Source organism: Bacteroidales bacterium, assembly GCA_023228145.1.
Classification (GTDB): domain Bacteria; phylum Bacteroidota; class Bacteroidia; order Bacteroidales; family CAIWKO01; genus CAIWKO01.
In genome coordinates this window covers 1-52,562 of record JALOBU010000020.1, presented here as the reverse complement: position 1 = coordinate 52,562, position 52,562 = coordinate 1, and the positions used below count along the sequence as shown (strand labels likewise).

The following is a 52,562-nucleotide window of genomic DNA, read 5'->3' as shown; positions in this document are numbered from 1 at the left end:
TTCTTTTTCATCCTAGTAAGAAACAGGGGCAATTTTTTTAAAAATCAGGAATAAAATCGTTGGTTTATTCGTTGTAACTATCTGATTTTCAATACACTTTTGAGGTACCAAGCGGATTCGAACCGCTGTACGAGGTTTTGCAGACCTCTGCCTAGCCACTCGGCCATAGTACCATTTAAAATGCAAAAATACAAAATTTATTCATTACAAAAGGGGTTTATATGTTTCAAATAATTTAAAATTATGGAGTTTTGTTTTTAATAATAACAATTAGCCCCCCGGGATATATCGTTTACCATAAAATTCGTTTGTATATTTGTAAAAAAAAGAACATTATGCCAGAAAAAATAAATGAATTAGAAACTACCGCCCAGAAAAAGAAAAAAAATCTGAGCGCTCAGGCTATCACATCTATAATTATTATTGCGCTGTTAATAATTATCCCCCTGATTGTTTATTTTTGGAAACAATCGGAAATTAAAACCCTGAAAAAGCAACACGAAACCGAATTAAACAATATTAAAACTTTGGCCAATGATGCTATTGACAGCAACAATAAAACCTATATCGCTTTGCTAACACGTGTTTTTTCCTGGGCTGTTCGTTCAGAGATGCTGCGCGAAAATATGGAACAGGTCAGCACATATATGACCAATTTGGTTAAAGCAGCAGATTTTAATGTAATTTCCGTAATAAAAAATGACGGTATTGTAGTCGTTTCAACCGACAAAAAGTATGAGGGGAATGTTTACCCCGGAACTGTTACATCTGAATTGCACCAGATTAACGAAGTAGCTTCGCGTATTGATAACGACGGTAATGTAATCTCCATTTGTCCTGTTATGGGCCTCGACAACCGTATAGGCACCCTGATAATTACTTTTACACCCAAAAAACCTGTTTTTTAAACACCACTAAAAGGTAAATAATTATGTTTCCCAGGCAAAAAATTACAGCTGTTACTATGATGTGGCTGACATTCATGGCCTTGTTTTTTTTAGGGTGCAACAATAATGAAAACAAGCTTTCGGGAAAATTTACTATTCATGGAAAGCTTAAAAACACCAATTCAGATAAAATAATATTATCTGCGCTGAAAGTTGACAGTTTAAATGTAATGGATTCTACTATTATCAACGAGAACGGGGAATTTACATTTTCCTGTAAAACTAAAGAAATTAGCTTTTACCTTTTGCAGCTTAGTAAAGACAATTTTATCACATTGCTTATAAACGAAGGGGAACAGGTTGGAATTACCGGTAATGCACGTCAACTTGCGAAAGAATATCAGGTTTCCGGGTCACCCGGCTCCGAACTGTTATGGCAGCTGAATGAATTTACGCGCAAAAACTATCACAAGGCTGATTCATTATTGAAAGTACAAATTCAGTATAAAGACAGCAACAATTTTTTTCAGTTAAAAACGCTACACGACTCTCTTTACAAAGAGATTTTCAATAATCAGCGCAAACATGTCCAACGATTTATTAAGGATAACCCTCATTCTCTGGCATCGCTAATTGCTTTATACCAGATTTTTGGACAACAAAAAATATTAAATGAACGCGACCATTTTAATTATTTTAAATTACTTGATAGCACTCTTTCTCCTATTTATACTAATAACGGGTACGTACTTGAATTGCATGAAAGAGTTAAAAATATTGAAAATTTTAAATCCGAAATTGCCAAAAATCTTTCGAAACTTGATTCAGGGATGATGGCTCCCGACATCAGAATAAAAAATATCGGAGGAAATATTCAACCATTATCTTCGTTTAAAGGACGCCCTATGCTTGTATTTTTTTGGGCCGGCGCCAGCGATAATTGTACGGATATTATAGCAGAATTTAAATGGATACACAAAACATACCGAACTAAAGGATTCGAGATATATGCCGTGTCTCTTGACAATAACCGTTATGCATGGGAAAATGCCGTACGTCAGAACAAAATTAACTGGGTTCATGTTGGTGATATGCTTGGGTGGGATTCACCCGTTGTGAAAGATTATGCTGTTGACTACATTCCACTAGCTGTATTGATTGATAAATACGGAAACATTGTTAAACGAGGCATTACCCATCAGGAGCTTTTAAAATGGCTTTCAAAAACTTATCGGATAAAATCAGACACCTTTACGCATATTACAAACTAACATCGAAATGTGAATTATAAAAACGTTTAAAAAAAATAATTTTACTAAAGAAAACATTTGTACTGTGATTCCCGAACACAAAAAAATATATTTTGTATCTGACTGTCACTTCGGAATACCAGACTATCAAAGCAGTCAGGCACGAGAAAAGAAATTTGTTTTGTGGCTTGATGATATTAAAAAAGATGCCCATGAAATTTATATTTTAGGAGATTTATTTGATTATTGGTTTGAATATAAATCCGTGGTGCCACGGGGTTATACAAGACTACTGGGAAAACTTGCCGAACTAAGCGACAGTGGAATAAAAATCTATTATTTTACCGGCAACCACGACATGTGGACTTTCGGGTATTTAAAACAGGAGATTGGTCTTGAAATAATTTATAAGCCCGTTGTTAAAGAAATTAATGGATTGAAATTCATGCTGGCACATGGAGACGGGTTAGGCCCGGGAGACTTCGGCTATAAAATGATGAAAAAAATATTCCTTTGTAAATTATGCCGCTGGTTATATGCTCGTTTACATCCCAATTTTGCCGCATGGGTTGCCCGTCACATATCAAACCGCAGCCGATTTTCACATGAGGCCACCGATATGTTATATCGTGGTGACGACAAGGAATACTTATTGGTGTATGCAAAAAAATTACTGAAAAAAGAGCATTTTGATTTTTTTATTTTCGGGCACCGCCATCTACCTCTTGACGTCAAAATTTCTGAAAACACTCGTTATATCAACCTCGGAGACTGGCTTGTTCATTTTTCATATGCTGTCCTTGACCGACAGAAATTTGAAATAAAGAGATTTTAACTTCTTAATTTATACCAGCAAAACCCTTTTATGGAATTATTATTCCTGTATCTAAAAAAACCACAAAAGTTTTTACTATCAGATAAAGTCCAAAAATAAAAACTAAAACTCCCAGGGCTTTATTAATAAAAACCAAGACTTTCGGGCGAAGTAACCGTTTTATCTGGTTTGCCACAAAACATTTTAAAAGGTCGGTTGAGAAAACCGTTATTAATGCTGTACCAAAAAATATTGCAAGTTTTTTAATATCTGAATTATACTCTGCCCCAACGTATCCCATAACTCCCATCCAAAAAATCAGCAAAAAAGGATTTACTAGGTTTAAAAAATATCCTTTAATAATGTACACATAAGGTTTGGATGGTTGGTCTATATCAAGGATACTGTTCTTTTTTCCTAAACTTTTTATTTTAGAATCTTCAACATTCACTTTTTTTCGATAAATATATATTCCATAAACCAGCATAATGATTCCGCCAATCACACCAAATAATATTTTATACTTCTCTCCGCTTATCAACTGTGAAATTCCAAGAAAACTTAAAGCAATAAGTGTAAAATCACTTAACATGATACCTAATGCCAGGAACATTCCTATGCGAAAACCCCTTAAAATACTGGTTTGTAGTAAAGTAAAAAATGCCGGTCCGAGAACAACAGCTAGAGTTAAGCCTAAAATAAAACCGCTGATTAGAGCACTAAACATTATTTTTTAAGTTGAATGCGGAACGAAGTTCCTTTATTAGGAACTGAAGATTTTACAAAAATATATCCTGAATGATAATTTTCAACGATTCTTTCGGAAAGTGAAAGGCCGAGTCCCCAACCGCTTTTTTTACTTGTATATCCCGGATTAAATATAGTTTTAAACTTAGATTTGGATAGCCCTTTCCCTGTATCTGTAATATCAACAAAAACATATTTGTCGTCTTCGCTGATATCAATTTCTATGGTTCCGTTTCCACTCATGGCGTCAATAGCATTTTTACAAAGATTTTCAATTACCCACTCAAATAAATATGCATTCAGGGGAACAAGAATTATTTCAGAACTAAATCCAATAATGTAATTTATTTTTTTTGAAGTACGTTTTTTAAGATAATCAACCGAGTTATTAATAACCTCAATAATATTTAGAGTTTCAAGTTTCGGGGCTGAACCTATCTTTGAAAAACGTTCGGTTATGGTTTCCAGACGCTGAATGTCTTTTGTTACTTCCATAAGAGTTTCTTCATCGATTCCTTTAAGTCTAAGCAATTCAACCCAGGCAATAAGAGACGACAATGGTGTCCCCAGTTGATGGGCAGTTTCTTTAGCAAGGCCAAGCCATACTTTGTTTTGTTCGGCACGCCGGGAAGTGCTGAAAAGCAAATATGCAATAAATAAAAAAACACCAATAATAATAAATTGCACATAAGGAAAATATTTTAACTGAATAAGCAATGGCGAATCTTTGTAATAAACAACACAATCGGTTTGCCCCGGCAAATCAACCTTTATCATATTATTATCCGATTTCATTGATTCTATAGTTTGTTTAACAAAAACGGGATTATTAATTTTTGTTGTGTCTATATTGCCATGAGCTATGATATGATTATGCTTCGGGTCTGTAACAATTACCGGAACGGATGGGGCATTGGTAACAATTTCAGAAAGAAACGCTTTAACTTGCTTATCAAGTACTTCCTTTAACCCGGTAAAGAGTTTCGAATCTTTATAATGAAGTAAAATTTTTTTATTCCCTATATAATTAATTTCAATAGGCTGATAAACAGAAAAATCTTCCAGATATTTCCCTTCTAATCTTTTTATAGAATCAATATTAAAATCTACATTTTTTGCAAGTGTTATATTATATTGGTCGTCTGTAAGGATAACAGGTATTGTATTATTTCCTTTAATGATATCCAGATAAAACGTAAGGTCTTCATAATATTCTGCTTTTATCAACCGAATGTTTGCATTAGCCCATAATTCTACTTTTTTCCTTTCCTCATCCTGAATCAGAGAAAAAAAGGTATCCGTGGCATTAACAAGTGTAGCTTTTTTTGTAATGGCATCAACCCATAATTTAATCTTTGTTCGTTGATCCATTTCTATCTGGTTGGCAAAACGGTCAATATACCACAATGAAATAAAAAATATTATCATTGCTGCTATAAAAAGCAAAAATTTCCAACGACGTTTTTTTATATAAATATTCATTAGCTGTCTTTTTGCATTTTTAGCACATCATTTCTTTTTTTGCTCAAGATTATTAATAAATTATTTTTTAATTTTTACACATTAAAAAACAACAAAATCATAAAATTAATCTTTTAAAACGCCTGTTTTTATTTTTTTATTGTAAAAAACTTTCTACAAGGTTAAGTATTAATCTTAAAATACTGTTGAATTATTTTATTGAAATAATTAACAGGATTTGCTTTATACGTATAAAAAATTTTTGCGTTTTGTTTTTCTTTGTAAATTCTTACTATATTGGTCTTTAATAAGCGTATTTGTTCAAACTTAAGACACATATATGCTGACTTTTATTTTTTATCTGAATACAAAAAATTTTAATTTTGAAAAAAAATCACTTATGCATAAAACTGGTATTTATTTGTTAGCTTTTTTGTTTTTGCTTTGTTCGTGTGGAAACGACAAAAAAAACAAGGCACCGGCACAAAACGAAGTAAAAAATGACACTCAACAAGAGATAAACATTTTCGGTACACATACTTTGTACCCATTATTAATGAAATGGAAAAAGGAATATGAACAATCCTATCCTAATACAAAAATAATTATTAAAACCAATGAAGACGAAAAGTATTGTATGGCTTCTCAAAACAATAAATTTCAACTAATATCTGTTTCGCGGGAGTTGACGGAAAAAGAAAAAGAAGCGGGGTTTTTCTCTGTGCCCGTGGCAATTGATGTAATATTGCCTGTTATTAGTTTCAACAATAATAACATTCAGCAAATAGTAATGAATGGTTTAACCAAAACGAAACTTGCAGCAGCCTTTTCCGGAAAAATAACAAAATGGGGGCAACTCCTTAATATTTCAAGTAATGACAAAATTGAGGTGTTTCGTTTACGTGATAGCTCCGAAATCAGCATTAGCTGGGCAAATTTTTTATCCTTAAAACCTTCTGATTTCTCCGGTTCTTTGCTTTATAACTCCAAGGATGTTCCTGTAACGATAGCATCTAATGCTAATGCATTAGGGTACTGTAGTTCCACAGATATATATGATGCTACTACGGGATTCAAGAAAAAAAATCTTTATGTTATTCCTATTGACTTCAATAATAACAATCTGGCTGATGACAATGAGCTCGTTTTAGACAAAAAAGATGATTTAAACCGTGCTGTTTCTTCGGGGCAATATCCATTTCCTCCTTCAAGGAAGATTTTTCTGGCATACAATACAAAAACAGAAAATAAGGCTGTGAAAGAATTTTTGACATGGGCATTATCTATAGGACAAAACTATTGTATCCAGTCTGGTTTTGTGCATATTGATAAAAAAACCGCAGAAATATTTTTGAAAAAACTTTAAGAAACATCATCCCTGTCCCCCGGATGTTTTTTGCTTATTTCTTTATATTGGCTTGAGCCCAATTTAAATTATTCCTTGCCAGCTCATAATTGGGGTTAAGCTTTAATGCTTGTTCGCAAGCTTCTATACCTTTGTTCCACATTTTCATGGCATTGTATGCCGAACAGATATTATTATATGCTTCTGCATAATCGGGCTTGAGCTTAAGAGCCTCATTACAAGCGTCAATACATTTTTGAAACTCTCCCATATTATAGTATTGAAGGCTTAAATCCAAAAAATATTCCGGGCTTATATTTGGTTCTATAATATCACTTGATGAGTTTCCTGATTTTTTTTGGACATCAGCGACTTGTTTGAAATTTTTAATAACCACATTGTCTGGAGCCACCACCAAGCTTTCAGTTGCAAGAGCTTCAAGTCTGCCCCATTGCCCTAGTTCCGTATAAATGGTCATTAGTAAAAAGCGAGGCTTTAAAAACCCGGGCGAAACATCAACCGCATGCTGTAAATATGGAATAGCGCTATATAAATGTTTTTGATTATAAAGAAAATATGCATAGTAATAATACGCATCGGGGTTATTTTTGTTGGAATATTTTATTGCATCCAAAAAATAACTTTCTGCTTCAGATATTTGATTATTATGTTCTTTTAAAATTCCCAGATTAATATAAATGTAAGGCCAGTAAGGCCAAATTTGTTTGGCTTTAAGAAAATAATATTCCGCCTCAAAATAATTTTTCTTATTCATTTGTGTCAAACCATAGTTGAGCATAGCTCGCGGGCTTTGAGGACTTTTTTCAAGTATATCTTTCCAAAGAGTTTCTTCTGATTGCCACACATTATTGCGCTGATAAGTAAAATAAGCAAAACCAGATAAGACAATGCATGCCAGAAGAACAATAATTTTTTTAAATTCTTTTTTATTAAATACAGGACTTATTTTGACTATAAACATATACAACAGAAACCCTATGGCTATGTTTAACCCCACAAATAAATAAAGCAAACGATGGCTATTTGCGACCTGAGTAAGAACCGTAACAAATGAGGTAGGGATTGCCGCAAAAATAAACCAAAGTAACCCGAAGGAAACCGGGCGATATTTATCCTGCCTCGAGAAAAAGAATACAGCAAAAAACAGCAACAATAAAAACAAAAGTCCAATATACAAACGCACATCAGCATAATTGGAAAACACTGTCATGTCCGACTCAGAACTAAGATGAAAAGGAAAAAAGAATGATGAAAAATAAGTTAACAAAATATAGGGTTGAGTAATTTGATATTTAAAAAGTTCCAAATACCCTTTTCCTCCGCTGTGTAAAATACCATTACCCGTTGTCTGAGAATAAACAATATATTGAACAATAACGGCAAGAGCAACAGTAAAAATTATAGCCGGCAAACAAGAATATATCGTTTTAAAAAATAACTTTCTTTGAGAGTTAAATATCCGGGTTAACGACACTTTGTTTTCAAAAAATAAAATATAAAAAAACAGGAAAAAAGGAAACATAACTGCTGTTTCTTTTGTCAGAATTCCTGCAGCAACAGGCAAGAGATATATATAAAATCTTCGGCATAACCGTAATGATGCATAACACCACAAGGCCAACACAACAAAGAATGTTGAATATAAATCTGAGCGTGCAGAAATATAATTAACGGTTTCTGCATTGCCCGGGTGAAGAAGATAAAAAAGTGTAAAAAACAGAACCGTATATAGATTCCACTCGTGCCGGTATGAGATATTAAAGATTTTTAACATTAACAAAAATAGCAAAAACCCCAACAAACAATAAATTACAAATGCTGGTAAATGAAAGTAAATCATGGATTTATCGCCTTGATATAAACTTGAGTTATGCTTCGCTATATGCAAGGGGTCTTTTTTCCAAAAATAATAGTCAATGGCGGTACTGGCTGTAACTATTGGACGATATGCTCTGTTATCAGGCATACTTCCAAAAGTTTTTGTGTCGGTAAAAAAAAGAGAAAAATTGTTAATAGATTTAATATATTCGTTATTATTTATGGTATGAGAATCGTCAAAATGAAAGCTGTTATCGAAATGATTCCAATATGTAATAGTAACGATTAATATTGTAAAAAAAAACAATAAAAAATTTTTGATTTTATTATTTCTTGTAATCATAAGATTATGATTATATTTGATTGTAAAATTATTAAATAATACGAAGTTATTTTATACTAAAATTTCAAATCTGTTTTTTGATTCAAAACTTTTATGTTATTTGCAAATTTTTATAACTTCGTATTATATTTATTTTTTTTTATCATAAAGGCTTAAAATCACTAACACAAATAATACACCGGAAAAATGAAAGTTAAAGAAGATAAGTCATTACATATGGTTTTGAAAGAATTTTTCGGGTTTGATACTTTCAAGGGGAACCAGGAAGCCATTATTAAAAATGTACTTGCAGGGAATGATACTTTTGTTATTATGCCAACAGGAGGAGGAAAATCACTGACATACCAGCTTCCTGCATTAATCAGCACGGGAACAGCTATCGTAATTTCCCCACTGATATCGCTTATGAAAAATCAAGTGGACAACATACGCAATTTTGGTGTTGATAAGGGAATTGCCAATTTTCTAAATTCTTCCTTAAGCAAACAGGAAATGACTGAAGTTAAAACTGACCTGTTAAAAGGAAAAACAAAGATACTTTATGTGGCTCCCGAGACACTCACAAAAAAAGACAATATTGAGTTTTTCAAGCAATTTAATATTTCATTTTATGCCATTGATGAAGCACATTGTATTTCAGAATGGGGGCATGATTTTAGGCCGGAATACAGAAATATCCGGCCCACAGTTAAAGCTATCGGGAAAAAAGTTCCAGTAATGGCACTTACTGCCACAGCTACTCCCAAAGTACAGCACGACATACAAAAAAATCTGGGCATGATGAATGCCACTTTATTTAAATCCTCCTTTAATCGCCCGAACCTATATTATGAAGTTCGCTCTAAAACAAAGGATGTTGCTAAGGATATCATTAAATATATTAAAACTAATGCCGGGAAATCAGGCATCATATATTGCCTGAGCAGAAAACGTGTAGAAGAACTTGCCGAAACGCTTCAGGTCAATGGTATTAAAGCGCTTCCATATCATGCAGGCCTTGAATCGGAAGTTCGAAAGGGAAACCAGGACAAATTTCTTATGGAAGAGGTTGATGTTATTGTGGCAACAATAGCTTTCGGCATGGGAATAGACAAGCCGGATGTGAGATTTGTAATTCATCATGACATGCCCAAAAGCCTTGAAGGTTATTATCAGGAAACAGGTCGCTCGGGTCGTGATGACGGGGAAGGGAACTGTATCGCCTTTTATGCATACGACGACATTTTGAAATTAGAAAAGTTTAATTCAAAAAAATCGGTTAATGAACAGGAAATCGCCAAACAGTTGTTGATTGAAACTATTGCATATGCTGAGTCATCCGTGTGCCGAAGAAAGCTCCTATTGCATTATTTTGGGGAAATATACGAAGAAGAAAACTGCCAGTGTTGTGATAACTGCCTGCATCCGAAAACAAAATTCAATGGAACCGAATATGTTGAAACAGTCCTTGAAGCTGTTCATGAAACCAAAGAACAGTGTAAGGCCAATCACTTAATAAATGTAATTATAGGAAAAAACTCTGCCACTGTCAAATCATTTAAACACCATAAACTCAATGTTTTTGGTAAAGGTGCAGATAACGATGAAAAATTCTGGAACGCTGTTATTAGACAAACTTTGATAAACCGCCTTCTTGTTAAAGAGATTGAGAATTATGGCATATTGAAAATTACCCCCGAAGGAAAAAAATTTCTGAAAGACCCATATACTATCATGCTCACACAAGACCATGACTATGATAGTGCAGACGATGATGAATTTTTTGCCAGCGGTGGTAAAACCAGCTCTGCAGATAAAACTTTATTTGCTCTGCTCAAAGATTTGAGAAAACAAATCTCCCGTAAAGAAAACTTGCCTCCTTTTGTTATTTTTCAGGACCCGTCACTCGAAGATATGGCAATTCAATACCCAATTAAAATGGATGAGCTGTTGCAAATTACTGGTGTTGGAGCCGGAAAAGCTCAAAAATACGGGAAACCATTTCTTGACCTGATTGCAAAATATGTTGAAGAAAATGAAATTATCAGGCCGATGGATATGGTGGTAAAATCTGTTGTCAACAAATCAGGGCTTAAAGTTTATATCATAAAAAGCATTGACAGAAAAGTCCCGTTGGAAGATGTTGCTTTGGCTAAAAATCTTTCTATTGAAGATTTGTTACTTGAATTAGAAAGTATTGTGGCTTCAGGAACAAAACTAGACATTAATTACTATATTGATGAATATGTTGACCCGTACCATCAGGAAGAAATTTTTGAATATTTTCATACCGCAGAAACAGATTCTATTGATGAGGCACTGAAAGAGCTTGGGGAAGAAGAATTTACCGAAGAAGAAATAAGGCTTGTAAGATTGAAATTTATGTCGGAAGTCGGCAATTAATCTATAATAAATAAAAAAACATGAGCGAAGAACAAATCATTACCCATCAGGAAGAAAAACCAGAAGATAAGCTGGTGTCCCCAAAAAACCAATCTGATAATATTAAAACCTTATTCAAAGTTTTAACTGTATTAAGTTTTGCCGGAGTTATTGCTTTATTCATTTTGTTTTTTACACAAAAAAATGAAACTGCTGCAGATAACGCCCAAAAAAAAGTTGATAACGCTACTTTTGCCTTTGTCAATACAGATACCATCTGGAGTGAATATGATTTTGTTCTTGATGTTCAAGTTGACCTTGTCAATCTTGAAAAAATATATCAAAATCAATACACAACCGCTGTTTCAAAATTCCAAAAAGAATATGAGGAGTATATTAAAAAAGGTACTGCAGGTATGTTGTCACTAAACGAACAAAAGAAAACTGAAGAATATCTGGCAAAAAAACAGCAGGACATTCAGGAAATGGAAGCACAGCTTTCGCAACAGCTTCTTGAAGAAAAATCAAAAAAAAACCAGGAGGTCCATGATACGATAGTACATTTTATAACACGCTATAATAAAAGTAAAAATTACACTTTTATTTATGAAAAATCTTTCGGCGGCGGGTTGTTATATGCCAATCCAGCTCTTGATATCACAAAGGATATACTAACCGGGCTTAATAAAGAATATGAGGAATGGGTAAACAACAAAGAATCTGATACGATTACTGAAGAATAATTACATCACATGAAACTAAAGTTTTTTTCATATTTTTTATGTTTGTTACTATTCGCCTGCGACAGCGAAATCATTAAAGAAACTGTTGAAACTTACCCAGACGGATCTCCAAAAGTTATACGTTATTATAAAGAAAACGGAAAGGAACGCAAACTTATCAAAGAAACTCTTTATTATTCAAACCATCAGAAATATATGGAGGGAGGGTACAAAGAGGGGAAAAGAAATGGAAAGTGGTCCAGTTGGCATCAGAATGGTAACAAATGGAGCGAAGGGAATTTTGTTGACGGAATTGATGATGGGGAGCGCACGGTTTATCATGAAAATGGGGAAAAGTATTTTCAGGGTACTTATAAAAACGGTAAAAAAACAGGAGTTTGGAAATTTTGGGATGACAAAGGAGAGTTGGTAAAAAAAGAAAATTACAACTAAAACTTATAACCTACACTCAACTCAACTACTTCGGCTTTGAGCCAATGAGTTTTCATGCCAAGTTGTACCATATAATGATTTTTAAAAGTATATTGTAATGCCACTCTGTCATAAATATACCCGTCGCTTTTATCTTTAGCATAAAGATAGGCACCAAACTGTACCACGAAAGACAAATGTGAAAAATTCATTTCATAAACAGCGCTGACACCTGGTTTAACAGCTTCAACTTTGTTTTTAATCCCGGTACCAGACCTTCGTAAATAATCAACAACAGATTCGCTATAGAAAATATCCAATCCGACACCTAGCAGTCTTTTGATACCCAAAGGTTTTAGAAAATATGCCGTCATACAATAAACAGGGTACTTTTTGCCCCCAGGAGGATATAATTCATTGACACCAAATCTTCCAAAAACATGATACTGCCATTTTTTATTATAAGCAGGCACCTCTCTTTTAATTATGTTTGGTGTTATTCTGGACAATTTATAGGATAACCCCATATTTAATGAAAGAATATTCAATCCCAGGTTGGGTATTTTAAATGCACCGTTAGAAAAATGAGAAATATCAAAACCTCCATTAATGACGAGCCGGTCAGTAATATTCCAATTAAGAGTTAACTTCAACTGGATAAAAGCATTCAGGTGAGTGCTAATTGCTATGTTTTTATAATTATTATCCGCATTGAATTTTTTTGTCAGATATCCCAGTCCTATGGCAGTTTTAAAATATAAATTAACTTTATTGCCTTTTGTAAGGCAAAAATTAAGATAAGGATATACAGCAATTGCGTGGCCCAGAACTTCTGTATTTCCAAGAGTGGAATAATAAATCCCTATGCCCCTTTTCGGATATTTGTAGAGTTGCTCCCACAAACGCCAGCCATGAGTTTGCTCCGACAAATTGAGTTCAAAGGCAGAAAAATGCCTTTGTGTCAAGTGTTGCATGTATTTATGATGAGAAGCAACAAAGCCATAATGAACGACGGCCTCAAGCTGAAAATTTCGCAAATGCTGTGTAGTATCTTGTCCAAAAGACAATTGCAAAGAAAAAAATAAATAAAAAACTAATAAATAAAAATATTTCAAGTGAACATTGTTGGGCTTCATGGCAAAGATAAAAAAATAGAATTGATTACTTTTACGAAAAAAAGATAATGAGAGAAGAAAGTATTGCATTCGAAAAACTTTTAGATATCATGGACAAACTGAGGGCCAATTGCCCATGGGACAAAGCACAAACGATTGAAACCCTGAGATATCTGACTATAGAAGAAACTTATGAATTGTCCGATGCCATCATCGAAAAAGACATGCAAAGCATCTGTAAAGAACTTGGCGACCTGATGTTGCACCTTGTATTTTATGCAAAAATTGCTTCTGAAAACAAGGTTTTTAACATAACAGATGTTCTGAATGGTATCTGCGAAAAACTTGTGGTAAGGCATCCTCACATTTTTGGAGATGTAAAAGTTACCGGAGCTGAAGAAGTTAAAAGCAACTGGGAAAAAATCAAACTAAAAACAGGGGAAAAATCAGTATTAGCCGGAGTGCCGGTTTCGTTGCCTGCAGTTGTGAAAGCATACAGGATACAGGAAAAGGTAAGTGGAGTGGGTTTCGACTGGAAAAATACTTCACAGGTTTATGAAAAGGTGCTTGAAGAGTTGAGTGAATTAAAAAAGGAAACCGACAATCAGGAAAATATCAACAAAAATAAAATCGAAAATGAATTCGGCGATTTGCTGTTTGCCCTGGTGAATTATGGCAGGTTCATTCAAATAAATCCTGAAGACGCTCTTGAACGGACTAATAAAAAATTTATAAAACGCTTTACTTATATCGAACAAAAAGCAAAAGAAAACGGCCGAAAAATTCAGGATTTATCCTTAGCCGAAATGGATGTCTTTTGGAATGAAGCGAAAAAAGAAGAATATGAGACTAATTAATGCTTGAAATTAAAAATCAACGCCTGCTCTTAAAATTGTTTTAACAACAAATCCAAGTACCTCAAAAATAAGTTTTAGTGAATTAGTAATGCTAACAGAATTGTAGCAGAAAACCCCAAGAGGATGACAAAAATTTTGCTGAAATTAAACTTATGATTTCCGTCTGATTCAAATAAAATTGTTGTTGAGATGTGAAGAAAAATGCCTACCACTATGGCAAGTATGATACTGAAAAATTTTGACATATCCTCAATAATATTTTCTCCGAGAAAAAAACTTGTAATGGTACCCAGAGGAGACGAAAATGCAAAAATCAATAACAGAAGTATGGTTGTCGCTTTTCGCATTCCTGTATGTAATAACAAGCTGGCAAGTACTATTGATATCGGAATATTATGAATAACAATACCTGTAAGAAGTTTGCCCTGAAGTTCTTCGTTGTGAAAATTTGTGGAAAGCGGCATACCTTCGAGAAATGAATGAATACATATTCCTATCATCAAACCTAAAAAAACCATGGGTTCTTTCTTTTTTCTGCAGGGCTGGTCGAGATTTTCATGCTGGCTGTGATGCCCATGTTCAACTCCTTTGGTTATAAAATCCAATAATAGTTGTATAAAAAAACCTAATAAAACAAAGAAACCCATATAATGAGCATCGCGGGAATATATTTCGGGTATTAGTTCAATGAAGGTCAGAGAAAACAAAAATCCTCCCCCAAAGGCAAGAATTAATTTCATTGTTTTTTCACCTGTTCTAAATAAAAATACAGACAAACCGCTTAATAATACGGGGAAAAACAACGCAATAAAAACCAGTATGCTCATAAATTCTAAAAATTAAATAATTTTTCTTGATTTTACTTTATGCCCGGCAACTGCATAATAAAAGATAATGATATAACAAGGCACGGTTATCCAATATGCCTGTTGGGTGCTGTTAAATAGGTGCGCTAACCATCCGTAAACCAGAGGCAAAGTCGCACCACCGGCTATTGCCATAATCAGAAATGCCGACCCTATTTTTGTATAATTGCCAATTCCGTCAAGTGCCAGTGGCCATATAGCCGGCCATACCAAAGAATTGGCAAGGCCAAGCATAGCAACAAATAAAACGGTATAAGGAATCTGTATTCGGATAATTTCAAAAGTCAGCAAATCAACAAATGGGATAGAGAACATACGGAAAGAAGACACATAGATTGCAGCAAGAGATAATACTATGCCCAGCACAGCACAAACAGCCAAAGCATTTTTTTGAGAGATTACTCGGGGAATTAAGAGTACACCAAAAAAATAGCCGATAACCATAAATATTAAAACTAAAGAAGTAAAGTACTTTGCTGAGCTCATTGCCACACCTAACGATTCGCCATATCGTATGATAGTATCCCCGGCAATAACTTCTACACCCACATAAAAAAACAATGCAATTACTCCCAAAAACAGATGCGGATATTTTAAAATACCATTTTTTTTGTTATAGCCTTCTGGTTGGTTTATATCGCTTTTTTCGGGGTTTATTTCAGGAAGTTTTGCAAAACGAATCATCACGGCAAGGGCTGCCAGAAAAGAAGCCATCAACAAATAAGGCAGAACCATTCTTTCGGCAAGGGCATCAAGAACGGCGGCTTTTTCTGTGAAGTTTGTCATATTTGCCAGATTCAGTTTTATCGCTTCTGCATCTTTTAACAGAATAGAGGCCAGCAACACTGGGGCCAGCACTCCGGCAAATTTGTTGCAAATTCCCATAATGCTGATTCTTTTGGCTGCGCTTTCAATGGGGCCAAGAATAGTTATGTATGGATTAACGGCAGTTTGCAGCAATGCCAGGCCGGTACCAAGAACAAACAAGCCTGTTAGGAAAAGAGCATATGACCTGGCAAATGCTGCCGGAATAAATATAACGGCTCCTACAGCCATTATAGCTAGCCCCACTGCCATACCCTTGCGGAAACCTATTTTTTCAAGTATTTTTGAAGAAGGAATCGCCATTACAAAATAAGAAATGTAGAACGCAAAAGTTACAAAATATGCAGTTATATCATTAAGTTCACAGGCAGTTTTTAAAAACGGTATCAATGCTCCGTTAAGCCATGTTACAAAACCAAAAATAAAAAATAATATTCCTATTATTATCAAAGAAAAAACATAACTTCCTTTACGGCTTTTGGCATTAGTTATATCCATAAATAAATATTTTTAATCACCAAAAATACAACTTTGCCGCAAACAATGTCTAAGAAACGGCTATGGAAAAAATAGCAAAAAAATATTTACTCTTTTACTTCAAGTTTAAATCCGGTGCCATGAACATTGGTAATACTGATGTTTTCTTCATCTTTTAAATATTTTCTCAGTCGGGTAATAAAAACATCCATGCTTCTCCCTGTAAAATAATCGCTGTCGCCCCAGATGGATTTCAGGGCAATTTCACGGTGTACAAGACGGTTTTTATTTACACATAATAGTTTAAGCAAATCTGCTTCTTTACGGGTAAGGTATTGTTCGCCAGATGAAGACTTAAGCACCATATTGGTATAGTCGAAATTTAAGCTGGAGAGTTCATACACTTCTTTGTTGTCAATCAGAGGAAATAATTGTTTTTTCTTTGAACGCCGTAAAATAGCTTCGATACGAAGGCTTAACTCTTCGGTACTAAATGGTTTAGTAATGTAATCATCACATCCCAGCTGAAATCCTTTAATGCGGTCTTCTTTCAGTGTTTTGGCCGTTAGAAAAATAATCGGAATTTCTTTATTGGTTTTTCTTATATCCTTTGCAATTGAAAAACCGTCTTTTTTGGGCAACATCACATCAAGGATAATAAGGTCAAAATACTGTGAATTAAACAAATTCAGAGCATCTTCACCATTATCTGCGAAAACAGTTTCATACATCAGAATTTCCAGATAATCCTTTAATACGAGACTGAGGTTAGGATCGTCCTCTACAAGCAGGATTTTTGTTTTATTGCTTTTGTGTGAAGTTGTGTTCATCGTTATTTATTTTATTAAAATTAAATGGAAAATACAATTCAAAAACAGAGCCTTCGCCAATCTCGGACTGGATCAACTCAATAGTGCCGTGATGTGCATCAATAACAGATTTGACATAAAAAAGCCCCAGGCCAAAGCCCTTAACATTATGAACATCGCCTGTATGAACCCTGAAAAATTTCTTAAAAATATGTTTTCTGTCAACAGCCCTAATTCCAAGTCCATTATCCTGGATGTGAATAGCAATACCGTGATGTTTATTTGACGTTGAAATCTTAATCTCAGGCTTCTCCTGAGAATATTTTATCGCATTATCAATCATATTTGTTATTACATTGATAAAATGCAGTTCATCAACATTAATGATAGTATGAGCTGCCGAAAGGTCTGTAGTTATGATACCATGTTTTTCTTTAACTATCAGATTGAATATATCAACTGAATTTTCTATAATCCTGTGTACATCAACTTCTGTAGGGTTAGTTTTAAGACCCTTATTATCAAGTATCGAAATTTGCAATACTTGTTCAACCTGGTTTCTCAGCCTCATATTTTCGTCATAGATAATATTGGCGTACTTTACTGTTTTTTCACAATGGTCAGTTACTTCTGGCCTCATGAGCATTTCGGCAGCTACAGAAATTGTGGATATAGGTGTTTTAAGCTCATGAGTCATATTGTTAATAAAGTCATTTTTCATTTCTGAAATCTTTTTTTGCTTCAAAATATTAAAAATAATATATAAAAAGCTTCCGACAAGAATCGACAGAAAAAGCCCGGAAATTCCTAATAACCATATAAACATTTTTCGTGTTATCAATTGCTTTTCATCCGGGAAAAATACAGCAAGAGTATAGGGATTTTTTTCGTATACCCTGGCAAGAGATATTTTATACTTTGAGTTGAATATTTTCTGAATATGTTGGGAAGAATAATTTCCACAAATAATCTTTTCATTATTGGCATCAATAAGCCCGTATATATAATCCTTATGAGCCTCGAAACAGCCAAAATTGCTTTTCATCATCGTATCAATGACATCACAATATGTTTTTTCAAACCAATCGATATGGTTTAAAGTATCTTTGGTTTTCAAATTTGAATCTGAAATTACTCCGGATTGAAGTAATTTCTTATTATTATAAAGTTCGTTTTCAATTTTTGTCAGCCCGGTCTGAATCATAAAATTAAATTGCTGAGTCCGCAATATTATTGCCCTGTCAACCCATTTAAGCTGCGTGATAATTACACCAATTAAAGATAAAGAAGCTATAATGACAATTAAGTGGATAACACCTTTCTTCATACAACAAAGTTAATTCATTTATTCTCTTTTATTTAGTAAACAGGGGGTTTAACCAAAAATTAACAATCATAATTATTTGCATGCTATATGTTAAGTGTTATTCTTGAATCACAGAGAGTTTGTATTAAATATGGCATTATTAACAATTTGTCGTGGGGGACTATTTTCAATCAAAACCTTTATTTTTGATAAAAATATTATATGGAAACAATGAAAGCCGAATACACAGGGAATTTACAGATAAAACTAACTCATTTAAGCGCAGGGACGGTGATTTATTCCAATGCCCCTGTTGATAACGGCGGGCTTGGAACAAGTTTTTCTCCAACAGACCTTGTGGCCTCATCTATGGGGGCTTGCATTTTAACCATAATTGGTTTAGCCGCCAAAAGCCACAATTTTAGCATAGATGGTGCAAGTGTAATTATCAAGAAAGTTATAGGTACAAATCCAAGAAGAATTTCAGAAATTGGCCTTACATTTGATTTTTCATCTGTGCAACCCGGACAAAAAGAAAAAAAGATAATAGAATATGCCATTGCTAACTGTCCTGTGGCTCAAAGTTTACACCCGGATATTAAACGCAGAATCATTATTAACTATTAAAGAATAAATTTATGATATTTAATTTGCAAATAGGACTTTCTCACAAAGAGGTGAAAAAAGTAGCATTTGAAGATACTGCTGCTAAATATGGCTCAGGTCTTGTTGAAGTTTTCGCTACTCCCGCCATGATTGCACTTATGGAAAATACCTCATTAAAGGCAGTGCATAATTACTTACCGGAGGGCTACAACACTGTAGGCACCGAAGTTTCAGTGAGACACCTCAAAGCAACAAGCATTGGAGCGACAGTTATCTGTGAAGCAATACTGGAATATATTGAAAGTAATAAACTCAAATTTTCTGTAAAAGCATGGGATGAAGAAGGGTTAATTGGAGAAGGAACCCATGTACGCTATATTATTAATACCGAAAAATTTATGTCAAAGTTGAAAAAAGACAATCTATAACCATTTTTTCTTAATGAAATAACATAAAAACACAATGACAACTGCAAGCATAACTCCCGACACTATTAAAAAAGCCGAAGAATGGCTTTGAAAAGGCAGGTTGATATTCATACCGTACAAACTTGCAATAAATGTCATTGGGAGCATCACTGTTGAAATAAGCGTAAGAATTTTAATAATTTCATTGATGCGGTTTGTCTGAAGTGAGTCATAAGTTTTTGCCAGGCCCTCAATTAACTCCTTATCGTCTTCTATCACGTCCCAGAGTTTCTGATAGTAGTCAAGAATATTTCCCCAATATTCTTCCATATCCTCTGCAAATCCTTTCACTTCACCTGATTCAAACTTGTGAAACAAACGTAACTGGGGGCGGAAGTTTGTGTCTAGTAAAATGATATTTTTGCGTGTTACCGAAATTTTTTCAATGATTTTATCGGATTTTGCCCTGAACAATCCATAATTTATTTGTTCTACTTCGCTGTCAATACGTCCGATAAGTGCAAGAGTTTCCTTCATTAAACGCTCCATAATTTCGTATAGCAGGGCATCACTTGTCTCGGAGCTTAGTTCAAGTTTAAAAGCGTTAAGGTCTTCTTTTACTGAATTAAAAAACTTCTTAACGATCCAATGTGAATTTCCGATGGTAATAATAAATTCTTTACCCCAAAATATTTTCACTTCTTTGGTGTCAAGAAATTTATTGGTTTTGTCAAATACGGGAAAATGAAGAATTAAAAAATAATAATCGTCGTAGATGTCAATTTTGGGTCGCTGTACTTTACTTCGACAGTCCTCAATATCAAGGGGGTGGAAGTTGTAATTTTCAATCAGGTAATCGAAATTTTCGTCGCTAGGATTTAAAATATGCATCCAGCTAAACGTATTGAATTTGATGGTTTCTATCATAGCCATCCCCCTCCGTTGTTAAGCAAAATTCTACATTCCGTGATTTATTTGCTGCAAAATTAATTTTTTTATTGGTTTTTACTAAGATTTTTTTGTTCTATACACAATCAATTATGCTTCATAAAATTGAAATTTGCTTTCCGTCATTTGCAACCATGAATATGAAACCAAATATTGGGAGTACCGGAATCGTCAACAATTTTTATCCAGCCGCTCTGCTCTGAAACAGGCTTCAAGGTATTAATGTCTTTGGCTTTACATGGAAGGGAATTGTACTTTTTAACAATGACTTCAGCCCACAAACCTTCGGTTTTACCGGTGAGATTTACCAAATAATAATCGCCTTTCAGCAATGCAATTTTTTTGCTTTTTGCTTCGGGTTTTTCACGCAAATTAAGTCCTATGTCAATTGACGGATAAAAACTTTCTTTTTTCTCAACAAAAAAATCAAACCAGCTTTTCGTGGTAATTCTTAAATAACCCAAATCTTTTTTTGATATCCAAAATCCCCTGCCTGTGCTGTTTGCAAGCACTTTCAAAACCCCATTTTTTTCTTCAAAATATTTCAGGAAAAATGTTTTGTTTTGGAATTCTGCCATATCCTCGTTTCTGATGCGGAAGGATGCTGCATTTTTTTGCAATGAATACATCAGGTTTGCAAAATTCTTTTTGTATAAAGTACCGATTTTATTTCCGCCGGGAGTGTCATACAAATCAAAAACTGCTGCCGGAAAATTTATACACAATTCCTGGGCGCCTTTTTCGGGTATTAGAAATCCGATGCCATATTTTTCTAAATCGCTTGACTGGCTGTTGGCCCATTGGGTAAAAAATAAAAATACGAAAAAAAATACGAGTTGTTTTTTCATTGACAATTACAACTTTTTGAAAAATAAATTTGTGTATAAGGCAATAAGTCCTGTATATATTTCTGATTTTCAAAATTAACCGGCATCACTCTCATATCAAGTTCTTTCAATGTAGCTATCAGTTTACCAATTTCCCGGGGCAGCGTAGAAATTGCATTGCCCCATAAATCCAGGTAATTTAATGCCATCAGGTTTCCTGTTTCAGCAGGTATGCTTGTCAGGTTATTCTGATTTATTATTAATGTTTTCAACTGCAACAGATTTCCAACAGATGAGGGCAGCAGGGTAATCTTATTTGAAGAAGCATCCAGAGTTGTTAATGACTTCAGCATGCCAATACTCGAAGGAAGCATATTAAGCTTATTTTTTGAAAGGTTCAGAATTGTTAAACTATCAAGTTCCCCGAGAGAAAAGGGAATATCAGTTAGTTTATTATGCGAAATGTTTAAAATATGCAATCCGTTTAACAAACATATTTGTTCTGGCATTTCTTTTATTTTGTTGTGTGACAGGTTCAGCTCATATAAATTTTTAAAGAGGAAAACCTCTGCGGGTATTTGTTTAAGTTTCTTCTTCTGTAATTTGAGCCTGTAAACCTGGTCGGGATTTTTCATGGCTTCATCAAGAGAGTAAAATACTTTTTGTTTCATCGTTTCCTCAATCTGCCCGAAAGAAAAAAATGAATATACCATGTTGCAAAACACCATAAAATATATAATATGGTTATTGCTTAAACTATTTCTCATAAAATTTCTTTAATACCAGTTCTTTATCAGAAATAAGCTGCTTGGCTAATAAATCAGGACTTTCGAATTTTTTTTCATGACGAATAAAAAAATGAAAATTCAATTTCAGTTCTTTATTATAAAGATTTTCCTGAAAATCAAAAATGTGAACTTCGATGGATAGCGAGTTTTTCTTGAATGTTGGCTTATAGCCAATATTGCACATTCCTTTATAACAGGCATCGCCTATAGTTACCATGACTCCATATACGCCGACGGCAGGAATCAATTTGTAGGGTTCTTCAACCGCAAGGTTTGCTGTTGGAAACCCGATTTTTTGTCCTGTTTGAGAACCTTTTACAACCTTGCCTGTAATCATATAGGGATACCCCAGTAATTGGGCTGCAAGCTTAGTCTGCCCGTCCTGAAGCAAGTTTCTTATTTTGGTAGAACTTACTACTAAGCCATTAATCGCTACGGGAGCCACTTCAACAACATCAAAATTATATGCTTTTCCGAGTTCACGAAGTTTCTCTTGAGTTCCTGAGCGCTGTTCACCAAAACGGTGATCAAAGCCAATGGTAATATATTTTGATTTTAACCTTTTAACGAGATAATCCTTAATAAACGATTCATAGCTTGTCCGGGCAAATTGTTCCGAAAAATCTATCAGTACAACATCATCAATACCAAGCATTTCAAAAAGTTTCAACTTTTCCTTTATGCTTGTAAGCAGTTTTAATTTTTGCTGGTCTTTTTTAAGGACGATACGCGGATGAGGTTCAAAAGTAACAATTACAGTTTTAAGATTTTTATCTTTTGCAATTTCCGTCATTTTTTTTATGATAGCACGATGGCCTGAATGCACTCCGTCAAAGGTTCCCGTGGAAACCACTGTCTGGAAATCGCAACAAATTGAATTTATATCATTATAAACTCTCAAAGCATGTTTTTGCATAATGAACAGGCAAAATTAAAAGATATTTTGCGAGCTAACGCTTTTTTTATTTCAAAAACACTATTTTTGTAGCTTTAGTTTTATTTACCTAATTTATAAATAATCATAATGTCTGCAAAAAGCAAAGGAAAAATCTACCAAATTATCGGCGCAGTGGTAGATGTTATTTTTGAAAAAGAAGAAGACCTGCCTAAAATTTATGATGCGCTCGAAGTGCAAAAAGATAATGGAGAAAAACTCATACTGGAATGTCAGCAGGATGTCGGAGAGAACACCATGAGATGTATCGCTATGGATTCTACTGACGGGTTGCGTCGCGGAGTTGAGGTAAAATGTACCGGGTCCCAGATATCCATGCCCGTAGGAGATTACATTCGGGGCAGGCTGTTTAATGTTATTGGCGATACCATTGACGGCATAGAACAGGTTTCAAAAGAAAAAACCTACACTATCCATCGCGAACCTCCAACCTTTGAAAATTTGGCAACATCAAAGGAGGTTCTTTATACCGGTATTAAAGTTATTGACCTTATCACACCATATGCCAAAGGAGGAAAAATTGGGTTGTTTGGTGGTGCCGGTGTTGGCAAAACGGTCATCATCATGGAACTTATCAATAACATTGCAAAAAAATATTCAGGCATGTCTGTTTTCAGTGGTGTGGGTGAACGTACACGTGAAGGCAACGACTTGCTGCGAGATATGATTGAAGCCGGGGTGATCCGTTATGGTGAAAAGTTTAAAGAAGACATGGAAAAAGGAGGCTGGGATTTGTCATTGGTTGACAGAAATGAAATCAGCAATTCACAAACGACCCTGGTTTTCGGACAAATGAACGAGCCTCCCGGTGCGCGTGCACGCGTTGCTCTTTCGGGATTAACCCTTGCAGAATATTTCCGAGATGGAGATGAAAAAACCAGCGGGCGTGACATTTTGCTATTCATTGACAATATTTTCCGTTTTACCCAGGCCGGCTCTGAAGTTTCTGCATTATTGGGGCGTATGCCCTCTGCCGTTGGGTATCAGCCAACCCTTGCAACTGAAATGGGTATCCTGCAGGAACGCATCACATCAACAAAAAACGGTTCCATTACCTCTGTTCAGGCCATCTATGTTCCTGCCGATGACCTTACCGACCCAGCACCCGCCACCACATTCTCCCATCTGGATGCCACAACGGTTTTAAGCCGAAAAATTGCTGAAATAGGTATTTATCCTGCCGTTGACCCACTTGATTCCACATCTCGTATTCTTACCCCCGATGTGGTAGGCGAAGACCATTATATTGTCGCTCAAAAAGTAAAACAAATATTACAGCGCTATAATGAATTGCAGGATATTATTGCTATTCTTGGTATGGACGAACTCTCTGATGAAGATAAACTTATAGTTCAACGTGCCCGCAGAGTTCAGAGATTTCTTTCCCAGCCGTTTTTTGTTGCCACACAATTCACCGGGCTGGAAGGAAAATTTGTGAATATTGAAGATACTATCAAAGGCTTCCGCATGATACTTGACGGAGAAGTTGATATATATCCCGAAGCTGCCTTTCATAATGTCGGCACTATAGAAGAGGCCATAGAAAAAGGAAAAAAACTCTTAAAACAATAACTGCACATAAGTTCAGGAAATATGCATATAGAAATAATCTCGCCCGAAACAACTATTTTTAGCGGTGAAATACAAAGAGTGAAATTTCCGGGCAAAGAAGGTTCTTTTGAAGTCCTTAATAACCATGCGCCAATTGTTGCCTTATTAAAAAAAGGTAATATCGTTATCACAGAGCAAAATAATCAGATTACAAAAATTGAAATTTCCGGCGGAGTTGTGGAAATTAAAAAAAATAAAATTATTGTATTAGCCGACTAACCTTTAAAACATATATTTTATGTCTGATTCCATTTTAAACAAAATCGGCCCCGGTGTTGTTACCGGAGACGACCTGCAATATATTTTCAATGTAGCTAAAAAGAACAAATTTGCACTGCCTGCAGTTAATGTAGTGGGAACTAATTCTGTGAATGCAGTTATGGAAGCGGCCCGGATAGTTAATTCTCCTGTTATAATTCAGTTTTCTAATGGAGGAGGTTTGTTTTTTGGAGGTAAGTCTCTAAACAATGCCGGAGAAAAAGCCGCTATTGCTGGAACTATTTCGGGCGCATTACACATTCACCAGATGGCAGAGTTTTATGGAGTTCCCGTAATCATACATACCGACCATGCAGCCCGTAAACTCCTACCCTGGATTGATGGTTTGCTGGATGCCGGAGAAAAATTCTTTAATGAAAAAGGAAAGCCATTATTTAGTTCTCATATGCTTGACTTGTCAGAAGAACCTCTGGAAGAAAACATTGCCACCTGTGAAAAGTATCTTGAACGCATGAGTAAAATCGGCATGACATTAGAAATTGAATTGGGTATAACAGGAGGAGAAGAAGATGGTGTGGACCACAGCGATATTCATAGTTCCAAGCTTTACACTCAACCCGAAGATGTCGCCTATGCCTACGAACGGCTCAGTAAAATCAGCGACCGTTTTACTATTGCAGCTTCTTTTGGCAATGTACACGGCGTTTATAAACCGGGAAATGTAAAACTTGAACCCATTATTCTTTTCAACTCCCAACAATACATAACACAAAAATACAACACTCCGGAAAACCCCGTGAATTTCGTGTTTCATGGGGGTTCAGGTTCCGAGCCTGAAAAAATCAGGGAAGCTATTTCATACGGTGTTATCAAAATGAATATCGACACTGACACTCAATGGGCTTACTGGGAGGGAGTTTTTAATTACTATAAAAAAAATGAGGCTTATTTACAGGGGCAATTAGGAAACCCCGAAGGGTATGACAAGCCCAATAAAAAATATTATGACCCGCGTGCCTGGCTTCGCGAGGGAGAAAAATCTATTGTTGAAAGACTTAAAATTGCTTTCACTGACCTGAATGCCATCAACAGAAATTAAATACTCTTTTGATTAATTACTACAAGCTAAATTATTAAGCTGTGTCGTTTCGGCACACTTTAATAAATCTTATGGCTTTTATTTTTATTTAAATTTTTAATTATTCATTTATCATGAAAAAAATACTCTTACTAATCATTATGCAGGCGTTATTATTTTCTCTGTCGGCGCAAAATGATATTAAATGGATAAGTTTCGACAACAGCAAAGACAAATACGATTTTAAGTATTTTACACGGACTGATATCCAAAGTCCAAAAGCGGTTTTTACCATACCACACAACAAACCCTTTCAGCAAACCAAGCACAGCATTTTCATCCGTAATTACAACAGCAATCTGAGTGAATTCAACGAAACGGGAATTCCTCCCGAATCCCCTGTAACGGTCTCCATTGGTTCTTTCCATGATTATATTGTTTTTTACGGCTCAATGGATGACAATGCCAACCCTATGTCGCAATATGCAAAAGCAAACAGGATACTTATCACGGATAACGACATGAATCCACTGGTAACAAAAGAATATCCCCTTCACGGCAAAAGGCATAAATTCACAGGTTCGCCTGACATATTCTATTCCTGCGACAGCACTTTCCTGATAGTTGTTAACTCTGAAATTCAAAATTCAGACAAACCAAGCTTTAAAGAAGCACCCGTAATTCACTACATTGATATTTTTGACAAAAATCTTTCGCTTGTATGGAGTGATTCCGTTGATTTTAACATGGTTTTTGGAGTAACTCCAAACAACGACAACCTTGTTGTGGACTATGTTAATGGCAAACTTGTAGTGATTGCCTCATGCAATGCGGAAAAAATAAAAAAAATCAAGCCACAGCTGTTTATTGCATTATTTGACCGCCCGCAATCCTATAAAATAATAACAAAAAAAGATTTTATCTATGAAGGATTTTCATACGGAACATTAATAACAAAAGAGGGAAAAGTATATGTGTCCGGGCTGAATATGGTTACCACCGTTGGCACGTTTATTCCTCAAAATAAACAATTATTTTTTCTGAGCAAAGACATTATCAATACAAATACAGAAGGTTTATTTAAAACTTATGAAATAGATAAAGATTTTGAAACGGAATATGCTGATTACAAACCATGGCTGAAAGAAAGCATACGCGGGCCTTTTGACTTATTTCTTATTAATGGAAAAATATTTTACTGTTCTGAGCACCGATATTATGTAACATCCACTTCCTCTTCCGGAAGCACTTCATCAACCACTTATTATTTCAAACACATCACACTTATGTGCTTTGACACCGATGGGCAGATTGAATGGCTGCGCATGCTAAACAAAAATGTTGCCAGCAAAGCAGCATATGCTGAATTCTTCTGCCAGGCTTATCCTTATGAAAACGGCTTGTGTATTTTTTACTATGATTATGCCGACAATATTTCCAGTGCCAAGTTTGCTGACAAACCGCGTGTTGCCATAGATGATAAACTCTGGGTTGCAAAAGCTGTTATTTCGCCTGAAGGAGAAATAAACAGGTCTATGATTACCAATATTGGGGCTTATAAAGTCAGAGCTAACCTCCCGAAAATGGAAAGAATTTCGGGTAAACAATTTCTTTTCGTGGGCAGGGGTTCGGTGCTGCCAAAATACAACGAGCAGTATTATGGTTTCTACAATATGGATTAGGGTGTAACTTTTGCAGTTATAATTCCGGAAAATTTATTTCATCTTTTACCACAAAAGCATCCGGAAATTCATCTAATAGTTTTTGTTTAAACCCTTCCGCGTCCATACGTGTGCGAAAATCTCCCACACGAACTTTATAATAAGGCGATTGAAACATCAGGTAAACACCCTGTTCGGGAAACATGGCCATAAAGATGCCTTTTTTATCATGTGCCCGTTTTTTTGAATTATTGCCTGATTCAAAAAAAATCTGTACACGCCATCCGCTTATTTTCTGTTTCTGATTCAGGTATTTGTGTTTTTCGACCAAAGAAACAATGCGCGGGTCTTCTATAACAGTAATTTTCTGTTGGGCGGCAAGCCTCAACGAAATAATGCTAAAAAAAAATACAAATAAAATTGAAACACCGAAGTATTTCATGAGATAACTATTTTGCTAAATATTCTATTTCTTTGGGGTGAACACTCATAACCGGGATGGGCGAATTGTTTACCATTTGCTGGGCATAAGGGCCAAGCCAGATGTTCGACAATTCTTCTTCCTGTTCCGTCATGATAATTATGAGGTCAGCGTCTATTTGTTCGGCATACTTGATGGTTGCGGAAGTGATGTTATCTGCATCAACGGATTTAACAACATGATTCACTCCGTTTTCTTTCAGGAATTTTGAAACCTGGGCAGTATAACTTGATACTTTGCTGCGAATAGTTTTCAAAGAAGAAGATTGCAGTTCCAGCACATGGATTTCGGAACAGAAACATTTAGCAAACTCCATAGCAAAAGGTACTTTCTGTCTTGTGGACATTGAATTATCAATAGGGAGAATTACCTTTTTGATGGTTTTCTTCAACGGAAACGTATCGCGCATGGTAATCACGGGGCAAGGAGAGTACGCAACGATTTTGTTTGCGTTACTGCCAATCCAGAAAGATTCAAATCCCGAAACACCATGTGAGCCGGCAATAATCAGATACGCATCGTTATAATGTGCCTGATTGGCTACTTCTTTATAAACTTTTCCTTTGCGTAGTTTATAAGTAAGTTTCCCTTTTTTCAGTTGTTTGGAATATTTTTTTATCAGTTCTTCGAGGCGTTGTTTTGCTTCCTGGCGATGTTCGTGGGATGTATTATCAAAAATAGAATCTTCGGATTCGGGTTTATCCACCCATACCATCATAATCTGCGCACTGACAACATTTGCAATAACAATGGCAAATTCCAATGCCTTTACTGAATGTTTTGAAAAATCAATAGCAACCAGTATTTGTCTCATAGTTTTATCTTTTTCTTGTTTCATGTTGCTAAATTACTTAAGTTTTCCGATATTTGAGTAATTTGTTACTAAAAAATACATTTTTTAAAGGATTTTATCATACTCATTTTTGATTATGAGTATTTTATAGTTATTTGTTTTTCTTTTAAGCAAATATTATTCAGGAAAGCGTTATTTTTGTTTAAAAATCAATAAAGATGCCAGACAGCATTCTGAATCCCGACAAAGAACATCTCACTCCTAACGAGCTCGAATACGAAAAATTCTTACGGCCAAGTTCTTTTGCAACTTTTTTCGGACAGGGGCAGGTGGTTGAAAACCTTAAAATTTTTGTTCAGGCAGCCAAACAGCGAGGTGAATCTCTTGACCATGTGTTGTTACACGGGCCTCCGGGATTAGGAAAAACCACTTTAAGTTATATAATTGCCAATGAATTGGGTGTAGGGATTAAAGTTACATCCGGGCCCGTGCTCGACAAACCCGGCGACCTGGCTGGCCTGCTTACCAATCTGGAGCCCAACGATGTATTGTTTATTGATGAAATACACCGCCTTTCGCCTGTAATAGAAGAATATCTGTATTCGGCCATGGAAGATTACAAGATTGACATCATGATTGAAAGCGGCCCGAATGCCAGAAGCATACAAATAGCCCTGAACCCATTTACACTAATCGGAGCTACTACCCGCTCCGGATTGCTTACTGCCCCGCTGCGTTCCCGCTTTGGTATCAACACACGGCTTTCTTATTATGATTCGGAAATATTGCAATCCATTATTGAACGTTCTGCAGATATTATTAATGTAAAGGTCGAAAAAAATGCCGCCTTTGAAATTGCCCGCCGCAGCAGGGGAACCCCGCGTATTGCCAATCTTTTGTTGCGGCGTATCCGCGACTTTGCACAGATAAAAGGAAGCGGGATTATTGATATAAAAATTACCAATATCGCTTTATCTGCTCTTAATGTGGACCAAAACGGGCTGGATGAAATGGATATTAAAATACTTACCACTATTATTGATAAATTCAAAGGCGGGCCAGTTGGGTTAAACACTATTGCAACAGCAGTCAGCGAAGATGCCGGTACCATTGAAGAAGTGTATGAACCCTTTCTGATTATGGAAGGATACTTGATGCGCACTCCCCGCGGGAGAGAAGCCACCGAAAAAGCATATAAGCATCTTGGAAGGATTAATCCAAACACCCAGCAAACACTTTTTCAGTAACAACAATGCTTGCCGATAACTTTTCAGCCCTTCTGAAAAAGAAAATCCTTGATACAGGCGCCTCTGCATGCGGGTTTGCTCAAGCTGAGATTTTAGAAAATGATTTGGCGTTTTTGAATCAATGGGTCAAACGCGGGTTTCATGCCCTAAAGGATTATTTAGAAAAAGACACTGAAAAACGTGCCGACCCCCGGCTTGTATCACCAAACGCAAAATCCGTTATTTCTGTTTTGTATAATTATTTTAATGAGGACACGCTTCCCGAAGCACAACACTACAGAATTTCGAGATATGCTCATGGCCGGGATTATCACGATGTGATAAAAGAAAGATTAGGACCTGTTGTAGATTTTATTACCACTGAAACCAGAAGTAAAAACACACAACTTTTTGTTGATTCAGGCCCTGTACTTGAAAAAGCATGGGCGAAACTTGCCGGTAACGGCTGGATAGGGAAAAATACCCTCCTTATTAACGAGAAATATGGAATATTTAATTTTATCGGGACAATAATTACTGATATCAAACTGGATTATGACACGTCTGTACCAAATAACTGCGGAGATTGCAATTTATGCATTGAAGCATGTCCCACCGTAGCGCTGTCAGACGATTCAGGATTGGATGTGCGAAAATGTATCTCTAATTTTACCATGCAGAAAAATACAGAATTACCAACAGCAATACGTGATAAATTTAATAATTACATTTACGGCTGCGATATATGCCAGGATGTTTGTCCGTGGAATAAAAATATCGAATCAGGCAAAAGTATTTTCCCTGTTTCAGAAAAGCTAAAAGCCCTGAAAAAAGAAGATTTTGAAAATCTGACCGAAGACGAATTTGATAAAATTTTCAGCGATTCGGCTATCCGTTGGATTGGTTATAAAACCCTTAAAAGAAACATTGATTTCCTGAAATAAAAAAGGACAATTCTGTATAAACAAAATCGTCCTTCCTTAAAAAAATCATCAGCTTTTCAACCCCCATCATCTAACTGTTCACTGATAACTGCTATGTCTCCTCGCGGGGACTCGAACCCCGGACCCATTGATTAAGAGTCAATTGCTCTACCAGCTGAGCTACGAAGAGATTTCCGCCGCAAAATTATAAATTTTATATGATTTTTCATAGTGTAAAATTAATGCCGTCACTTTATGTATTTGAAGTAATAACTTATTACATTTATGATATCTTTCAGAAAACAGCAGTGGCGGCTTCTTAAAGAGCCTGTATTTTCGATTATTCCGACAAAGAATGTGATTGAATCATATTGCTTTTAACCTTGACTGATTGTTATTCAAGAATATTTTATTAAGTTTGAACCCCTTATTTTATTAATTAAATTTTTTATCATGAGAGACACATCTTATTTTGATTTAAATCCTAATCCGCTCGTTCAGTTTCTGAACAAACCAACCACTGATTTTACAAAAGAAGACATCATCCGTTTTATTTCCGAAAAGGGAATAAAAATGGTTAATTTCAGGTATGTGGGTGGCGACAGCCGTTTGAAAACAATGAATATTATTATTAATAACAAAAAGCATTTAGACACCTGCCTTTCCACAGGAGAACGCGTGGATGGTTCCAGTCTGTTTTCCTATATTGAGGCGGGTTCAAGCGATTTATATGTCATTCCACGTTTTCGCACCGCTTATATGAATCCGTTTTCAGAAATACCCACTCTCGATATCTTATGTTCTTATTTTAACAAAGACGGTGAACATTTGGCATCATCTCCCGAATATGTTTTACATAAAGCACACAAAGTGTTAAAAGAAAAAACCGGGTTTTCCTTTGAAACCATGGGCGAGCTGGAGTATTATATCATCAGCGAAAAGGATGAACTTTTTAATGCCACCGACCAAAGAGGCTATCATGAATCGGCCCCTTACAATAAATGGGGTGATTTTCGCACGGAAGCATTGCATCTGATATCTCAATGCGGCGGATATATCAAATACGGGCATTCTGAAGTAGGTAATTTTTCAATTAACAACCTGAACTATGAACAAAATGAAATTGAATTTTTACCCGTTGCCGTGGAAGATGCCGCCGACCAACTGGTGATTTCAAAATGGATAATCCGCAATTTAGCGTACAGCTATGGCGTTAATGTTACTTTTGCCCCCAAAATAACCGTTGGAAAGGCCGGCAGCGGCATGCACATTCACACACGCCTGATGAAAGACGGCAAAAATGTGATGGTAAAAGATGGCATATTAAGCGATACCGCCAGAAAAGCCATTGCGGGATATTTAACCCTTGCACCTTCGCTCACGGCTTTTGGCAATACAAACCCCACATCCTATTTCCGCCTTGTGCCTCACCAGGAAGCCCCCACCAATATATGCTGGGGCGACCGCAACCGTTCGGTATTGGTGCGCGTACCTCTGGGATGGTGTGGGATAAACGACATGATAAGCAAGGCCAATCCTCTTGAACCCATTCCTACAGAAGATTTCAGCGACAAACAAACCGTAGAATTTCGCTGCCCCGACGGTTCGGCAGACATTTATCTGCTTATGGCCGGGTTGACAGTTGCTGCCCGCCATGGACTTGAAATGGAAAATGCATTGCAGTTTGCGGAAAAAACTTATGTGGATGTGAACATCTTCTCGGAAAAACATAAAGAAAAAGCCAAATGCCTTCAGACTCTCCCATTCTCCTGCTGGGACTCTGCCGAAATCCTGGAACAACAGGCTGAGATTTATAAAAAATATGACGTTTTTTCACAAAATATTTTAGAGGGGACTGTTAAAGGATTGAAAGCTTATGACGACAGGGACTTAAGAGAAAAACTCAAAGATAATAAAGATGAGCTGCTAAGGCTTGTTGAGAAGTATTTTCATTGCGGATAATTCAAATAATCTGCCGGAGAAATAAACTTTCGGGGACATAACTGTCTGATAAAATTTTAAAGGTAGATTAGAATTATATTATCAAAAATCAGTATTGCAGGGTTCTGAAAACATTTGAATGTTTACATGCAAAGAAAGTAATAACTTTGCCTGAAAGTTGATTTAGTTTTACAATTTTTCATGAATCATCCTGCCAAAGTACTTTATATCACCTACGACGGCCTTACCGACCCTCTTGGCAGGTCGCAGATTTTGCCCTATTTAACAGGCCTGGCAGAATCAGGTTATCAGATATATATTTTGAGCTTCGAAAAAAAAGAAGCTTTTTCAGAGTTTAAAATCTCTGTCGAAGCGCTGCTGAAAGGCACCAATATCTCATGGTTCCCGATGAAATATACAAAAAAGCCGCCGGTGTTTTCAACAGTGTTTGATATTTTCAAATTAATCAGGTATGTAAAAAAACTTAATAAGGCTCATTCTTTTTCTATAGTTCACTGCCGAAGTTACATAGCGTCTTTTGGAGGCCTTGCATTAAAGCTGAAAAGAAAGACTCCCTTTATTTTTGATATGCGGGGGTTTTGGCCTGACGAAAGAGTGGAAGGTAAATTATGGAACCTGAAAAATCCTTTTTATTTGTTGATTTATAAATACTTTAAAAAAAAGGAATATCAATATTTACTAAATGCCGACACCTTGATTTCCCTCACCGAAAAAGGGAAAAAAGAACTGATAAAAAAGTACAATATTCAGGCTCTGGAGAATAAAACAACAGTAATTCCTTGTTGCGCAGATACAAATTTTTTTTCCAGGCAAAATATTGACGAAAATATTTTAAAATCCAAAACTGAAAAATTACAAATAAAGCCAAATGACTTTATTATTAGTTATTCCGGCTCGCTTGGAACCTGGTATATGCCCGATGAAATGCTTGACTTTTTCGGACAATTACTCATGCAGTATCCCGATGCCAAATTTTTAATTATTACTCCTGACAATCCTGAAATTATTTATAAAAAAGCCGGAGAAAAAAACATCCCTGCTGAAAAAATCAGGGTTGTCAAAGCAGGCCGTAACGATATGCCTTCGTTGTTGTCTCTTGCAAGATTATCCGTATTTTTTATCAGGCCGGTTTATTCTAAAACCGCATCGTCACCTACAAAAATGGGAGAGTTAATGAGTCTTGGAATACCTTTTATCACCAATTCGGGAATTGGCGACGTTGACCAATTGATAAAAGAAAATAAAGCCGGGCTGCTGATTCATGATTTTACCACAGAAGCATATCAACATGCCATACAAAAAATTCCAGAACTTTTACAGTTATCTCCTGAAAGTATAAGAGCTGTGGCGTTGGAAAAATATTCACTTTCCCGGGGCATTGAAACCTACAAAAGCGTTTATGAATATTTGGTTAGCAAAGCAAAATGAATGAGCGCAGCATAACAGAAAAAAAAACAGGCTTTGACCTGGTACTGAAAATGGTTTCCGGCTTGTGCTTAGGAGAAAAAGGACGTAACCTTGCCTTAGAAGTTTCTTTTTGTGACGATATTGTTATAATTGAAAAAAATTTGTCCCGCACCGAAGAGCTCGTCGAGATATTAAAATTTTCAGACCCATTTCCCGCAGATACTTATTATAATTTTGATGCCGAATTTCAGAGGATTAAAATTGAACGAACTTATCTGGAGCCTGAAAATCTGGCGGAATTAAGAACCACTTTAGTCATCACCGAGAACATTATTAATTACATAAAAGCCAGAAAAAACACATCGCCCTTTCTATACAATATGGTTTCTGCCATAGAATACAACAAAGAGGTGGTAAAGAAAATTAACCGAATTCTCAATGATAAAAATGAAATTCGTGATGACGCTTCTCCGGAATTAAAAAAAATCAGAAGTAATATTTCCGCTATAAAGCATAAAACGGAAGGGCGCTTAAGGCAAATACTTCAGCATCTTAAAGATGATAATACGGTTGCACATGATACCGAAATTACCATGCGCTACGGGCGTTGCGTTATTCCGGTCAGCGCTTCTAACAAACGCAGGGTAAAAGGATATATTCATGATGAATCTGCCACAGGACAAACTGTTTTTATTGAGCCTTCCGAGATTTTTGAAATGAATAACCTGTTGCGGGAGCTTGAAAATGAGGAACAAAAAGAAATAATCAAAATACTTATACTGTTCACGGATTTCATCAGGCCACAAATCCCGGAATTGTCTGAGCTGCTTTTATTTCTAGCGCAAATTGATTTCATCAGGGGCAGAGCTTTGTTTGCAATAGATACAGATTCCATAAAACCGAAAATACAAGAAGATCCCCATATAGAATGGATTCAAGCCAAAAACCCCCTGCTATACCTACATTTGAGACAAAGACAAAAAGTAATAATTCCCTGGGACATCTGCCTGAAAAAATCACAACGAATTATGGTGATTTCCGGGCCCAATGCCGGCGGTAAATCCGTTTGCCTGAAAACAGCAGGGCTACTGCAATATATGTTGCAATGCGGGTTTCTTATTCCGGTCAGGCAAGGTTCTGTCAGCGGGATATTTAAAAATATTTTTATTGAAATCGGGGATGAACAATCCATAGAAGAAGACCTCAGCACCTATAGTTCACACTTGAAAAACCTGAAAATACTTCTTGAAAATTCCGATAACAAGACTCTTTTTCTGATTGATGAATTTGGCAGCGGCACGGAACCTTCTCTGGGAGGCGCTATTGCAGAAGCTACTCTGGAAACTCTAAACAATACAGGTGCTTTCGGCCTTGTTACAACACACTATGCAAACATTAAAGATATGGCATCCTTGACGGAAGGATTTGTAAATGCTGCCATGCAATTCGACGAAATTAATTTGCGGCCTTTATATAAACTTAAAACAGGAATACCGGGAAATTCATTTGCCCTTGAAATTGCCGAAAGTTCAGGCTATCCGAAACAGATTATCGAAAAGGCCATGGAAATTTCCGGTCGGGAAAAAATAATTTTCGAAAAACAAATCCGGCAATTTGAGAAAGATAAAGAAGAATTTGAAAAACAAAAAGCACAAATCAGGCTGGCCGATGATTTTCTGGCTGAAATAATTGAAAAATATCAGAAACTTCTTTCCGAAACAGAAACCAAAAAAGAAATTATTCTGAAAAATGCTCGTGAGGAAGCCGTTGTTTTAATAAGAGAGGCAAATAAAACTATTGAAAATACCATCAGGGAAATAATTGAATCCGGGGCCGCAAAAGAACAAACACACAAGGCAAGGACTGAATTAAAAAAAATAAATGCAGAGCTGATTACAAACATCAACAAAACAGAAAAATTGAAAGAAGATAACACTCCTAAAAAACAAAAAGGCCTCAATAAAATGACAGAGCCAAAAGAAAAAAAACATCTTATGCCGGAAATAGGCAGTCTGGTTAAAATACCGGGGCAAAAAAACATGGGTGAAATAATTGATATCAAAAAGGACAACGCCATAGTACTTTATGACAACCTCCGTTTGTCTGTTCCATTGAGCCATCTTGAAGTAATTGATAAAAGAGATTATAAAAAGCAAGAGAAAATACTTTCCGGCAGCAATTATTCCGAATTTATCCATCAGCTCAATGACAAAATAGCAGCTTTTCATACAACACTTGATGTAAGGGGTGTTAAAGCGGCAGAAATCACCGATATGGTGGAAAAATATATTGACGACGCCCTGTTATTAAAAATTTATGAAGTGAGAATACTGCACGGTAAAGGCTCTGGCATTCTGCGGAATATTATTCATCAGTATTTATCTCACCACAAGCAAGTTGAGTCTTTTGCAAATGAGCATATTGACCTTGGCGGCGATGGCATTACCGTAATCAAGTTAAAATAAATTGGTTTGATTATTGATTGCAAAAAGCAAACATTATAAAAATGAAAATCTTTCACGCCTTATTACTGTTATCTTTTATTCTTTCTCCATTAACTATTTCCAGTGGCATTAACAATGACAATCAAAATGTTGTCAATAATGTACTGATTCTTAATGATGACAATTTTGAAAAAACCATTAAAAACGGCATAGTGCTGGTCGATTTCTGGGCTGTTTGGTGCGGGCCCTGCCGGTTGATGGCTCCCATTTTGGAAGAGATAGCTTTGGAAATGAAAGGTAAGGCGGTTATCGGCAAGCTTGATACAGATAAAAACTTAATTACTTCACTTAAATACAACATAAAATACCTGCCGACTGTAATAATTTTTAAGAATGGCAATCCCGAATACCTTTATACCGGGGTGCAATCAAAAGAAACTCTTGTTACTGCAATAAACTTGTTACAATAAGTCTTATGGAAAATAAAGAATCAAATCTGGAAGAGCCGGATAAAACTTCAAAGAAAAAAAAACTGAAAGACCTTTTTGCCTTAAAACATATTATTGGGATTGTTGCGGGCGGAGTTGTCGGGTTTTTTTATTACTATTTTGTGGGTTGTGCTAGTGGGGCTTGCGCCCTGAAATCCAATCCTTATTACAATATCATACTCGGAATATTATTGGGTTATCTTGTAGCCGACCTTTTTAAAAAGAAAAAAACCAATAATCCTCAATAATTTACGGATTAAGGGCTGTTGTTTAATTAATTATGACAGGTTTTTTAAAACGTATTTTAAAATATTCATCGCTGGTTAAAATAAGCCACAGTATTTTTTCCCTGCCTTTTGCTGTGATAGGATATTTTTTGGCAGTAGAACAGGCCAAAACCGATTTCGAAGCTTTTAAAATAGGTTTGATTATTTTATGTGTTGTTTTTGCACGCAATGCAGCCATGTCGTTTAACAGGATTACTGACCGCTATTATGATGCCCAAAACCCTCGAACACAGCAAAGAGTAATTCCTTCGGGAAAGATATCAATAAAAAACGCTTACATATTTCTCGTTGTAAATATTATTTTGTTTATAGCAACAACATGGTTCATAAATATGACATGTTTTTTGCTTGCCCCGGTAGCGCTAATAATCATTTTGGGTTATAGTTACACCAAAAGGTTTACATATTTCTCACATTTCATTCTCGGAATGGGCCTTTCTCTGGCCCCGGCAGGGGCGTTTCTGGCGGTATATCCCCATTTTAACATTGTTATATTGTTTTTATCTTTAGCAGTATTATTTTGGGTGGGTGGTTTCGACATTATTTACGCCCTGCCTGATGAACTGTTTGACAAAAAAAACAAATTGCATTCCATACCGGAGCATTTTGGTATTAAAAAAGCATTATTCATTTCGGCTTCTGCTCATTTACTGACTTTGTTTTTTCTTATAACAGCAGGTATTTTAAATCAAAACGGCCTGTTTTTTTGGATAGGGTTAGTATTATTCGCGGTGTTAATTATATATCAACATCTTATTATTAATCCTAAAGATTTCAGCAGAATTAATCTGGCTTTTTTTACTTTGAATGGGATTTCTGGAATAATATTTTCAATTTTTTACATCTTAGACCTCTATTGCAAATAATTATTAATGAAATACTTGTTTTTTATATATTATTTTCGTATTTTCGCATGAAATATATAAAATAATTATCATGCCACCTAAAAATTCAATAAACATTGACCAATTGGATAATGCTGCCAACAAGCTGAGAGCGTTAGCACATCCGATGCGGGTTGCCATACTTGAAATGCTTTATGACAAAAAACGCATGAATGTTACGGAAATATACAACAGGTTGGGCATACAGCAGGCATCGGCATCACACCATTTGGGAATTTTGAAAAACAAAAAAGTAGTGGAATCGCGCAGACAGGGGAAAAAGACATTTTATTCAATTAATGAAACTGAAATGTTAAAGGTTATTGATTGCATTAATCTTTGCGGGAAATAATTCTTTAAGCTATTATTTCCTTCCGAAATCTGCTGGTATTTCACCCCATATTTTTGTATCCCACTTTAACAGAGGATTGGAATAATTATTTTTTTGCAGCCAGCTTTCTGCACGATTAATTAAATCAAAAATTTCTGCATTTTTATCGCTGGGAATAAGTTTGGTTTTGGTTTTTTTATCATTTACCCATTTAATCGCGGTACTACTATCACTATAAACGGGGATGTTTATGCCTTTTTTCTTCAATAATGCCAGTGCGTGAACAACGGCCAGAAATTCACCAATATTATTAGTGGCATCTTCATAAGGGCCTTTGTGAAATATTTCACGCCCAGTCTCGGTTTCAACACCGCGGTATTCCATAATTCCCGTTTTTGTATTCCATGCAGCATCCACACTCCATGATTTCATTTCAGGTTTTTTTTCTGCAAGTTTAATTTCTCCCGGGATGGTTTTTTGCGTATTTTTTTTAATATATTTTCCATAATCTTCCCGAAATGCTTTTTCCGCCTCCGCAAGGCTTGTAAAACTTTTGTATTTTGCCCCTTCATGTTTTTCTACTTGTTCGAGACATTTTTCCCATGTACGGTATATGCCGGGTTTTCTGCCTTGCCACACCACATAAAACTTTTCTTTTTTCATAAACTCTAACGGGATTTTTACAAAAACAATGTAAATTTACTTCAAAATCGTGTTCTCTATGAAAAAATACTTATTGTTGTTCACCGGAGTTTGTTTTATAATGGCAGGATGTTCAAAAAATAAAATTTTCGAAAAATATAACAAACTTGATGGTTACACATGGAAAAAAGATAATGTCATAAAATTTGAGGTGGATATTCAGGATATTTCTGTTCCATATAATATCAGGCTTGTCATAAGACATACTTCATATTATGTTTATGCCAATATACGAGTTAGAATTACTACCACTTATCCCAGTGGAGAACAAAGACACAACGAACATAACATATTTGTTAGAAATACAGACGGAACTTTTAATGGCGAAGGTGCGGGAGATTTGTGGGATGTTTTTTATAATGTATCTGACAAAATTACATTTCCTGTTCAGGGCATTTATGTTTTCGAAATTCAAAATGTTATGCCATTGGTAGCTACTCCCAACATCATGGATGTCGGCTTGATAGTAAAAAAATCCAGGTGATTTCTCTTAAAGAAAATATTACTCAAATAATAAAAAGCCTTCCCGGCAAGGCAGGAGTGTATCAGTTTTTTAATAACAAGGGTGTTATTATTTACATCGGCAAAGCAAAAAACCTGAAAAAACGTGTTTCAAGCTATTTTAAAAACGACATAAATCAAAGCGGGAAACTTAAAGTTCTCGTTAAAAATATTGTTGATATTCAATATATTGTTGTTGACAATGAATACGAAGCCTTGTTGCTCGAAAACAACCTGATAAAAAAATATCAGCCCCGTTACAATGTTTTGCTGAAAGATGACAAAACCTATCCGTGGATATGTATTAAGAATGAAAAATTTCCCAGAGTATTTCCAACCCGGCGTATTATTAAAGACGGTTCGGATTATTTCGGGCCTTATGCTTCGGGTCGAATGATGAACACCATGCTGGATTTGATTTTTCAGATTTTTCAGCTTCGTACCTGCAACTACAATCTTTCTGAAGAAAACATTGCCAGAAAAAAATACAGGGTTTGCCTCAAATATCATATTGGAAACTGCAAAGGCCCTTGCGAAGGCTTGCAAAATGAAACCGAATACAATGAAACCATCTCAGGGATTAAGGAAATCATCAAAGGAAACATAAATTCCGTTCAACATCAGCTGAAATCGGCTATGAAAAAATTTGCCGATGCTTACGAATTTGAAAAAGCACAGCTTGTCAAAGAAAAAATTGAGCTGCTACAGAAATATCAAAGTAAATCCACGGTTGTCAGCACTTCTATAAGCAATGTGGATGTGTTTAGTATTCTCGAAGACAATGACACTGCTTATGTAAATTTTCTGAAGGTTGTAAACGGAGCCATTGTTCAGGCACATACTGTGGAACTTCGCAAACACTTAGATGAATCTCCCGCCCAACTGCTTGAATATGCAATTGCCGACCTGCGTGAACGACTGCATAGCAATTCGGGAGAAATCATCCTGCCTTTCCGGCCAGACGTTCCATTTCATGATGTAAAAATCACCGTTCCGAAAAAAGGAGATAAGAAAAAACTCCTTGAGCTTTCTGAAAAAAATGCACGTTATTTTAAACTCGACAAAGAAAAGCAGAAAGAACTTGTGGACCCGGACCGTCATGTAAACCGCATCATGCAACAGGCGATGAATGACCTTCACCTTGGGGAACTTCCCGACCATATTGAATGTTTCGACAACTCGAATACACAGGGGACACACCCTGTTGCAGCGCTTGTGGTGTTCAAAAATGCCCGCCCTGAAAAAAGTGAATACCGCCACTATAATATTAAAACTGTTGAAGGGCCCAATGATTTTGCTTCGATGGAAGAAGTTGTTTACAGGCGTTATAAAAGATTGTTGGAAGAAAACAAACCTCTGCCCAGGCTCATCGTTGTTGACGGGGGCAAGGGACAGCTTAGTTCTGCCGTCAAAAGCCTCGAAAAACTCGGGCTAAAAGGAAAAATCGCTGTCATTGGGATTGCAAAAAAACTGGAAGAAATTTATTTCCCGGGCGACAATATCCCACTATATATTGATAAAAAATCGGAAACTTTAAAACTTATACAACAAATAAGAGATGAAGCCCATCGTTTTGGCATCACTCATCACAGGCAAAAAAGAGAAAAAGCTACCATAAAATCCGTACTAACCGATATTGATGGCATAGGATACAAAACAGTTCAAAAACTCCTACGGAAATTCAAATCGGTTCATAACATTGAAAATGCCGGTTACGAAGAACTGAAAAATACTGTCGGGAAACAAAAAACAGAGATATTGAAAAACTATTTTAAAAAAAAGACTTAAAATTTGTTATCATTGTAAACTAAAATCATCTGTCATTATAATAAATAACAAACTATGAAAACGATAAAAATTTTAGCAGCAACATCCCTGTCGGCACTGATACTCGTTTTTTCGTGCAAAACAAGCAAAACACAAATGAAAGAAAAATCTGTTGAACCAACTGAAACAGCTACCTCCGGGAATATTTCAGAAAATAACAATTTGTTTGCCCTGGAACTTTACAAAAATATTGGCATGAAACAGGCAAATTTATTTTATTCGCCCTACAGTATTTCTACTGCTTTGGCTATGACTTTTACCGGTGCGCACGGAAAAACCGAAAGCCAGATGAGAACCGTCATGCATTTTGAAACCAATGGTGCAACTTTTTATGAAAAATATCACAAATTGATTAATGAAATTAATGCCATTAATGACGGAAAAACAATAAACATCTATACGGCCAATTCTATCTGGGCACAAAAAGACTTTAAATTACTTAGCTCGTTTACCGATGTGCTGAAAAACAGTTACAACACCACAGCCTATAATGTTGATTTTGTTAAACAACCTGAACCAAGCAGGCTTGAAATCAACAAATGGGTGGAGCAACAAACCAATGAAAAAATTAAAGACCTAATACAACCCGGGCTTATTGATTATCTCACGCGCCTGGTGCTAGTCAATGCCATATATTTCAAGGCAAACTGGGAAGTGGCTTTTGATGAAAAAGAAACCCGGCAGATGACGTTCAGGCCTGATGAAACGTCAGAAGTCAGCTGTGATTTTATGTTTGCAGAAAAAGATTTTAAATTTTATGAACAAGAAGACGGCCTTAAAGCAATTGAAATTCCTTACTCTCAAGGGAAAATGTCTATGCTTATAATTCTGCCGGGAAATAACAACGGCTTTGATTTGCTGAAGAAAAATATGGATATGTCTTTCTATAACACAATAAACAAAAGCCTTTCCACAACCAAAGTGAAACTTTACCTGCCTAAATTTAAGTTTACTTCCGATTTTGAATTAAGTGATATTCTTGTGCAAATGGGCATGACCGATGCTTTTTTCGACAGAGCAGATTTTTCGGGCATGACCGGGAAAAAAGACCTTAAAATCAGCAAGGTAATTCACAAAGCTTTTGTAGAGGTGAATGAATCGGGTACCGAAGCTGCTGCTGCTACCGCCGTGGTGATGCGCATAAAATCAATGCCGGTGAAGCAGCCCGAATTCAGGGCCGACCATCCGTTCATGTTCATCATAAAAGAAAACACCAACAACGGTATTTTGTTTGCCGGAGACGTTTATGACCCCACAAAGTAAAAGTTCATTGAATTTTAAAATTATTCCGGCAACCGGCTGGAGTGATTACGAACTAATTGATACCGGAGGTTATGAAAAATTAGAACGTTTTGGCGATTATTTTCTCATACGCCCCGAGCCGCAGGCATGCTGGGATAAGTCAATGCCAAATGCCGGCTGGGAAAAAACGGCTCATGCAAAATTTGTAAAAGCATCCTCCAAAGACAGCCAGAGTGAAAAAGGGAAATGGAAGTTTCTGAAAAAAATGCAGGAGCAATGGTATATAAATTACTCCAATAAAAATATGCACCTGCGCTTTCGCCTGGGATTAACTGCTTTCAAACATGTGGGCATTTTCCCCGAGCAGGCCGAAAACTGGAATTATATTTACGATACAATTCTTGAACAAAAAGATTTTCGCCCAAAAGTGCTCAACCTTTTTGCCTATACCGGCGGCGCTTCGCTGGCTGCCTGTGCTGCAGGTGCCGAAGTAACCCATGTGGATGCTGTAAGGCAGGTGGTGAACTGGTCGCGTGAAAATATGGAAGCAAGTAAACTCGACGGCATACGCTGGCTGGTGGACGATACCATGAAATTTGCGAAGCGTGAGCTAAGGCGCGGAAACAAATACCACGGAATAATCCTTGACCCTCCGGCTTATGGCCGCGGCCCGGAAGGAGAGAAGTGGGTACTTGAAGATGAGATAAATGAACTGATAAAAATTTGCGCACTGCTGCTTGAAGAACAAAAATCTTTTCTTGTATTAAATCTTTATTCTATGGGATTTTCAGCGCTTGTGGCCGACAACTTGCTCAGTTCAATTTTGTTTAAGTGTCGGGGTGACTTGCCTGGGACAATGCGCAGCATAATCACCCCGACACTAACAAAAGAGTTTGGCGAGCTTTATATTTCGGATAGTTTTGGAAAAAATCTTCCCTTGGGAACTTTTTTCAGGATGAGAACTTTATAAAATATTGTCGTGCAATAAAGACATCATTTAATATGTTTAGCTTTTGCAAAACGCCATCCTATTCTAAATCCCATTTGTACTGACAACTCCACGCCTCCCCCTTTAATTTCTTCCGGAGGATCGTAATAATCAGTGGTGGTCCATTCATGATAATATGCTTTGTCAATTTTTCGATTGACCACACCCCCTCTGTATGTCATTCCTATTGAAAAAAAAGCATCAAATAAAAACTTTTTTATTTGCGGAGTTTGAACACCAAATATCGCATTAAGGTTAACAGCAGCACTTTTTTCACTTTGAAACGCATAAAAGGATATATGATAATAATCAGAACCGTCAGCATTTAACCAAATCCATTTGTCGTTATAATGATAATATTTGAACCCTAACTGTGGTCCTAAATACAGGTGTTTTTTTCTGGTGAGAAAAAATTTAGAAATTATTTCGAAGGTAAATCCTCTACGATTAATATAAGAATGGTCAAACCAAAAAAGATTTCTGTTTCTTATCTGATTAAGATCTGATACAACTGAAGCAAAATCATAGCGATTGGCGTCAGGCTTTGCATAAAGGACTCCTGCTCCAACATCAATACAAAAATTGCGTTTTAAAGGAAGTTCAAAATAAATATTTATTTCATTTGTAAGGTCTCTGACTAAGTTTGTTTTAATACCGTAATGCAAGGGACAGGTATCCAAATCTGCAAGCATTTTTTTTCTCCGTTGTATTTTTTTATCCATATCGGCTGCATATTTTTCTGCAGAAACATGTTTATAAAACGGGTCGTTATTTTCTTTGGCTTTAATAATAACCTCAGTTTTTGTTAGTTTTTCAAATTCCAAATAACTCATGACGTTAAAACGCCTTATAGTGTCTGATTCCAGAGAAATGGACATGTTTTGTGTTTGGTAAGGCATAAAACATAGTGGCCCGGAGATAAATACGCTTTTTATGTCGACGGGAAAAATAGTGTCTTTATTCACAACTAAATAATTAGCAGTGATTTTTGAGATTGTTGATTTATGCAAACTATCATTCCTGTCAACCCATGAAATTTTATTTCCTTTTTTAAATGGAAAGTATTTGGTTACTGTACCCGGAACAGGTAATGCTTTAAATACAACAAGAGTGTCATTTTTCTTAAATGGCTGTGCAAATGAATAAGAACAAAAGAAAAAAATTATCAGCAGACAAAATTTTCTTTTTTTTATGATATCCATTGCTTTCTTATGCCTTTTTGATTTGCGAAAACAAAATGAAATAAATATTTAGCCGGATACAAATAACAACAATATTAAGCAATTATCTAAATTACTAATAAAAAAACTATCATTTTAATTATTATTTCCTGAAAAAGTTTTACGTTTGATTATCTATTTATTTTCAACATTAAAACATAAAGATATGCCAGAATTTTTTTATGAAAAACCTTTTCAGATCGAAAAGGACACAACACGATACAGGTTACTTACCAAAGATTTTGTTCAACTTACTGAAGCAGGCGGAAGAAAAATACTTAAAGTGGACCCGAAAGGGTTGGAACTACTGGCAAAAGAAGCAATTTTTGACTTGTCTTTTTTCCTGAGAACTTCCCATCTTGAAAGATGTGCCAAAATTCTTGATGACCCTGAAGCCTCGGACAACGACCGCTTTGTGGCTTACACCATGCTTAAGAATACTGTGATTTCGGCTAAGGGAGAACTTCCCTGGTGTCAGGATACCGGAACGGCTATCATAATTGGGAAAAAAGGCGAGCAGGTGTGGACCGGTGTCAATGATGCCGAATACCTTTCAAAAGGAATATTTACAACATACCAGGAGAAAAATCTGCGATATTCACAGGTTGTCCCTTTTACTATGTTTGAAGAAAAAAACAGCGGCACCAACCTGCCTGCACAGATAGATATTTATTCAACCGAAGGAGATTCGTATTCATTTCTATTTATCACCAAAGGTGGCGGATCGGCAAACAAAACCTTTCTTTATCAACAAACAAAATCATTGTTAAACGACGCATCCCTGACAAAATTTGTCAAAGACAAGATCAAAGAACTCGGCACTTCTGCCTGTCCGCCTTATCATTTAGCTTTTGTCATAGGCGGCACTTCTGCCGAAACCAACCTGAAAGCCGTTAAAGAAGCGTCTGCCGGTTATTACGATCATCTGCCCACTACGGGTAATGCCAGCGGACGTGCTTTTCGCGATATAGAATGGGAGAAAAAAATTGAAAAAATATGCCAGGAATATGGTGTGGGCGCACAATTCGGAGGAAAATATTTTGCGCACGATGTAAGAGTTATCCGGATGCCGCGGCATGCTGCTTCGTGCCCGGTAGGCATGGGCGTGAGCTGCAGCGCCGACAGAAATATTAAAGCATACATCAATAAAGATGGCATTTTCCTTGAAGAACTTGAGAAAAATCCCGAACGCTTTATGCCGGCACAAGCCCCGGAACTTGAAAAAGCTGTTGAAATAAATCTTGACAGGCCGATGAAAGAAATTCTTGCCGAACTGACTAAATATCCGGTAAAGACAAGGCTTAGCCTGACAGGAACTCTTATCGTTGCCAGGGACATTGCTCATGCACAGATAAAGAAACTTATTGATGAAGGCAAACCTATGCCGGAGTATTTTAAGAACCACCCGATATATTATGCCGGACCAGCAAAAACCCCAAAAGGAATGCCCTCGGGTAGTTTCGGGCCCACCACGGCCGGAAGAATGGATTCGTATGTGGATTTGTTTCAAAGTTTGGGAGGCTCTTTGGTAATGCTCGCAAAAGGCAACCGCAACAGGGCGGTGATTGACGCATGTAAAAAATACGGAGGGTTTTTCCTGGGTTCTATTGGAGGACCAGCGGCGGTACTGGCAGCCGAAAATATTAAATCGGTAGAGTTAGTGGATTTTGAAGACTTTGGCATGGAAGCCATCCGAAAAATAAGGGTGGAAAATATGCCAGCTTTTATTCTTACCGACGACAAAGGAAATGACTTTTTTGACGAATACAATAAATAAAACTACTGTGCCCTATGTGTCTATATGATAAAGAAAATGAACTCCAATCTAACCACATAGACACAGTAGGCACATAGAAATACATTGGAAAAATGAGAGTTGTCATTCAACGTGTAAATGAAGCGGCGGTGCTGATAAATAATTCCGAAAAAAGAAGTATCGGCAAGGGGTTGCTTGTGCTGCTTGGTATTGAGGATACCGACACAAATGAAGACATTGAATGGCTCTGTGGGAAAATTGCACGCCTACGGATCTTTAATGATGAACAGGACGTGATGAACCTTTCGGTTTGCGATATCTCCGGCGAAGTGATGGTGATAAGCCAGTTTACCCTGCATGCCAGCACCAAAAAAGGCAACAGGCCTTCTTATATCCGTGCTGCCAAACCAGAAACTGCTATACCGCTGTACGAAAAGTTTCTTCAAGCGTTAAAAACAGAAATACAACAAACTGTTGTAAGTGGTGAATTTGGGGCATATATGCAGGTTTCGCTTGTGAATGACGGACCAGTAACTATAATTATTGACAGCAAGAATAAAAGCTGAAAGATTCTACCAGCCGCTATTTATCAATATCAACAAGTTTATATTCTTTATTCCCCATCTTCAGGCTGGCAGCGTACTCAATCTGGTGTTTTCCGCTGGGATTACCCGCTTTCACAAAAGCGTCATCGCATTTGCAGGCCTTATCAACCAAATCGTGGCTGGCTTGTTCTATAGCAACTATATCTGTGGAAACCAAAATTCCAATATCTTCCAGGAAAGGCTTGGGGGCATTGCCGGAACAATCGCAAGACCTGGAAATATTTGCCAGCACATTAATGTATATCATTTTTCTCTGCCCGCTGAGGGCTTTGGCATATTCAACCAGGCGTTCCAGAAAAACATTTTCTTCGGTTGATCCCCATGGTATAGAAAACGACTGCACGGGGCAAACCCCAATACACTTTCCGCAGCTAATGCATTTATTTTTATCAATGGTAAGAGGGTTAATAGTTATGGCTCCCGCGGGACACTGGCTCACACAGGCTCCGCAGCCTATACATTTTTCTGGTGAAGTTTTGGGAACATCAGATGCATGCAGCGCCATTTTCCCCGCCACCGAAGCCATGCCCATTCCCACATTTTTTATCGCCCCACCAAAACCCGCACTGCTATGGCCTTTGAAGTGTGAACAGATGACATAGCTGTCATAATTGTAAAAATGAGAACCTGTCAACACTTTTTTGTAATGCTTCATATCCGTGATAATGGCAGTATCTTCATTTGAGTCAAGAATATCAATAGGCGCATAAGTAAACCCATGTTCTTTTGCAAGAGCAATATGAGATGCTGTGTATCTGCGTTTGCTTACATACAGCACATTGGTTTCTACAAACGTGGCATCAAGTTTTTGCACCAGAGGCTTCATCAATTCGGGAGAAAGAAAATTCTTATTACCTTCTTCCCCGAAATGGACTTTAAACCCTATTTTACCCTGAACTTCATGCTCTACATAAGAAAAAACCTTTAACAAACCATCGGGACTAATGTTTTTAGTGAAATATACAACAGAGGAATCGGCTTGTGCAAAAATTTTTGTAATAGTAAAAAAAACAACAAGGCCAATGAATAGTTTCTTCATGAGTAATTGTGTTATTTATATGCTGCAAAATTATTGCTTTATTTCTTATCAATAACTTCAAAATTCACCGATAAACTTTGTCCTTTTTCATCTACAAGTGTAAGGCTGTGTTTTCCCGCTTCGGGAGCCAAACCGACATTATGAAAATCAGAAGTTACTCCGATAAATATTTTATCAAGGTACCAGTATATTTTAATTGCGGCATTGCTGTGTGCTGCTTTAAACACTACTTTTTGCCGTTCCCCGTTCAGGTCAACCGGGATATAGACACGGGTGTTGTTTTTAGGATATATCATATCAATGGCTTCGTTTGAAGATTCTGCAGGCAGGCAATCTTCCCTGTATGGGGGCAAAGTTTTGTAAAACGGATTTTTCGATTTGTAAAAATATTCCATGACAGGCGGAAGAACAAACCAATTTTTATAAACCATATTGCTTAGCGCTTCACAATCGCTGTTCACCCTCCATTTTCCGGTGGCATCCGTTAAAACGAGCTGATGATAAGGACAGTTCTTTGTTTGTTCGCCTTTTTTTTGCACCCAAACCGTGTCCGCTTCTTCACATAACTGTGTAGCCTTAAACCCGCTTTTGCGGCAAACCGATAGCTGTATCATGTCGTCATAAGGAGCATAAAACCATCCCTGTGGTTTTAATAATTTAAAGGCTTCGAACATGATGGGCGCTGCATAAGTAAGCCCTGTCATTCCCGGCCTTCCTTCTCCGCCGGAATTTCCCACCAATACAGCCACAACATACTTTGGGTTGCAGCCAATGGCCCAGGCGTCACGGCTGCCATAGCTGGTGCCTGTTTTCCATGCAATCTTTGCAGAAGAAGAAAACTCCTGCCACCCGGCATCTTCATCGGGGCGCGACACTTCATTCATGGCCTCGAATGTAAACCAGATGGATGATGCACTTAACACAGAGGAGTTATCTGTCCCATGAGTTTTTTTTGCCGTTTCTTTATATAAATAACTGGCGGAGTGGAAATCATCTTTTGAATACATGGAGTTGTAAGCCTGATAATGGTTCAGCGTACGTGCCATGCTGGCATAGGCTCCGGCAAGGTCCCATAAATTTGCTTCTGCGCCTCCAAGAATTATCGCCAAGCCGTAATGTGACGGAGGTTTTTGTAATGTTGTAAGGCCGACCTTTTTCAACATATTGTTAAACCTCACTGTTCCATAAGCCTGAAGCATTTTAACGGCAGGAACATTGAGTGAGCGAGACAAGGCTTTTTTGGCGGGAACTGCTCCGTCGTAGGTATAATTATAATTCTCGGGAATAAAACTTCCCAATTGTATAGGAATGTCTGCAACCAGCGATGCCGGCAACAATTGCCCGTCGTTAAGCATGGCAGCATATAAAAAAGGTTTTAAAATACTTCCTGTGCTTCTTGGGGCGGTAATCAGGTCAACCTGGCAGCCATATTCCGGATGCTGAGGTTCGTTCGTATTGCCTACATAAGCCAGCACATGGCCCGTTTCTGTTTCAAGTATCAGAACGGCAGCATTTTGAACATTATTGGCCTGATATTTTTTGTGGTATCTTTCTACTATTGAATTTACCACCGCCTGAATATTTCCATCCAGAGTGGTTTTAATTCTTTTTCCCATCCAATTTTCTTTTATAGCCCTGTCGAGCAGGTGTATTGAACGCTGCGGCAAAGGATAGGGTTTGCCCGGAAGCGGCTCGTGCCGGGCTAAAACAAATTCGTCTTCCGTGATGTCTTTATTGTCATACAAACGCCGGAGTAATTTATCTCTTTTTTCCTTCAGCTTTTCTCGGTTTTTTCCGGGAAAAACCAGCGATGGACTGTTGGGCAACACCGCCAGTGTGGCTGCTTCGGCCCAGCTAAGCTGTACGGATTTTTTTCCAAAATAACGCCATGAAGCCGCATCAAGACCTACTACATTTCCGCCAAAAGGAGCATTGGCAGCATATAAGCCCATGATTTCCTTTTTGCTATATGTTAACTCTAATCTTACAGCCAGGAAGGTCTCTATTATTTTTTCTTTAATAGTTCTTGCCTGTCCTTTTCTTGAAAGCCTGATAATTTGCATGGTGATGGTGCTGCCCCCGCTTACAACTTTTCCTGACCTGATATTCCTTATTACGGCTTTAAACATGGCCACAGGATTCAGTCCGTTATGCAAATAAAAATATCTGTCTTCGAACAATATCAGGGATTTTGAAAACTTATCAGGTACGTCGGAATTTTGAGGAAAACGCCATTGCCCGTCCGAGGCTATACGTGCGCACATCAGGTTGCCGTATTTGTCTTCCATTACTGTTGAGGTCGGCTCACGAAAAAGAGGCTCGGGAAGAGAAAACCAAAAACTTACTGCAAAACATATCAGCAATAAAATCCACCATTTTTTCTTTAAATACCTTATCATTTTACTCATCTGTTCACGGGGCGCTTGGAGTACCTATGTGAAACAAGTTTAATAATCACTACGTTCGTTATAAACACGATTGGAAAATTATACGTAAATTATTACTAAACAAACATAAAACTTTTTTATTTTACATACGCATTAATTAATATTTAATTATTTGCGTATATATTTGTTTGTTAAATTATTTTCGTATATATTTGCTTATTATAAGCAACTTTTTTTTTGAAATATTTCTCAACTAGGTAATCAGCAGAATCAATATATGAGTTACAAATTTATTCATAATCAAAGCATTTTAAAAAACAGAAAGCTTCTTACGATAATAGTTTTTCTGTTATTTGGATTGTTTTTTCATGTTAATAGCCGGGCTCAACTTACAGTGATTGAGGGGGCTGGCCTTGGCATGAACCCCATTCAATTGGTTAATAATGTTTTGGTAGGAAATGGTGTAACCGTAAGCAACGGAAAATTTAACGGCTCTACAGGATACATTACTTCAAACATGATTGGTTCGTTTGATGCCGTAGGCGGAGCACAAACACAACTTGGTTTTAGTGGTGGCATTATTCTTACTTCCGGACAGGCATCACTTGCCATAGGGCCAAATAATTCCGAAAGTGATGGCGCATCAACCAGTACGGGCAGTGATCCCGACTTACAAGCTCTTGTTCCTTCCTATTCTGTTAATGACAAAGCCGTTTTAGAATTTGATTTTGTTCCTATCGCAGACACAATTAAGTTTCAATATGTTTTTGGTTCAGAAGAATTTGATGAGTACTGTAATACAAGTTACAACGATGTATTTGGATTTTTTGTCAGTGGGCCGGGTATTTCGGGACCATTTTCCAATGGGGCAATAAATATCGCACGAATGCCTAATAACCCCAACAATTACGTAACCATCAACAATGTTTGTAATGCAGGGGCAACTTACTCCTGGTCAAACAGCGGAGGTGTCTTTTTCGAATATGACCGTCTTACTAAAGTATATACTGCAATGGCACTTGTTCAACCCTGTCAGCAATATCATATTAAGCTGGCTGTTGGCGACTGCGGAGACGGTGTATATGATTCGGGTGTTTTCCTCAAAGAAAACAGTTTTTCTGCTTACGGTGTAACAGTTAGCACTTCATTTGCCATTCCCGGTACCGGAGAAAATGCCGTTGAGGGTTGCAGTGATGGATATCTCTGTTTTAAACTTTCAACGCCTGCCACATCACCCTATACCGTTCCAATGACAATATCGGGAACAGCAACAAATGGTGTTGATTATACTTTTATACCCAATGATATTACTTTTGCAACTGGTCAGGATTCCATTACTGTAATTATACACCCTTTGGTTGACGGCATTTCTGAAGGAACCGAAACAGTTATTTTCAATGTTCAAACCATTATTTGCGGAGGCAATTCAAATATTCCTATTAGTATTATTGACAATTCTCCTGTCTCTCTTGTTTCTTCGAACGATACGCTTATCTGTGGAGACCCTGCTACT

At 36.6% G+C, this 52,562-nt stretch carries 48 protein-coding genes and 2 tRNA genes; 30 read left to right on the top strand and 20 right to left on the bottom strand.

From position 1 onward, the window contains the following. Positions 1 to 102 precede the first annotated feature (102 nt). Positions 103 to 173 (bottom strand) — tRNA-Cys (locus tag M0R16_10175). A gap of 162 nt (positions 174 to 335) precedes the next feature. On the opposite strand from M0R16_10175, the gene M0R16_10170 reads away from it, so the two are divergent. From M0R16_10170 to M0R16_10160, 3 genes are all read left to right on the top strand, one after another. Beyond that, a complete protein-coding gene (locus M0R16_10170) occupies positions 336 to 908 on the top strand; it encodes a hypothetical protein (GenBank protein ID MCK9613247.1) in 573 nt (190 codons plus the stop codon). A gap of 23 nt (positions 909 to 931) precedes the next feature. Further along, complete coding sequence (locus M0R16_10165; protein MCK9613246.1) at positions 932 to 2,158, top strand: AhpC/TSA family protein; 1,227 nt, start codon at positions 932 to 934, stop codon at positions 2,156 to 2,158. Positions 2,159 to 2,222: 64 nt separating this feature from the next. After that, positions 2,223 to 2,972: a UDP-2,3-diacylglucosamine diphosphatase gene (locus M0R16_10160; GenBank protein ID MCK9613245.1), complete on the top strand. Its 750-nt coding sequence runs from the start codon at positions 2,223 to 2,225 to the stop codon at positions 2,970 to 2,972. 28 nt (positions 2,973 to 3,000) lie between these two features. Here M0R16_10160 and M0R16_10155 read toward each other — a convergent pair whose 3' ends face one another. Together M0R16_10155 and M0R16_10150 are read right to left on the bottom strand one after the other, a co-directional pair. Beyond that, positions 3,001 to 3,678, bottom strand: a complete 678-nt coding sequence (locus M0R16_10155; protein MCK9613244.1) for a LysE family translocator — start codon at positions 3,676 to 3,678, stop codon at positions 3,001 to 3,003. Continuing rightward, the gene (locus M0R16_10150; protein MCK9613243.1) at positions 3,678 to 5,180 is read right to left on the bottom strand and encodes a HAMP domain-containing histidine kinase; all 1,503 of its coding nucleotides are present in this window, start codon (positions 5,178 to 5,180) and stop codon (positions 3,678 to 3,680) included. Before M0R16_10150 ends, M0R16_10155 begins: the two co-directional genes overlap by 1 nt. Before the next feature lie 379 nt (positions 5,181 to 5,559). On the opposite strand from M0R16_10150, the gene M0R16_10145 reads away from it, so the two are divergent. Further along, positions 5,560 to 6,525, top strand: coding sequence for a substrate-binding domain-containing protein (locus M0R16_10145; GenBank protein MCK9613242.1), 966 nt, complete (start codon positions 5,560 to 5,562; stop codon positions 6,523 to 6,525). A 34-nt stretch (positions 6,526 to 6,559) separates the two neighbouring features. Here M0R16_10145 and M0R16_10140 read toward each other — a convergent pair whose 3' ends face one another. Next, positions 6,560 to 8,491, bottom strand: coding sequence for a hypothetical protein (locus M0R16_10140; GenBank protein MCK9613241.1), 1,932 nt, complete (start codon positions 8,489 to 8,491; stop codon positions 6,560 to 6,562). Positions 8,492 to 8,872: 381 nt separating this feature from the next. On the opposite strand from M0R16_10140, the gene recQ reads away from it, so the two are divergent. From recQ to M0R16_10125, 3 genes are read left to right on the top strand one after another with little or no spacing between them, the layout of a single operon-like run. Then, complete coding sequence (gene recQ / locus M0R16_10135) at positions 8,873 to 11,068, top strand: DNA helicase RecQ (GenBank protein ID MCK9613240.1); 2,196 nt, start codon at positions 8,873 to 8,875, stop codon at positions 11,066 to 11,068. 20 nt (positions 11,069 to 11,088) lie between these two features. Beyond that, complete coding sequence (locus M0R16_10130; GenBank protein ID MCK9613239.1) at positions 11,089 to 11,790, top strand: OmpH family outer membrane protein; 702 nt, start codon at positions 11,089 to 11,091, stop codon at positions 11,788 to 11,790. Between the two features lie 9 nt (positions 11,791 to 11,799). After that, positions 11,800 to 12,222: a hypothetical protein gene (locus M0R16_10125; protein ID MCK9613238.1), complete on the top strand. Its 423-nt coding sequence runs from the start codon at positions 11,800 to 11,802 to the stop codon at positions 12,220 to 12,222. On the opposite strand, the gene M0R16_10120 is transcribed toward M0R16_10125, so the two are convergent. Continuing rightward, complete coding sequence (locus tag M0R16_10120; protein MCK9613237.1) at positions 12,219 to 13,238, bottom strand: acyloxyacyl hydrolase; 1,020 nt, start codon at positions 13,236 to 13,238, stop codon at positions 12,219 to 12,221. The genes M0R16_10125 and M0R16_10120 overlap by 4 nt on opposite strands. 146 nt (positions 13,239 to 13,384) lie before the next feature. Between M0R16_10120 and mazG the strand changes: the two genes are divergently transcribed. Beyond that, positions 13,385 to 14,173 (top strand): nucleoside triphosphate pyrophosphohydrolase, encoded by a 789-nt coding sequence (mazG, locus tag M0R16_10115; GenBank protein ID MCK9613236.1) that lies wholly within the window; start codon positions 13,385 to 13,387, stop codon positions 14,171 to 14,173. A 74-nt stretch (positions 14,174 to 14,247) separates the two neighbouring features. Here mazG and M0R16_10110 read toward each other — a convergent pair whose 3' ends face one another. The 4 genes from M0R16_10110 to M0R16_10095 form a co-directional block, all read right to left on the bottom strand. Then, the gene (locus M0R16_10110; GenBank protein ID MCK9613235.1) at positions 14,248 to 14,913 is read right to left on the bottom strand and encodes a ZIP family metal transporter; all 666 of its coding nucleotides are present in this window, start codon (positions 14,911 to 14,913) and stop codon (positions 14,248 to 14,250) included. Positions 14,914 to 15,012: 99 nt separating this feature from the next. Further along, complete coding sequence (locus M0R16_10105; protein ID MCK9613234.1) at positions 15,013 to 16,362, bottom strand: sugar MFS transporter; 1,350 nt, start codon at positions 16,360 to 16,362, stop codon at positions 15,013 to 15,015. An 86-nt stretch (positions 16,363 to 16,448) separates the two neighbouring features. Then, positions 16,449 to 17,171: a response regulator transcription factor gene (locus tag M0R16_10100; protein ID MCK9613233.1), complete on the bottom strand. Its 723-nt coding sequence runs from the start codon at positions 17,169 to 17,171 to the stop codon at positions 16,449 to 16,451. Further along, entirely contained in the window at positions 17,143 to 18,477 is a 1,335-nt protein-coding gene (locus M0R16_10095; protein MCK9613232.1) for a HAMP domain-containing histidine kinase, read from the bottom strand. Before M0R16_10095 ends, M0R16_10100 begins: the two co-directional genes overlap by 29 nt. Before the next feature lie 201 nt (positions 18,478 to 18,678). Here M0R16_10095 and M0R16_10090 point away from each other — a divergent pair, with 201 nt between their 5' ends. Together M0R16_10090 and M0R16_10085 are read left to right on the top strand one after the other, a co-directional pair. Next, positions 18,679 to 19,083, top strand: a complete 405-nt coding sequence (locus tag M0R16_10090) for an OsmC family protein (protein MCK9613231.1) — start codon at positions 18,679 to 18,681, stop codon at positions 19,081 to 19,083. A gap of 11 nt (positions 19,084 to 19,094) precedes the next feature. Further along, positions 19,095 to 19,490: a thioesterase family protein gene (locus M0R16_10085; protein MCK9613230.1), complete on the top strand. Its 396-nt coding sequence runs from the start codon at positions 19,095 to 19,097 to the stop codon at positions 19,488 to 19,490. Here the strand turns inward: M0R16_10085 and M0R16_10080 are convergent. The 4 genes from M0R16_10080 to M0R16_10065 all read right to left on the bottom strand — a co-directional run bounded on the left by M0R16_10080 (position 19,485) and on the right by M0R16_10065 (position 22,933). Continuing rightward, positions 19,485 to 20,402, bottom strand: coding sequence for a magnesium transporter CorA family protein (locus M0R16_10080; protein MCK9613229.1), 918 nt, complete (start codon positions 20,400 to 20,402; stop codon positions 19,485 to 19,487). The genes M0R16_10085 and M0R16_10080 overlap by 6 nt on opposite strands. A gap of 137 nt (positions 20,403 to 20,539) precedes the next feature. Continuing rightward, positions 20,540 to 21,265, bottom strand: a complete 726-nt coding sequence (locus M0R16_10075; protein MCK9613228.1) for a hypothetical protein — start codon at positions 21,263 to 21,265, stop codon at positions 20,540 to 20,542. Next, complete coding sequence (locus M0R16_10070; protein MCK9613227.1) at positions 21,262 to 22,011, bottom strand: leucine-rich repeat domain-containing protein; 750 nt, start codon at positions 22,009 to 22,011, stop codon at positions 21,262 to 21,264. The genes M0R16_10075 and M0R16_10070 overlap by 4 nt, the downstream gene beginning before the upstream one ends. Beyond that, positions 22,001 to 22,933 (bottom strand): bifunctional riboflavin kinase/FAD synthetase, encoded by a 933-nt coding sequence (locus M0R16_10065; protein ID MCK9613226.1) that lies wholly within the window; start codon positions 22,931 to 22,933, stop codon positions 22,001 to 22,003. Before M0R16_10065 ends, M0R16_10070 begins: the two co-directional genes overlap by 11 nt. A 123-nt stretch (positions 22,934 to 23,056) precedes the next feature. Between M0R16_10065 and atpD the strand changes: the two genes are divergently transcribed. The 4 genes from atpD to M0R16_10045 all read left to right on the top strand — a co-directional run bounded on the left by atpD (position 23,057) and on the right by M0R16_10045 (position 27,577). Then, positions 23,057 to 24,559 (top strand): F0F1 ATP synthase subunit beta, encoded by a 1,503-nt coding sequence (atpD, locus tag M0R16_10060; GenBank protein MCK9613225.1) that lies wholly within the window; start codon positions 23,057 to 23,059, stop codon positions 24,557 to 24,559. 21 nt (positions 24,560 to 24,580) lie between these two features. Beyond that, positions 24,581 to 24,817 (top strand): ATP synthase F1 subunit epsilon, encoded by a 237-nt coding sequence (atpC, locus tag M0R16_10055; protein ID MCK9613224.1) that lies wholly within the window; start codon positions 24,581 to 24,583, stop codon positions 24,815 to 24,817. 19 nt (positions 24,818 to 24,836) lie between these two features. Next, entirely contained in the window at positions 24,837 to 25,916 is a 1,080-nt protein-coding gene (gene fbaA / locus M0R16_10050; protein MCK9613223.1) for a class II fructose-bisphosphate aldolase, read from the top strand. A 113-nt stretch (positions 25,917 to 26,029) separates the two neighbouring features. Continuing rightward, positions 26,030 to 27,577 carry a hypothetical protein gene (locus M0R16_10045; protein ID MCK9613222.1) on the top strand — a complete coding sequence of 516 codons (1,548 nt, stop codon included), beginning with the start codon at positions 26,030 to 26,032 and terminating at the stop codon, positions 27,575 to 27,577. A gap of 16 nt (positions 27,578 to 27,593) precedes the next feature. Here the strand turns inward: M0R16_10045 and M0R16_10040 are convergent, their stop codons facing one another. Together M0R16_10040 and M0R16_10035 are read right to left on the bottom strand one after the other, a co-directional pair. Next, positions 27,594 to 27,998: an SPOR domain-containing protein gene (locus M0R16_10040; protein MCK9613221.1), complete on the bottom strand. Its 405-nt coding sequence runs from the start codon at positions 27,996 to 27,998 to the stop codon at positions 27,594 to 27,596. Positions 27,999 to 28,005: 7 nt separating this feature from the next. After that, complete coding sequence (locus M0R16_10035; GenBank protein MCK9613220.1) at positions 28,006 to 28,851, bottom strand: universal stress protein; 846 nt, start codon at positions 28,849 to 28,851, stop codon at positions 28,006 to 28,008. Positions 28,852 to 29,048: 197 nt separating this feature from the next. Here M0R16_10035 and ruvB point away from each other — a divergent pair, with 197 nt between their 5' ends. Both ruvB and queG read left to right on the top strand, forming a co-directional pair. Next, a complete protein-coding gene (ruvB, locus tag M0R16_10030) occupies positions 29,049 to 30,077 on the top strand; it encodes a Holliday junction branch migration DNA helicase RuvB (protein ID MCK9613219.1) in 1,029 nt (342 codons plus the stop codon). A 5-nt stretch (positions 30,078 to 30,082) separates the two neighbouring features. After that, entirely contained in the window at positions 30,083 to 31,000 is a 918-nt protein-coding gene (queG, locus tag M0R16_10025) for a tRNA epoxyqueuosine(34) reductase QueG (protein MCK9613218.1), read from the top strand. Between the two features lie 96 nt (positions 31,001 to 31,096). Here queG and M0R16_10020 read toward each other — a convergent pair. Further along, a tRNA-Lys gene (locus M0R16_10020) sits at positions 31,097 to 31,169 on the bottom strand. A 263-nt stretch (positions 31,170 to 31,432) separates the two neighbouring features. Between M0R16_10020 and M0R16_10015 the strand changes: the two genes are divergently transcribed. The 7 genes from M0R16_10015 to M0R16_09985 all read left to right on the top strand — a co-directional run bounded on the left by M0R16_10015 (position 31,433) and on the right by M0R16_09985 (position 38,803). Beyond that, positions 31,433 to 32,941 carry a glutamine synthetase family protein gene (locus M0R16_10015; GenBank protein ID MCK9613217.1) on the top strand — a complete coding sequence of 503 codons (1,509 nt, stop codon included), beginning with the start codon at positions 31,433 to 31,435 and terminating at the stop codon, positions 32,939 to 32,941. A gap of 180 nt (positions 32,942 to 33,121) precedes the next feature. Then, positions 33,122 to 34,369, top strand: coding sequence for a glycosyltransferase (locus M0R16_10010; protein ID MCK9613216.1), 1,248 nt, complete (start codon positions 33,122 to 33,124; stop codon positions 34,367 to 34,369). Then, complete coding sequence (locus M0R16_10005) at positions 34,366 to 36,813, top strand: Smr/MutS family protein (GenBank protein MCK9613215.1); 2,448 nt, start codon at positions 34,366 to 34,368, stop codon at positions 36,811 to 36,813. The genes M0R16_10010 and M0R16_10005 overlap by 4 nt, the downstream gene beginning before the upstream one ends. Before the next feature lie 41 nt (positions 36,814 to 36,854). Then, positions 36,855 to 37,262: a thioredoxin gene (gene trxA, locus M0R16_10000; GenBank protein MCK9613214.1), complete on the top strand. Its 408-nt coding sequence runs from the start codon at positions 36,855 to 36,857 to the stop codon at positions 37,260 to 37,262. Between the two features lie 5 nt (positions 37,263 to 37,267). Beyond that, positions 37,268 to 37,528: a hypothetical protein gene (locus tag M0R16_09995; GenBank protein MCK9613213.1), complete on the top strand. Its 261-nt coding sequence runs from the start codon at positions 37,268 to 37,270 to the stop codon at positions 37,526 to 37,528. Positions 37,529 to 37,560: 32 nt separating this feature from the next. Then, complete coding sequence (gene ubiA / locus M0R16_09990) at positions 37,561 to 38,433, top strand: putative 4-hydroxybenzoate polyprenyltransferase (GenBank protein ID MCK9613212.1); 873 nt, start codon at positions 37,561 to 37,563, stop codon at positions 38,431 to 38,433. A gap of 70 nt (positions 38,434 to 38,503) precedes the next feature. Continuing rightward, positions 38,504 to 38,803, top strand: a complete 300-nt coding sequence (locus tag M0R16_09985; GenBank protein MCK9613211.1) for a metalloregulator ArsR/SmtB family transcription factor — start codon at positions 38,504 to 38,506, stop codon at positions 38,801 to 38,803. Positions 38,804 to 38,815: 12 nt separating this feature from the next. On the opposite strand, the gene M0R16_09980 is transcribed toward M0R16_09985, so the two are convergent. Next, positions 38,816 to 39,445, bottom strand: a complete 630-nt coding sequence (locus M0R16_09980; protein MCK9613210.1) for a ribonuclease H family protein — start codon at positions 39,443 to 39,445, stop codon at positions 38,816 to 38,818. Positions 39,446 to 39,503: 58 nt separating this feature from the next. On the opposite strand from M0R16_09980, the gene M0R16_09975 reads away from it, so the two are divergent. From M0R16_09975 to M0R16_09960, 4 genes are read left to right on the top strand one after another with little or no spacing between them, the layout of a single operon-like run. Beyond that, positions 39,504 to 39,968, top strand: coding sequence for a gliding motility lipoprotein GldH (locus M0R16_09975; protein ID MCK9613209.1), 465 nt, complete (start codon positions 39,504 to 39,506; stop codon positions 39,966 to 39,968). Further along, positions 39,965 to 41,773: an excinuclease ABC subunit UvrC gene (gene uvrC, locus M0R16_09970; protein ID MCK9613208.1), complete on the top strand. Its 1,809-nt coding sequence runs from the start codon at positions 39,965 to 39,967 to the stop codon at positions 41,771 to 41,773. Before M0R16_09975 ends, uvrC begins: the two co-directional genes overlap by 4 nt. Before the next feature lie 54 nt (positions 41,774 to 41,827). Further along, positions 41,828 to 43,075, top strand: a complete 1,248-nt coding sequence (locus M0R16_09965) for a serpin family protein (protein MCK9613207.1) — start codon at positions 41,828 to 41,830, stop codon at positions 43,073 to 43,075. 7 nt (positions 43,076 to 43,082) lie between these two features. After that, on the top strand, positions 43,083 to 44,024 hold the full coding sequence (locus M0R16_09960) for a class I SAM-dependent methyltransferase (protein ID MCK9613206.1): 942 nt from the start codon (positions 43,083 to 43,085) through the stop codon (positions 44,022 to 44,024). A gap of 23 nt (positions 44,025 to 44,047) precedes the next feature. On the opposite strand, the gene M0R16_09955 is transcribed toward M0R16_09960, so the two are convergent. Next, on the bottom strand, positions 44,048 to 45,244 hold the full coding sequence (locus M0R16_09955; protein MCK9613205.1) for a hypothetical protein: 1,197 nt from the start codon (positions 45,242 to 45,244) through the stop codon (positions 44,048 to 44,050). Positions 45,245 to 45,428: 184 nt separating this feature from the next. Between M0R16_09955 and M0R16_09950 the strand changes: the two genes are divergently transcribed. Both M0R16_09950 and dtd read left to right on the top strand, forming a co-directional pair. After that, the gene (locus M0R16_09950; protein MCK9613204.1) at positions 45,429 to 47,039 is read left to right on the top strand and encodes a fumarate hydratase; all 1,611 of its coding nucleotides are present in this window, start codon (positions 45,429 to 45,431) and stop codon (positions 47,037 to 47,039) included. A 92-nt stretch (positions 47,040 to 47,131) separates the two neighbouring features. Then, positions 47,132 to 47,584, top strand: a complete 453-nt coding sequence (gene dtd, locus M0R16_09945) for a D-aminoacyl-tRNA deacylase (GenBank protein ID MCK9613203.1) — start codon at positions 47,132 to 47,134, stop codon at positions 47,582 to 47,584. 16 nt (positions 47,585 to 47,600) lie between these two features. Here the strand turns inward: dtd and M0R16_09940 are convergent, their stop codons facing one another. Continuing rightward, positions 47,601 to 48,662 carry a DUF362 domain-containing protein gene (locus M0R16_09940; protein ID MCK9613202.1) on the bottom strand — a complete coding sequence of 354 codons (1,062 nt, stop codon included), beginning with the start codon at positions 48,660 to 48,662 and terminating at the stop codon, positions 47,601 to 47,603. A gap of 38 nt (positions 48,663 to 48,700) precedes the next feature. Continuing rightward, positions 48,701 to 51,061 (bottom strand): penicillin-binding protein 1C, encoded by a 2,361-nt coding sequence (gene pbpC / locus M0R16_09935; protein ID MCK9613201.1) that lies wholly within the window; start codon positions 51,059 to 51,061, stop codon positions 48,701 to 48,703. A 265-nt stretch (positions 51,062 to 51,326) separates the two neighbouring features. On the opposite strand from pbpC, the gene M0R16_09930 reads away from it, so the two are divergent. Further along, positions 51,327 to 52,562: choice-of-anchor L domain-containing protein (locus M0R16_09930; protein MCK9613200.1), on the top strand; the 1,236-nt coding region annotated here is incomplete at its 3' end.

Bases quoted from the DNA above. Each gene is read 5' to 3' on its own strand.
- M0R16_10170 (MCK9613247.1), top strand. From the start codon at position 336: ATGCCAGAAAAAATAAATGAATTAGAAACTACCGCCCAGAAAAAGAAA.
- M0R16_10165 (MCK9613246.1), top strand. From the start codon at position 932: ATGTTTCCCAGGCAAAAAATTACAGCTGTTACTATGATGTGGCTGACA.
- M0R16_10155 (MCK9613244.1), bottom strand. From the start codon at position 3,678: ATGTTTAGTGCTCTAATCAGCGGTTTTATTTTAGGCTTAACTCTAGCT.
- M0R16_10150 (MCK9613243.1), bottom strand. From the start codon at position 5,180: ATGAATATTTATATAAAAAAACGTCGTTGGAAATTTTTGCTTTTTATA.
- M0R16_10145 (MCK9613242.1), top strand. From the start codon at position 5,560: ATGCATAAAACTGGTATTTATTTGTTAGCTTTTTTGTTTTTGCTTTGT.
- M0R16_10140 (MCK9613241.1), bottom strand. From the start codon at position 8,491: ATGCCTGATAACAGAGCATATCGTCCAATAGTTACAGCCAGTACCGCC.
- recQ (MCK9613240.1), top strand. From the start codon at position 8,873: ATGAAAGTTAAAGAAGATAAGTCATTACATATGGTTTTGAAAGAATTT.
- M0R16_10130 (MCK9613239.1), top strand. From the start codon at position 11,089: ATGAGCGAAGAACAAATCATTACCCATCAGGAAGAAAAACCAGAAGAT.
- M0R16_10125 (MCK9613238.1), top strand. From the start codon at position 11,800: ATGAAACTAAAGTTTTTTTCATATTTTTTATGTTTGTTACTATTCGCC.
- mazG (MCK9613236.1), top strand. From the start codon at position 13,385: ATGAGAGAAGAAAGTATTGCATTCGAAAAACTTTTAGATATCATGGAC.
- M0R16_10110 (MCK9613235.1), bottom strand. From the start codon at position 14,913: ATGAAATTAATTCTTGCCTTTGGGGGAGGATTTTTGTTTTCTCTGACC.
- M0R16_10105 (MCK9613234.1), bottom strand. From the start codon at position 16,362: ATGGATATAACTAATGCCAAAAGCCGTAAAGGAAGTTATGTTTTTTCT.
- M0R16_10100 (MCK9613233.1), bottom strand. From the start codon at position 17,171: ATGAACACAACTTCACACAAAAGCAATAAAACAAAAATCCTGCTTGTA.
- M0R16_10095 (MCK9613232.1), bottom strand. From the start codon at position 18,477: ATGAAGAAAGGTGTTATCCACTTAATTGTCATTATAGCTTCTTTATCT.
- M0R16_10090 (MCK9613231.1), top strand. From the start codon at position 18,679: ATGGAAACAATGAAAGCCGAATACACAGGGAATTTACAGATAAAACTA.
- M0R16_10085 (MCK9613230.1), top strand. From the start codon at position 19,095: ATGATATTTAATTTGCAAATAGGACTTTCTCACAAAGAGGTGAAAAAA.
- M0R16_10080 (MCK9613229.1), bottom strand. From the start codon at position 20,402: ATGGCTATGATAGAAACCATCAAATTCAATACGTTTAGCTGGATGCAT.
- M0R16_10075 (MCK9613228.1), bottom strand. From the start codon at position 21,265: ATGAAAAAACAACTCGTATTTTTTTTCGTATTTTTATTTTTTACCCAA.
- M0R16_10070 (MCK9613227.1), bottom strand. From the start codon at position 22,011: ATGAGAAATAGTTTAAGCAATAACCATATTATATATTTTATGGTGTTT.
- atpD (MCK9613225.1), top strand. From the start codon at position 23,057: ATGTCTGCAAAAAGCAAAGGAAAAATCTACCAAATTATCGGCGCAGTG.
- atpC (MCK9613224.1), top strand. From the start codon at position 24,581: ATGCATATAGAAATAATCTCGCCCGAAACAACTATTTTTAGCGGTGAA.
- fbaA (MCK9613223.1), top strand. From the start codon at position 24,837: ATGTCTGATTCCATTTTAAACAAAATCGGCCCCGGTGTTGTTACCGGA.
- M0R16_10045 (MCK9613222.1), top strand. From the start codon at position 26,030: ATGAAAAAAATACTCTTACTAATCATTATGCAGGCGTTATTATTTTCT.
- M0R16_10040 (MCK9613221.1), bottom strand. From the start codon at position 27,998: ATGAAATACTTCGGTGTTTCAATTTTATTTGTATTTTTTTTTAGCATT.
- M0R16_10035 (MCK9613220.1), bottom strand. From the start codon at position 28,851: ATGAGACAAATACTGGTTGCTATTGATTTTTCAAAACATTCAGTAAAG.
- ruvB (MCK9613219.1), top strand. From the start codon at position 29,049: ATGCCAGACAGCATTCTGAATCCCGACAAAGAACATCTCACTCCTAAC.
- queG (MCK9613218.1), top strand. From the start codon at position 30,083: ATGCTTGCCGATAACTTTTCAGCCCTTCTGAAAAAGAAAATCCTTGAT.
- M0R16_10015 (MCK9613217.1), top strand. From the start codon at position 31,433: ATGAGAGACACATCTTATTTTGATTTAAATCCTAATCCGCTCGTTCAG.
- M0R16_10010 (MCK9613216.1), top strand. From the start codon at position 33,122: ATGAATCATCCTGCCAAAGTACTTTATATCACCTACGACGGCCTTACC.
- M0R16_10005 (MCK9613215.1), top strand. From the start codon at position 34,366: ATGAATGAGCGCAGCATAACAGAAAAAAAAACAGGCTTTGACCTGGTA.
- trxA (MCK9613214.1), top strand. From the start codon at position 36,855: ATGAAAATCTTTCACGCCTTATTACTGTTATCTTTTATTCTTTCTCCA.
- M0R16_09995 (MCK9613213.1), top strand. From the start codon at position 37,268: ATGGAAAATAAAGAATCAAATCTGGAAGAGCCGGATAAAACTTCAAAG.
- ubiA (MCK9613212.1), top strand. From the start codon at position 37,561: ATGACAGGTTTTTTAAAACGTATTTTAAAATATTCATCGCTGGTTAAA.
- M0R16_09985 (MCK9613211.1), top strand. From the start codon at position 38,504: ATGCCACCTAAAAATTCAATAAACATTGACCAATTGGATAATGCTGCC.
- M0R16_09980 (MCK9613210.1), bottom strand. From the start codon at position 39,445: ATGAAAAAAGAAAAGTTTTATGTGGTGTGGCAAGGCAGAAAACCCGGC.
- M0R16_09975 (MCK9613209.1), top strand. From the start codon at position 39,504: ATGAAAAAATACTTATTGTTGTTCACCGGAGTTTGTTTTATAATGGCA.
- M0R16_09965 (MCK9613207.1), top strand. From the start codon at position 41,828: ATGAAAACGATAAAAATTTTAGCAGCAACATCCCTGTCGGCACTGATA.
- M0R16_09955 (MCK9613205.1), bottom strand. From the start codon at position 45,244: ATGGATATCATAAAAAAAAGAAAATTTTGTCTGCTGATAATTTTTTTC.
- M0R16_09950 (MCK9613204.1), top strand. From the start codon at position 45,429: ATGCCAGAATTTTTTTATGAAAAACCTTTTCAGATCGAAAAGGACACA.
- dtd (MCK9613203.1), top strand. From the start codon at position 47,132: ATGAGAGTTGTCATTCAACGTGTAAATGAAGCGGCGGTGCTGATAAAT.
- M0R16_09940 (MCK9613202.1), bottom strand. From the start codon at position 48,662: ATGAAGAAACTATTCATTGGCCTTGTTGTTTTTTTTACTATTACAAAA.
- pbpC (MCK9613201.1), bottom strand. From the start codon at position 51,061: ATGATAAGGTATTTAAAGAAAAAATGGTGGATTTTATTGCTGATATGT.